The sequence below is a fragment of the Luteimonas sp. 8-5 genome, from assembly GCF_029763755.1.
GTDB lineage: Bacteria > Pseudomonadota > Gammaproteobacteria > Xanthomonadales > Xanthomonadaceae > Cognatiluteimonas.
In genome coordinates this window covers 1-42,189 of sequence record NZ_JARUVM010000005.1, presented here as the reverse complement: position 1 = coordinate 42,189, position 42,189 = coordinate 1, and the positions used below count along the sequence as shown (strand labels likewise).

Below are 42,189 nucleotides of genomic sequence, written 5' to 3'. Positions count from 1 at the left end.
TCGACCAGGCCGGCGCCGGCAAGCTGGGCGAACGCATGGCCGCCGACCTCGCCCGCTTCAACGCCGAGGCGGCGGAGCTCGAGCTCGCCCTGGTCGGCGCGCACTACGACCCGGTGGAACTGCTGCGCCGCGGCTGGCCGTTGCACCGCGAGCTCGACCAGCTCGCCGCGCGAGCGCCGGGCGACCGCTCCGCTCCCGGGGGCCGGATCGTCGCCTTCGGCGCCCGCGACGGCCAGCTGCCCGGGATCCTGGCGCCTTCATCCGAATACGCGGGCGGCCTGTTGCGGCTGGTGCCGTTCGTGCTCGGCGGCGATCCCGGCGCGACCGCACGTGTCGGCGACGCGTTCGAAATCGACCTGGTCGAGACCGGCATGGCCGGCGCCGACACCGCGCTGCTGGCGCAGGAGCTGTTCGGCCTGCGGGTCGAGCATGCGCGCTACCTCACCCTGCACGACCTGCTGGCGATGACGGCACTGCAGTACGAACATGCCGGCCTCGCGCCGCTGTGGCCATTGCTGGAAGCCGCCCTGCTCGCGCCCGATGCGGAAGAATGGCTGGACGCGCCGCCGGAACCGCTCGCGCATTTCAGCGATGGCGAAGTGCGCATCGCATTGTTCTCGCCCGCCGCGTGGGCGGCGCGCTACGCGCCGCAACACCAGGCAGGCGTCGATGACGACGCCCGCCTGGAACGCCGCTTCGAACACTTCCAGTTGCGCCAGCGGCAGTTCGCCGCGGTGCTCGGCGCGCACGCCGTGCCGGTCACCTTCGCCCACTGCGGCGCCAGCGACACGCCCGACCTGTAGGAGCACGGCGCCCTGCACGCGAGCGGGCTGTTGCCTGCCGCGGCAACAGCCGCTACAGGACGGTGATGACGCCGCAGGCGATGCGCTTGCCGGCGTTGCCGGAAGGCTGGCTGGTGTAGTCGTCCGGATCGGCGTGGACGATGATGGCGCGGCCCGCGGCGTCGTTCGCGGCGCCGGTGCCCAGCGTCATGCCCGGTACGTGCATGTTGACGTGGGCGACGCCATCGGCATCGGCGACGATGTTGTCGATGTCGCCCGCGTGGTGCGCGCCTTCGTCCATGCGTCCGTGCGGATTGCCGGCCGGATTGAAGTGGCCGCCGGCGCTGCTGGCATCGGCCGCGCTGCAGTCGCCGTGTTCGTGCACGTGGAAGCCGTGCGCGCTGCCCGGTTCCAGGCCCCCGATGTCGCCGGCAATGTGGATCGCGTTGGCGCCCATGGTCATTACCTGCAGGCGTCCGCTGACCAGGCTGCCGGAAGCAGCGGCCAGGTTGGCCACGGCGTCGCGCTGCACCACCGGCGCCTCGGGCTCCGGCGCGGGCTGGTCCGGCGTGGTTCCGCAGGCGGCAACGCCGAGCGTGGCAAAGGCGATCAACGAGAGCGGTGCGATGCGCATGGCGATTCTCCTGAAGAAACAAAAAGGGGACGGAGGTAATTAAGCGCCCCGTATTGTGAAGGTTTCCGTAAACGCACGCGCGCTTAATTACCTCCGTCCCCTTTTTGCTTTCTTCCCAGGCGGCGGGTGAGCGTGTTGCGGCCAAGGCCGAGGCGTGCAGCGGCGTCGCCACGATGGCCGCCGGTGGATTCGAGCGCGGCGTCGAACAGGATCCGTTCCATGCGCTCCCGCGCTTCGCCGTACAGGTCCTGTGCGTCCCCGGCCAGGCGCGCGCGCGCCCATTCGCCCAGCGCGGCTTCCCACGCCACGCCGCCGGCAGCGCTCGTGCTGGCGACGTGGCGCGTGCCCAGCCCGGCCAACGCATCGACTTCCGCGGCGCCAACGCGCTCGTCCGGTGCCAGCGCGGCCAGGCGCCAGCAGGCGTTCTCCAGCTCGCGCACGTTGCCGGGCCAGTGGTGCGCACGCAGGCGTTCGATCGCGCCCGCATCCAGGCGCCTGGCCGGCGTGCCGAGGCGGCGCGCCGCCATCTGCAGGAAGCATTGCGCCAGCAGCGGCACGTCTTGAAGCCGCTCGCGCAACGGCGGCAACTGCAGGCGTACCACGTCGAGGCGGTGCAACAGGTCGGAGCGGAAGCGGCCCTCGTCGACCAGGCGTTCGAGCGGCTGGTGGGTGGCGGCAATCACGCGCACGTCGACCTCGATCAGCTCGCGGCCGCCGACGCGGAAGAACTCGCCCTCGGCCAGCACCCGCAGCAGGCGCACCTGCAGCGGCAGCGGCATGTCGCCGATCTCGTCCAGGAACAGCGTGCCGCCGTCGGCCTGTTCGAAGCGCCCGACATGCCGCTTGCTGGCGCCGGTGAACGCGCCGGCTTCGTGTCCGAACAGTTCCGACTCCAGCAGTTCGGCCGGGATCGCAGCGGTGTTGAGGGCGATGAACGGCTTGCCTGCGCGCGGCGACTCGCGATGCAGCGCGCGTGCCACCAACTCCTTGCCCGTGCCGGTCTCGCCGGTCACCAGCACCGACAGCGGCACCTGCGCCAGCTTGCCGATGCTGCGGAACACCGCGCGCATGGCGGCCGAATCGCCGACAAGTTCTGCTTCCTGCGGTGCGGGCGCGGATGCGGACGCGGCAGCGGGTCGTGCCACTGCAGCCGCGCTGCCGTTGCCGCTCGCCGGCAACACCCGCGCGGCCAACTCGACCGCGCGATCCAGGTCGAAGGGCTTGGACAGGAATTCCCAGGCGCCGCCGCGGAACGCGCCGGCCGTGCTCGCCACGTCGGTATAGGCCGACATCACGATGACCGGCACCGATGGATGCGCGGCCTTGAGCTTGCGCAGCAGTGCGATGCCGTCGTCGCCGGGCATGCGCACGTCGGTGAACACGAGGCCGGGAACGCCGTCGCCGAGGGCGTCCAGCGCATCCTGCGCCGACTCGAATCCGCGCACCGCGTAGCCGGCCTCGCGCAATGCGGTGGCCAGCACGAAGCGCACGCCACGGTCGTCGTCGACCACCCACACCGTTGCCGTGTCACTCATCGCCCGCTCCTTCCGCATCGGCATCGTCGAACGGCAACAGCAGCGTGAACACCGTATGCCCCGGCCGCGACCGGTAGGCGAGCGAGCCGCGATGCTCGCGCGCCACCTGCTGCGCCAGTGCCAGCCCCAGTCCACTGCCCTCGGCGCGACCACTGACCAGCGGCAGGAACACCTGCTCGGCCAGTTCCTCGGGCACGCCGCGGCCGTCGTCGACGATCTCCAGCCGCAGCGCCAGCGCATGCGCGGCGTCGCCGATGCGCACGCCGTGCTCGGCGCGGGTGCGCAGGGTCACGTTGGCCGCGCCGGCCTCGATCGCGTTGCGTACCAGGTTCCAGACGGCCTGCGTCAGGCGATCCTCGTCGCCGGAGACGTCGGGCAGGCTCGGGTCGTAGTCGCGCGCCAGGCGCACCGCCCAGCCCGCGTCGCTTTCGGCCAGGCGCAACACGCGCTCCAGTACCGCATGGATGTTGAGCGGCGCATGCGGCCGCGGCGGTGCCGGCGACAACAACCGGTCGAGCAGCGCGGCCAGGCGATCGACCTCCGAACCGATCAGCCCGATCAGTTCGCGTTCCTCGTCGTTGTCCGGTCGCGCATCCGCGCGGCGCGCCAGCAGTTGCGCCGCACCCTTGAGGCCGGCCAGCGGATTGCGCAGTTCGTGCGCCAGGCCCTTCAGTGCCGCGGCCAGCGCACCGGGCAAGGCGAGGGCCGGATCCTCGCCGGGGAATTCGTCGACCGGGTGCGCCTCCAGCCACCAGCCGCCGTCCTCGCGCGGCGACAGCACCGCGTCGGCGAAGCGCGGCGGATTGCCGGGGAATGCGAAGGCGAGGCGACGCAGCCTGGCTTCCTCGCCGTCGGGCGCGGCGAGCCAGCTCGCCAGCCGTGCGCCATCCGCCTCCAGCGCCGCCAAGGGCAGCCCGTGCAACCGTCGCGCGGCCACCCCCAACCATCGCCCGAACGCCAGGTTGGCGCCGGTGACATGCCCATCCGCCCCGCTCCAGGCGATCGGGGTGGTCAGGGCATCGAAGTCGGCGGGATCGGGCATTGCACCAATATAGTGCAAGCCCCGGGGTCAGTGCGGCTCGTCAAGCGATGCGGGACAAGGATTGCCGGCATCGACGAGCCCGAGCGCATCAACGGCCACCCTGTAGATGTCGCGCAGCCCGTTCCCGGGACTCGAGAGGCGCCGTTCCAGGGTTGCCATGTCGTAGCGCCGTGCCTCCTCGCGGAAGGTGCTGCGATTGCTGGTGAAGTACAGGTACTTTCCATCGGGGCCGATCCGGGGTCCGAAATCCCAGCCTTCCGAATTGACGCCGGCGCCCAGCGCCCGCGGCTGGCTCCAGGTTGCCGCGCAGCGGTAGGTCACGTACAGGTCGTATTCGCCTGCACCTGGCACCCTGCCTTTCGCCGCGAAGATGAGATAGCGCCCATCCGGATCGACAAAAGCTTCGATCTCCTGGTCGGCGGTGTTGATCGCCGGGCCGAGGTTCTCGGCCGGCAGGAACCGTTCGCCGTTCCAGCGCGCGCGCCACAGGTCGCTCTTGCCATGGCCGCCTTCGCGCTCCGAACCGAAGTCCAGCCATCCGTCCCGGGTCATGACGGGAAACCAGTCGGTGCCGGGACTGCCGAGTTCCGCCACGTGGCGGGGCGGGCCCCAGCCGTCGTCCGTGCGTCGCATCTCCCAGATCTCGGTGTCGGGACGCGGCTTGTTGCCCTCGACCGGGCGGTTGGAGATGAAAAGCATCCTGTCGCCGTCGAAGTCGACGAAGACATCGGCGTCGTTGAAGCGACCGCTGAACGGAGCGACCTCCGCAGGCTGCCAGCGGCCGTCGCGGAAGTGGCTGACCAGCGTCGTCCAGTGGGCGAAGTCGGGCGAATCGCGAAGGAAATACGCCGTGCGACCATCCCGGGCGAAGGTGATGTGGGCGTCGTCGTGACCGGTGGAGAACACACCCGTGCCGAACAGTTCGGCATGTTGCGCGGAAGCCAACGCGATCGCCAGTGCCAGGCCGGCAAGCATCATGGAGACGCCTCGTTGTCGGAAAAGCGCAACTTAGCGGGAGGGTGGCCGCGTGGCTTGCAGAAACGTGCGCGTGGCGCTGCGCGACGCCCTCGGCCGGTCGCGCGCCGCCGCAGGCGCAAGGCCCAGTTCACGGCTAAAGGCCGCGTCCATGTGGCTATGGCTGGCGAAACCGGCATCCAGGGCGATCCGGGTCAGGTCGTCGTCGCCTTCGTCCAGTCGATCGAGTACGGCGGCCACGCGCAGGCGCCGGCGATAGCCGCGCATCGTCTGCCCCGTGCATGCCCGGAAGCTGCGCATCAGGTGGAAGGGCGACAACCCCACGCTTCGTGCAACGACACCGATATCGAGGTTGCACTCCAGGGAAGTGCCCAGCAGGAGCCTGGCATCGTCGACCTGCCGCGCGAGACGGCGTCCTGCCGCCGTCCCTCGCAGCGGAACGGGCGGCGAGGTGCGCAGGAGCGCGATCAGTTCGAGGGTCCGTTCCTCCGCGTCGATCCGGTCGCGCGCCGGCTGCGCGAGTTCCCGGCAGAGCCTGAGGTGCGCCCACTGTGCCCTCGGCGCCACCGCGAACTCCACTCGCCGCCCCTCAAGCGCGTGGCGGCCGAAGACCTCTTCCTCGATGCCCGGGGCACAGGCGATGGTGGTGCAGCGATCGCCGCCGTCGGCGGGATGCGATATCCGGTAGCCGTGGCGGGGGCAATGGAACAGGGCAGTGCCGGGATCGGCCTGGTAGCGGCGGCTTCCCGGGTGGTAGGCGAAGACGCCGCGCCTCACGAGCGCGATATGCGCGCCTTCGTCGCCCCGCTCGGCACCACACCCGCCCCGCGGGGCGCAACAGCGGATATCGCGGACGGTGACCGTATCGGTCGCCAGCAACGGTCCGTCATGGGCCATCGCCGGCCGCTTCCGTGGAGGGCATGGGATCCTGGTCGGGAAGCCTGGTCAGCGCGTAAAGGATCCGCGCGTCCTCGGCGTCGAGGACGTCGTTCTCGTCGCCGCGGTAGTGGCGATGGAAGGCGCGCACCGTGTCCTTGTAGCCGGGCGACTTGTCGATGTGCAACGGATAGCCGAGCACGCGCAGGGCCATCCACGGGTCGAAGCCTTCCGGCGGGTCGACCAGTTCTCCTTGCGGCCAGCGGCCAAAGCCCGCGTCGGCGAGCTGCTTCCAGGGGAAGCGGAAGCCGGGATCGCGCTTGCGTGCGGGCGCGAGGTCGGCGTGGGCGATGATCGCGTCGCGCGGGATGTTGAGGCGCGTGCACAGGTCGTCGAGCAGGCGGATCAGCGAGTCGATGAGCGCAGGCTCGAACGGGGTCTCGCCGTCGTTGTCGAGCTCGATGCCGATCGATGCGGAGTTGAGCTCGTTGATCGTGCCCCATGCGCCCGCGCCCGCCTGCCAGGCGCGATGCGCATCGGCGACGAGCTGGTAGATGGTGCCGTCCTTGCCGACCAGGTAGTGCGCACTCACCGGGCCGCCGCTGTTGGCGGTGCGCAGGGTGTCGAGCGCCTGCTCCGCCGAACCTTCCTCGGTGGCGTGGATCACGATCAGGTTCGGCCGCCGCGCGTCGTAGTTCGGCGACGGCACCCATTGCGCGATCGGGCTGCGCGGCGGTGCGTGGGTACAGGCCGCGAGCAGCGCCGCGGCGGCGAGGACGACGAGCAGTCGGGCATTCATGCCCGCATTGCAACCTCCGCGGCCGCCGATTGCAAGCTCCCTCCAGCGGGCAGGCAGCGTTGCCAGTAGGCAACGTCGATCCATTGCCCGAACTTCAGGCCCACCTCGCGGAATCGCGCCACGGGCTCGAAGCCAAGACGCTGGTGCAGGGCCTCTGATGCGGGGTTGGGCAGCGCGATGCCGCCGATCACCGCACGCACGCCGAGCGGAGGCAGCATCGCCAGCAGGTGGTCGTACAGCGCCACGCCCAGGCCACGGCCGGTCGCATCCGGCGCCAGGTAGATCGAGGTTTCCACGCTGTGGCGATAGCCCGCGCGTGTTCGCCAGCGGCCTGCATAGGCGTAGCCGAGGATCCGCGAACCCTCCCCGGCGACGATCCAGGGCAACCCGTGCGATGCGACTTCCGCGATCCGGGCGGCCATTTCCGCTGCCGCTACCTCCGCCAGTTCGAAAGTCGCGACGCTGCCCGCGACGTAGTGGTTGTAGATCGCGGCAATGGCATCCGCATCGCCCGGTCGGGCGATGCGGATCGCGATGCCGGCAAGCTCGCCACGCATCGGCGCGTGGCCTAGATCGCGTAGTACATCTGGTACTCGAGCGGATGGGTCGCGGCGCGGAACGCGGTCACTTCCTTCATCTTCAGGCCGATGTAGGCGTCGATGAAGTCGTCGGTGAACACGCCGCCGGCCTTGAGGAACTCGCGATCCTTGTCCAGCGCTTCCAGCGCCTGGTCGAGCGAGTGGCACACGGTCGGGATGTTCTTTTCTTCCTCGGGCGGCAGGTCGTACAGGTCCTTGTCCGACGGCGCGCCGGGATCGATCTGGTTCCGGATGCCGTCCAGCCCCGCCATCATCAGCGCGGCGAAGGTCAGGTAGCCGGAGTTCATCGGATCGGGAAAGCGGATCTCGATGCGGCGCGCCTTCGGGTTCGCCACGTAGGGGATCCGGCACGACGCGGAGCGGTTGGACGCCGAGTACGCCAGCATCACCGGCGCCTCGAAACCCGGAACCAGGCGCTTGTACGAATTCGTGGTCGAGTTGGCGAACGCGTTGATCGCACGTGCGTGCTTGAAGATGCCGCCGATGTACCAGAGGGCCATCTGCGACAGGCCGCCGTAGCCGTCGCCGGTGAACAGGTTGGCGCCGCCCTTGGCCAGCGACTGGTGCACGTGCATGCCGCTGCCGTTGTCGCCGACGATCGGCTTGGGCATGAAGGTCGCGGTCTTGCCGTTGCGGAAGGCGACGTTCTTGATGATGTACTTCATCGTCAGCAGCTCGTCGGCCTTCTGCACCAGCGTATTGAAGCGGGTGCCGATCTCGCACTGGCCGGCGTTCGCGACCTCGTGGTGGTGGACCTCGACCTCGATGCCGACCTGCTCGAGCGTCTTGCACATCTCCGCGCGCAGGTCGTGCAGCGAATCCAGCGGCGCGACCGGGAAGTATCCGCCCTTGATGCCCGGGCGATAGCCGCTGTTGCCGCCGGCGTACTCCTTGGCGGAGTTCCAGTGCGCCTCTTCCGAATCGATGTGGAAGAAGGTGTGGCCCATGTCGTTGCCGTAGCGCACCGAGTCGAAGATGAAGAACTCCGGCTCCGGGCCGAAGAACGCCTGCTCGGCGATGCCGCTGGACTTGAGGAAGGCCTCGGCGCGCTTGGCGATGCCGCGCGGGTCGCGGGTGTAGGCCTGCATCGTCGTCGGGTCGAGGATGTCGCAGGTCAGCACCAGGGTCGGATCGGCGGTGAACGGATCAAGGAACGCAGTGGCCGGGTCGGGCAGCAGCACCATGTCCGACTGGTGGATGCCGCGCCAGCCGCTGATCGAGGAGCCGTCGAACATCTTGCCGTCCTCGAACAGCGAGGCGTCGACGATCGACTTCGGGAACGTCACGTGGTGCTGCACGCCGCGCATGTCGGCAAAGCGCAGGTCGATGAATTCGACCTTGTGGTCCTTGATGAGTTTTTCGACGGTCTCGTAGGTGGACATGGCGGGCTCCGGAGGCTGGAACGGGGAATGGGGAATGAGGGGAATGGGGAATGGCGGTGTTCTGGCATCCGATACGCAAGGGGCGTGCCACACTTGGCTTGGAGCCAAGTCATTGTCCTGCCTGGAAAATGCGGGACGGCCCGGCCCCTGAATGCACCATAATGGCGCTTTATCCAGCGGGTTGCACCATGAAGGAGCAGCCACTCGATCACGTTAAGCTCTCCACTCCCCTCATTCCCCATTCCCCTCATTCCCCGTCTTCCGCATGGATCCCAACTCCCTCCTCGCTGCCCTGTTGCTCGGCATCATCGAAGGCGTCACCGAGTTCCTGCCGATCTCCAGCACCGGGCACCTGCTGCTGGCGGGACGCTGGCTGGGCGCGCGCAGCGACCTGTTCAACGTCGCCATCCAGGCCGGCGCGATCCTGGCCGTGGTGCTGGTCTACCGGCAGCGGCTGTGGCAGTTGCTGGCGGGCTTTCGCGAGCGCGGCAACCGCGACTACGCCTTCAAGCTCGCCGTGGCCTTCGGCGTCACCGCCGTGCTTGGCCTGGCGGTCAAGGCCGCGGGTTGGCAGCTCGACGATGCGGTGGCGCCGATTGCGTGGGCGCTGGTCCTGGGCGGTGCCTGGATGCTGGCGGCCGAACACTTCGCCGCCAGGCGCGCCTCGATCCTGGGCGAGCGCGCCGACATCACCTGGCTGGTGGCGGTGCTGGTGGGCGTGGCGCAGGTGGTGGCGGGCGTGTTCCCCGGCACCTCGCGTTCGGCGGCGACGATCTTCGTCGCGCTGCTGTTCGGCATCACCAACCGCGCCGCGGCCACCGAGTTCGCGTTCCTGGTCGGTATCCCGACCATGTTCGCGGCCACCGGCTACGAAGTGGTGGAGCTGTATGCCGAAGGCGGCCTGGCCGGCGAGGACTGGAACGCGCTCGCGGTCGCCTTCGTCGCCTCGGCGGTCACCGCCTTCGTTTCGGTGAAATGGCTGCTGCGCTACATCCAGTCGAACCGGTTCACCGCGTTCGCGATCTACCGGTTCGGCCTGGGCGCGGCGCTGCTGGCGTTCGCATAGCCGTCGTCAGTGATCGTCCTGGAAGCTGAACATGATGGCGTTGTCGTCGTCGTACATGCCCCCGCGCACGCCGCGGTAGTCCAGGCGCATCACGAAGCCCCAGCGTGACTTGAAGATGGTGCCGATCTCGATGATGTAGCGGCTGCGATCCAGTTCCTCGCCGGGCAGCACGTATACCGGCCCGGACTGCAGGTCCGAATAGGAGATCGCCGCGCCGCTCTCGTCGTGGAAATCGCGCTGCAGCTCCACCCGGAACCTCGGCTCCAGCGTGCCCCAGGGAATCTTGCGCTTGTACTTGCCGCGCACGCCCACCGTGCTGGTGCGGGTCTCGATCGACTGCTCGCCGAAACTCAGCGCATGCAGCGGATCGCCGTTCTCGCTGTACTCGTCGAGCTTGGCCTGGGCGACATCCATGCGGCCGTAGGTGGAGAACACCCACTTGTCGCCCTTCTTCTCGTAGCCGCTGGACCACGAGCTGAAGGCTTGGGTGCCGTCGCGCGGCGCCTCCAGCATGTCGCCGGTGTCGGTGACGAAGCGGCGCAGCTGGAAGGTGATGCGCTGGTAACCGCTGACCATGTCGATGAACCACGGCAGCGACGGTCGGTAGCTGGCGTAACCCATGCCCGTCTTCGCGGTCGCATCCGAACGGCTGCCCTTGTTGCCGGTCATGGTGCGGTCGCGGCCGTAGCCCAGGCCGCCGCCGAAGGCGAACTTGTCGCTGAAGCGGTAGTCGGCGCCGCCGCTCATGCCCGAGGTTTCGAATTCGCGGCCGGGGGAATCGCCCTTGCGGATGGATCCGCCGATCCAGAAGCTCAGCGGCTTGCCGGGCTCGTGCAGCGATTCCAGGCGGTTGATCACGTTGAGGATCTGCGAGCTGGCGAAGCTGCGCACCACTTGCACCTGGGCGCCGGTGAGGCCGCCGACCTCGGGATCGTCGGCCGGGCTGGCGCGCTCGGTCACGGTGATGGTCACCGTCGCCGGCTCGGACGTGCCGTCCGCATTGTCGAGGGTGAAGCTGACAACGGCGACGCCGATGAAATCCTCGGCCGGTGTGAAGGTGAGGCGGTAGCCGACCGGCGACGAAGCCACCGCAGCCGTTCCCGAACCCAGCGGCGACAGCGAAAGCACGTCTGCAGCGATGAAGGGACCGCCGGTGGCGCCGGTGGTGAGTTCGACGCCGACCGGGACGCCGCGCTCGGTCGTGGCTTCGAGCGCCGTCGCCGTGGGCAGTACCAGCGGTGCGGCCTCGATGGTGATCGTCGAGGTCACCGGAGCGGAGATGCCATACGCGTTGGCCAGCGTATAGGTCACCGGAATGACCGTGCCGGCGGCCGCATCCACGGCAGGCGTGTACTCGATGTGCGTGCCGGCAACCATCGCGCTGCCGCTCGTCGGGGATTCGACGATCGCGACCGCGGTGATCGGCCCGCCACTGGCGCCGGCAGCCGCGTCGAACGAAACCGGCACGCCCGCCTGCGTGGTGAGCGCCTGCGGAACCCCGACCGGCGCCGGCAGTGCGTCGACATGGACCACGACCGTGGCCGGCGACGACGTCCCACCCGGACCGGACAGCGTGTAGGTGAAGCTGTCGTCGCCGACGTAGGTGCCGGCGGGCTGGTACTCGACCTCCAGCCCGTCGAGCGCGACGCTGCCATGCGCCGGCGACGATGCAATGGCGATCGTGTCGAACGCGCCGCTGTCGTTGGCCGTGACCGCGATGGTTACTGCCTGGCCCGCCGGTGTCGTGGCCTCGTCGTCGACCGCCACCGGCGCTGCGGGCGCCAGCACGTGCACGACCACTGTGGCCGGGGAGGACGTTCCGCCCGGACCGGACAGCGTGTAGGTGAAGCTGTCGTCGCCGATGAAGCCTTCCGCCGGCTGGTACCCGACCTCCAGCGCGTCGACGGAAACGCTGCCGTGCGTCGGCGAAGAGGCGATGGCGACCGAGTCGAACTCGCCGCTGTCGTTGGCGGTGACCGCGATGGCCACCGCCTGCCCCGACGGCGTCTCGGCTTCGTCGTCGACGGCGACCGGCAACGTGTCTTCGATGACGATCGTGTAGATGCGGCTGTCCGACGCTTCGCTGCCGTCGTATACATAGACCTCGAACGGATAGGTTCCCGCCGATTCCGGCGTGCCGTGCAATTCGCCGTCCTCTTCCAGCTGGAGTCCGGGCGGCAGCCCGGTTTCCGCGTAGAAGTAGTAGGGCGGCCAACCGCCGGTGGCTTGCAGGTCGTGCGAATAAGGCACGTCCACGGTGCCGTTGGGCGGATTGCCTCCGGCCAGCCTGAGCTCCTCGGGATCGACGGAGATGTTGTAGGCCTGGCCGCCGGTGGCGCCCAGCGAGTCGGTGGCGTGGATGACGAACGGGTAGCTGCCCACGGCGCCTGGAGTCCCGACGAGAGTGCCGTTGGGCAACAGGGTCAGGCCTGGAGGCAGCGAGCCGCTGACGGTGAAGGTATAGGGTGCGGTGCCGCCACTGGCAGTAATGGTCTGGTTGTAGACATTTCCCAGCGTGGCGTCGGGGAGCACGGGCGGCGCGACGATGATCGGCGCAGGCACCACCGACATCGTGTAGCTGCGGGTCAGGGTGACGACGGGCGCGGCGGTGGGCGCGAACAGCTCGTCCACCAGGAAGCCCGGGGTTGCCTGGATCGTGAAGGTGGCGTCGCCGGCGACATCGGGTGTGCCCGTGATCCAGCCATCGCTGGCCAGGGACATGCCCGACGGCAGGGCGCCGGACTGGATGCTGAAGACATAACTGGGCGCACCGCCGTCGACCACGCTCACCTGCTGCTCGTACGGCACGCCGACCTGGGCCGTGCCGAGTTCGTCGGGCTGTATCGTCGCCTCGGGGAAGATCTCGACCGTGTACGACGCGAAGCCGTTGCTGGTCGCATCCGCATCCTCGGCCATGATCATGAAGCTGTAGACGCCGACCGTGGTCGGAATGCCGCCCAGGTCGCCGTTGGCGTCCAGGACCAGCCCGGGCGGCAGCGCGCCGGAGGCGACGCTGAAGGTGTAGGGCGGCACCGCGCCCGAAGCGGTGAACGTGTCGCTGTAGACGAGCCCGACGGCACCGTCTTCCAGCGTCGCCGGGGAGATGGTGACCGAGACCTGCGCCAGCGCAGTACCGCAGAAGGCCAACAGCAGGAAGCAGGACAGCCAGAGCCGCCGGACCCAGGTGGCACGCATTCAGGTATCCCCCGCGGCGTCCATTTGCCGCTGCACATCCATTCAAGGACGCACATCGAGGCCCGATCAGGCCATCGAATCAGGCCAGGCTGTAGGTCCCGTGGATCGCCGTTTCCGCCAGCACGTGGCCCTGCATGGCCCGGAACGCCTGCCCCGCGGTGAAGCCGGCCGGAACCTCAAGCCGGGGCACGTCCAGCGCGAACAGGCGGAAGAAGTAACGGTGCGTGCGCAGGTCGTTCGGCGGCGGGTACGGGCCGTCGTAGCCCAGGTATTCGCCGGCCATCGCCGCGTCGCCGGCGAACCAGCCGGTGTAGTCGTTGCGGCCCTGGCGGCTGCCCGCCGGCCCCTTCGGCTCGCGCTTGCCGCCCTTCTCGAACCCGTCGCTGCAGCTACCCGCGGCGATCCCGCGCACGTCGGCCGGGATGTCGACCATCACCCAGTGCACGAAGTCGGTGCGCGGCATGTCGACCGGGATCTTCACGTCGTCGCGCCCGGCCATCGAGGCATCGGTCGGCGCATCGGTGTCGATGCACATCAGCACCAGCGAGCGCGTGCCTTCGGGCACGTCCTCCCAGGCCAGGTGCGGGTTGCGGTTGCCGCCGAAGCCGCCGGGCGCGCCGAGCGCGAATTCGGCCGGGATCGGGGCGCGATTGTCGAAGCTGTCGCTGTGGAGTTTCATGCCCCTACATTACCAGCGGTGAGGCGATCGGCGATCCAGGCTTCGGCATGGCCGTCCAGGCCGGCCCCATGCAGGAAGCCGCAGTGCCCGCCCTGCGGCGCGATCTCCAGCCGCGTATCCGGCGCCAACGCCAGCGCGCGGAAACCGGCAACCGGAATCACCGGATCGTCCGCGGCCGTGAGGATGTGGGCCGGCACCTCCAGCCGCGAGAGCCGGTCGCCGGCGATCGAGTAGCCGTCGAAGTAGTTTTCCAGGGTACCGAAGTCGGTGTGCCGTTCGACCAGCCAGCGGGTGAGTTCGCGCATGCCCAGGCGCAGGGTGGTGTCGTCGAAGTCGTGCACCTGCGGGAACAGCGCGCGCTTGCGCCGCAGCGAGCCACGCCAGCGACGCTCGAAGTGGCGCTGGTAGAAGCGCCATCCGGATTCCATGGCCGCCATCGTCGCGGCCGGATCCAGCACCGGGCACACCGCCGCCACGGTCGACAGCGGCAATCCGGCGGCAGGCGCGCGCAGGGCCAGGCGCAGCGCGAAATTTCCGCCCAGGGAGTAACCGCCCGCCACCAGCGGCCGATCCGGCCCCGCGTCGGGCCACAGCTTGCGCACGACGTCGAGCGAGGCCTGCACCACCTCGTCGATGCGCGCCGAATGGAAGATCGCCTCGTTGAGGTGGTGGCTGTCGCCGTGGTCGCGGAAGTTGAGCCGGAATGTCGCGTAGCCGCGCTGCAGGAGCCGCGCCGCGGCCAGGCGCATGTAGCCGGATTCGGCGCTGCCTTCCCAGCCATGCATCAGCAGCGCCAGGCCGTGCGGCTGCACCCCGGGCAGGACGCTGTGCAGTCCCTGCAGGCGCACGCCGTCGCCGCCGTCGACCAGGTGCATGCGGGTCACCGCGCCGGTCGCGGCCAGGACGCGTGCGCCGTGGCGCTGCCGCCAGGGACTGGAACCGAGCAAGGTCTGCACGTGGCCGCTGCGCAGCCACCATGGTGCGTGGTACCGGCCCGCGTTCATCCCATCGCGGCGACGATGCGCTCGCGCGCCAGTTCGGCGAGGCGGCGCCGGCCGTCGGTGCTGCCCGGCGCGATCGGCTCGAGGAAGCAGGCTTCCGCCTCGCGCGGGGGTTCGCCGAGCAGGCGCACGAAGTTGCCGAAGAAGTGTTCTCCCGGGCGGAAGGCGACCAGCTGCTGTGCGTCGCCGTTGTTGCCGTAGCGCAACGCGACCGGCTGCACCGGCACGGCGGCTTCAACCGCGGCGGTGAAGATGCGCGCGTGGAACGGCCCGACCTCCGCACCGTTGCGGGTGCGACCTTCCGGGAACACGCCGACCGAGCGCCCTTCGCGCAGCCGCGCCAGCATCTGCTGCATCACGCCGTCCAGCGACTCGGTGTTGCCGCGCTGGTGGAAGATGGTCTCGCCGCGCGACGCCATCCAGCCGATCAGCGGCCAGCCGGCGATTTCGCGCTTGGCGACGAAACCCATCATGCGCTGGCTGTGCAGGGCGATGATGTCGACCCAGCTGACGTGGTTGGCGACGAACATGGTCGCGCCCGGCAGCGGCGTGCCGCGGCGGCGCATGCGGAACCCGAACACGCGCATCAAGCCGCCCTGCCACAGCCGGATCACGCGGTACTCGAGGGTTTCCCCGCCCAGGCGGATGCGGCCCCACGGAGGCAGCATCATCAGCAGGACCAGGGGAAGGTGGACGAGCACGTGCCAGGCCAGCATCGGCACGCGGTACAGGTAACGCAGCCAGCGCACGGGGTCGAATCTCCGATTTTTGTCCGGTACGCAGCCGGCACGCGCCGGCAGAACCCCCGCCTAGCGGAACTTGAACATGCCCGGGCGCCAGGTCCGCGCATAGCTGCGGCCGCCTGCAGACATGCCGTAACCGCTGCTGCGACCGTATCCCATGCCCGGACCACCGGCTTCGCGGCGGCGGCGGGTGTGCATGCGCTCGACCAGTTCCTCGCGGCGCGAGTCCAGCCAGTCCGCGCGGCCGATCTTCTCCGCTTCCAGGCCGCGGCGCTTGGCCTGCGCTTCGCGGTAGTCGCAGAAGTCGTCGTATGCCTCGAGCTCATGCGCCAGCTCACGCACCGACAGCTCGATCATGATCGCGTCGTCGAGGAAGCCCAGCACCTGCACGTGGTCGGGGATCACGTCGTCCGGGTTGCAGAAATAGGCGAGCGCGCCGAGTACGCGGTCGCGGTCCTCGCCGGCCAGTGCCCAGGCCTCGTCGCGCGCCATCGCGATCAGGTCGTCCAGGCGCAGCAGGCGCTGCATGATGAAGTCGGGGATGGTGCCCTTCTGCGCGTCGACCAGCAGCCTGGCCGCGCAGTCGACGATCTCCTCCGGGGATTTGCCGGCCGCCGCCTTCTTCGCTGCTTCCATTTCGGCGTGGAAGTGCTCCAGGTCGCGATCGTTGAGTTCGAAGTTCAGCGAGATCGTCATGGCAGGGCCGGATCCGAGGAAGAGAGAAGGCAAAGCCTAGCAAACCCTGCCCGGCGCGCGGTAGGTGCCGCTACGCGCCGCGCCGGTCGACGACCGCCAGTGTCAGCCGCGAGACGCAGGCGAGGCGGCCTCGTTCGTCCTCGATGCGGATCTCCCACACCTGGGTGCTGCGGCCGACGTGCAGCGGCCGAGCCGTGCCGGTGACCTTGCCCTCGCGCACGCCGGCAAGGTGGTTGGCGTTGATCTCGATGCCGACCACGCCCTGCCCGGCGCCGACGCACAGTCCGCCGGCGGTGCTGCCCAGTGTCTCGGCCAGCAACACCGATGCGCCTCCATGCAGCAGGCCGTATGGCTGGCGGGTGCGCTCGTCGACCGGCAAGGTCGCGCGCACGTAGTCGGGCCCGGTCTCGGTGAACTCGATCCCGAGCGGACGCATGGCGGTGCCCTCGGACAGGGCGTTGAGGTCGGCCACGGTGGCCTGGCGCTGGAACAGGGTCATGGCGCAAGGGTAGGACATCGGTGGGGTGACCTCTGGCACATTCAGGTTTTGGCTTGGTGTTGTAGATTACTACCACACTAATTCATTGGGCCTTCAGGTAACCGCCATGAACACCATCCCCCGCTCCTTCGTCCCCGAATTCCGCCCCGGAATCCGTGCCCGGGCGTCGAACGACAGCCGCCGCGCCGTCTATCGCGAGCGCGAGGCGGGTGTCGGTTACGGCAACAGCAGCGGCTACGCGACCGACCGCCGCTACGCCCGCGGCTGGACCGGCCAGCCCCGCTTCCGCTGCGGTTGAGTCCCTGGCGCCGATCCTGCCCCCTCCCCTACAGGATCGGCGCCAGGCCCGAACCGAACGCGGTGAAGATGCGGGTCAGGATCGACTTGAATCCCACCGCCACCTCCGGGAAGTCCCCCACCGGCCGGTAGCACTCGTTGAACCGCGGATCGAACGGCGACAGCGGGCCCGGGCATCCGGGTCCCTGCTCGAACTCGAAACTGACCGCGTAGCGCACCGGCCACAGGTCGAATATCGGCATCTTCTCGGAGATCTTGGCCAGGCTGTATTCCAGGCCCGTGAACGGCGTCGCCTCGGGGCGCCGGCCGATGGTCCAGGAGTTCTCCGGTGCGATGTCGCGGCGGATGCTGCTGGCCAGTGCGCGCGCGAACGCCGGGTCCTCGATGATCACCGCGCTCTCGGTGTTGTAGTGGTCGCCGCGCGGATCGAAGTTGTGCGTGCCGACGACGGCGACCCGTTCGTCCACCACCAGCGACTTGGCGTGCAGGCCGATGCGCACGCCGGCGCGTTCCAGCGGCACGCGTTCGTTGGCGCTGCGGGTGTAGTAGCGCAACGCCGAGTACTCGCTCGACAGCGGTTCCCGGAAAGCCCCGTCCGCGGCGGGCGGCAACGCCGCGCCGGTGGCCGCCAGGTCGATCGGCGCATTGGCGGGGAACGGCTTGTATTCGTGGATCTCGAAGCCGAAGTCGCGCAGGTAGCGGCGCTTGTACTTGTACGACAGCGCGTAGGTGATGAACGAGTCGGTCGCCGCCAGCGAGTTGGTCGACACGATCACCCGCGGTGGATCCTCGCGCCTGTGCATGATCCGGAACATCCGCTGCGCCGGTTTCGACAGCACCAGGTACGGCGTCTGCAGCAGGACTTCATCGCTGGCCGACTCGATCAGTTCGCGCAGGCCGTGGGTGGTGGCGCCGACCGCGTCGCGCTCGTGCTTGCCCGGCAGGTCGGCGATGTACGCGACCTCGCCCACCGGCATGGCGTCTGCGGCCAGCGCCTCGATGCGGCCCGGTTCCTCGAGCTCGCGCAGCAACGCGGCCACGCGCCCGGGATTGTCGTATCCGGGCGCGGGCGCCGGCGGCACGCCCGACTCGAGCAGCAGTCCGCCCACGTCGCGCAGCAGGTAGGGCGGCACGCTGCGCGGATCCTTCCAGAAAGCGTCGAAGTTGGCGGCCATTTCGCGCGCCACCGGCCCGGCCACCAGTATGTCGCGATCGCGGAAGTTGTACTCCGCGTCCCAGTCGTAATAGTCGTCCTGGTAGTTGCGCCCGCCGGTGATCCCGACCACGCCGTCCACCAGCAGCAGCTTGGAATGCATGCGCTCGTTGAGCCTGCCCCAGCAGCACGCGGCGGCGTACAGGTACTGCACGTAGGACAGGCGCGCGCGGTGGAGCACCGGGTTGTAGATGCGGATGGAAAAGTTGGCGTGCGCGCCGGACAACGCCGCGAGCGTGTCCACGCGCCTCAGCGCGGACAGCTGGTCGACCAGCAGGCGCACGCGCACGCCGCGGCGCGCGGCCGCCAGCAGCTCTTCGATGAACAGCGTGCCGGCATCGTCCTCGTCGAAGATGTAGGTCTGCAGGTCGATGCTGGTCGTGGCGCTGCGCAGCAGGCTGATGCGCGCGAGCATGGCGTCCTGGCCGGCGTCGAGGATCAGCGCGCGATGGCGCGGCGAGCCCGGCGCGCTTTCGACCATGGCCTCGGCGCCGAGCTGGTGCAGGGGCGATGGCGTGGCGCAGGCGTCGACGCGCTCGCACGCGACGTGCTGCGGCCGGGCTTCCTGCACCAGGCGCGCCACCTGCCCGCGCTCCTGCGGCGACAGCGAGGCGCAGGCGCTGGCACCAAGCGCCCACGACAAAACCAGCAACCGCAACCAGCGGTTCACTGGCCCGGCTCCGCCCGCAGGCGCATGCGCAGGGAGAAGCGGACGTCGTCGCCGAGGGCCACGCGCCAGCGGCGCATGCCGTAGTCGCCACGGCGGACGCGGCCGCTGGCGACCACGTCGCAGTCGATGCCCGGCCGCGCGCAGCCGGCCGGCTGCAGCACGAACACTTCGCGCCGCTGCACTCCGCGCATGCGCAGGGTGCCGCCGAGAGCGCCGCCGGTCTGCAGCAGCTCAGGCGGATAGGGATCGGAGATGAATTCGACCAGCGGCCAGCGCTCGGCATCGAAGAAGCCGCTGCCGCGGGCGAAGCGCGTGTAACCGGGGTGGCCGACGATCTCGACGTCGGAGGTGGACAGGATCAGCCTCACCCGCCTGAGGTCACCGCCCATGTCGTCGACCGCGCCACGAATGGTGTTGAAGCGCCCGTCCAGCGACTGGCCCCAGCGGGTCACGAGATGGAAACCGACCTGCGAGGCGGCGGCATCGATGGCCGCTGCGTGGGCGACCGCCGCCAGCAGCGTCGCGGCCAGCGCCAGCAGCGCTACGCGGATCCGGCACGCGGGACGGCGCCCGCGCCGGTTCACGGCCACCAGAAAGCGGAAAGGCTCGCGATACCGGGTTCGATGGCCGCATCCGCGGGCAGGGTGAGCACGGCGATCGCACCCGGCGGCATGCCGCGGTACTCGCCCGACTGGCCGCTGTGCATCAGCGCCACCATCTGCTCCAGGCCGGGGTTGTGGCCGACCACCAGCAGGCGGTCGGCGTCCCGGTGCGCGTCGGCCAGCGCGGCCAGGGTGCCGGAGGTGGCCTCGTAGATCGATTCCTCCAGGCGCTGCTCGACGTAGCCGATCACGCCCAGCACCGCCTCGAGGGTTTCGCGCGTGCGCCGCGCCGGCGAACACAGCACGCAGTCGGGCACCAGCCCCTGCGCGGCCAGCCAGCGCCCGGCGGCCTCGGCCTCGGCCAGTCCCTCCGGCGAGAGGGGGCGGTCGAGGTCGGCCTGCCCCGCATCCGGGGGCTCGGCGTGGGCGTGGCGCAGCAGGATCAGTTCGCGCATGGGTCGCTTCCGGATGTTTTTACTTGCGAACCCAGCGTAGCAGCGGCTGCCAGTCTTCCTGGTGATCGCGGACCTGGGCGGAGTGGTAATCGAACAGGCTCTTGCCCAGCCCGACCAGCATTGAATACGCCTGGCTGTCACGAAGTTGTGCAACCACCGGGTAGGGCCACTGCTTCCACAGCTCCAGCGCCTGCTGCGAGGCGTTGGTCCAGGGCCGCAGCTTGTTGGCCACCAGCCCCACCGGGAGTTCGCCGCGGCGGACCCGGGCCAGCTTGGCGAACGTGTCCAGGAACGGGACGGTGGCTTCGATGTCCAGCGTCGACGGCAGCACCGGGACCACGACCGAGTCGGCCCGTTCGATGAAGGGCATCAGCTCGTGGGCCATCGCGCCGGCGGCCCCGTCCACGATCACCACCTGGGTGTCCTCGGGCAGGTCGCGCTGCCAGCCGCGCTCGGCCTTGCTGCCGTCCATCGGCAGGACTGCGCTGTCGAGGACGGCGCGGCGTTCGGCCCAGCGGGTGGAGGAGCGTTGCGGATCGGAATCGACCAGCACCGTGCGTTTTCCGGACAGGGCGGCTTGCGCCGCCAGGTGGGTGGCGATGGTCGTCTTGCCGACACCGCCCTTGGAACTGGCCACCAGGATCGTTTTCATCCGCGACTCCGCCATGAACACGAAGCCGAAGCCTAGCATCTAGCCGGGGGGCGGGTAGCGCTCGGCGACATGGTGGCGCAAGCGCTCGGCGGCGGTGCCCAGGTCGGCCACGAGGGCGGGCACGCCGAGCCAGTCGGCGGCGCGGGCCGCGGCTTCGAGCTGGTCGGCGCACTGGTCCAGTTCCAGCGCGCCGACCAGGCGCGCGGCACCCTTGAGCCTGTGCGCCTCGCGGGCGATGCCGGGCAGGTCGCCGGCGGCGCGCGCGGTTTCCAGTCGGGACATGTCCTGGCGGGTGCTGTCGAGGAAGTCATCGAGCAGGGCGCGGATCTCGGCGGGATCCCCGCCGGTAAGGCCCTCCAGCACGGCGGGGTCGAGCGGCGGCGGATGCGCCAGTTGCGGGAAGGGGCCGGCGGTCGCGCCCGCCTCCGCGGCCGGCGCCAGGTGCAGCAGCCAGCGGCCCAGGGTCGTGGCCAGGGCCGTGATCGAGACCGGCTTGGCCAGGTAGTCGTCCATGCCGGCCCCGAGGCAACGTTCGGCCTCGCCCTTCAGCGCCGAGGCGGTGAGCGCGACGATGGGCGTGCGCGGCAGGCCGCGCGCGGCTTCCTCCTCGCGGATGCGGCGAGCCAGCGCATAGCCGTCCATGCGCGGCATGTGCACGTCCGACAGCAGCAATGCGTAGCGGCCACTGCGCCAGGCCTCCAGCGCCGCCTCGCCGTCCTCCGCCGGTTCGCTGGCGAAACCCGCCAGCGCCAGTTGCCGCGCGATCACGGTGCGGTTGGTAGGGTGGTCGTCGACCAGCAGCACCAGGCTGCGCTCGCGCTCGGCCTCCTCGACGCTGGGCAGGCTGCGCAGGGCGACATCGGTCGCCAGCCCGTGCGTCGCCGGTTCCGGCGCCACTTCCGACAGCGGCGCGCGCGGCAGCTCGAGCACCAGGCGCAAGGTGGTGCCCACGCCGGGCACGCTCTCCATCGTCACTTCGCCGCCCATCAGCGCGGCCAGTTCGCGCGAGATCGCCAGGCCCAGGCCGGTGCCGCCGAAGCGGCGCGTGGTCTGCGCGTCGGCCTGCGCGAACGGCTGGAACAGGCGCGCCTGGGTCTCGCGGTCGACCCCGATGCCCGAGTCGGCAATGCTGAAGCACAGGCGGTCCAGGGTTTCGCCGTCCTGCTCGCGGCTTCCGCGCCACGCCAGCGCCGCGTGCACGTTGCCGCGCTCGGTGAACTTGATCGCGTTGGACAGGAAGTTCGACAGCACCTGGCGCAGCCGCAGCGGATCCACGCGGTGCGCATCGGTGATGCGTTCGTCGATCTCGCACGACAGGCCCAGGCCCTTGCTCGAAGCCGAACCGCTGAAGTTGGCGACTGCGGCCTGCAGCACGCGCGGCAAGTGCGTGGGCACCGGATGCAACTCCATGCGCTCGGCTTCGATCTTGGAGAAGTCGAGGATGTCGCCGATGATCTGCAGCAGCGAATTCGAGGACGACTGGATGATGTTCAGCGCGCGCCGCTGTTCGGTGTCCAGGCGAGTGTGCGCCAACACCTCGACCATGCCGGTGACGCCGATCATCGGGGTGCGGATCTCGTGGCTCATCGCGGCCAGGAACGCGCTCTTGGCCAGGGTCGCCCGCTCCAGCTCCTCGCGCACCTTCTCGTTGCGCACCAACTGCTCGGTGAGCTCGGTCTCGAAACGCAGCACGTCGCCGCGCATGTCGAGGAAGGCGTCCATGACCTCGCCCAGCTCGCCGCGCGGGCGCGGGCCGGGCGGCGCCACGTAGTCGTGTTCGCGCATGCGCTGGGCCAGCCGGGTCAGCGCTTCGATCCCGCGGTAGGCGTTGCTGAGGATGCGGCGCCCGGCGATCGCGGCGACCAGGAACGCGAGCAGCGACAGGCCGATGCGCAACGCACTGGTGTACCAGGCGCGGCGCACGTCGGCGCGCACGGTGGCCTCGGCGTCGACCATGGCCAGGTCGCTGAGCGCCTGCAGCCGTTCGCTGACCGGATCGACCGCCGGATACAGCTCGGTATCGGCGAAGCGCCCGAGCTCGCCGATGTCCTGTTTCAGCAGGATCGCGCGCAGCGTGTCGGCGGCGTGGTCGGCGCGCTCGCGGGCCTGCGCGGCCTCCAGCACCAGCGCTTCCTGCCGCGGCAGGTGCGGCATATCGCGCAGCTTGCGCCAGTTGGCGTCGATCGATTCTCGCGCGCGGTCCAGCGCGGCGACGCCGTCGTCCCAGTCGAGCAGGTAGTTGCGCACCTTGAAGGTGACGTCGACCACGCCGAGCTTGTAGCCGTCGTCGACCGCCTTGAGCGCGCGCAGGCGGCCGAGGGATTCGGCCTGCAGCGATTCCAGCGACTGGCGCGCGCGATACTGGGCGACCTCGTCCAGCACCAGCACCGCGGCACCGGCCAGCAGCAGCACGGCGAACAACGCCAGCAGCTGGCCACGGATGCTGCGCATGCGCAGGCGCCAGCGCATCGCGGGGATCAGTGCTCGGGGCGCCGCCAGCGCGCCACCGCTTCGGCGAGTTCGTCGCCGGGCACCGGACCGGCGATCAAGTAACCCTGGGCCATGCCGCAACCCATCTCGGCCAGCATCTGCCAATCCTCGACCGTTTCCACGCCTTCGGCCACCACTTCCAGGCGCAGCTTGCGCGCCAGGTCCAGGCTGGCCTCGACCACCGCGCGCTTGCGCGGCTCCGCGCTGGCGCCCGATACGAAGTCCTGGTCGATCTTGAGTTCGGTGAACGGGATCTGCGACAGCTGCGCCAGCGACGAGTAGCCGGTGCCGAAATCGTCGATCGCCAGGCCGAAGCCCTTCAGCCGCAGCCGCGCCAGCACGCCGAGCCCGCGCGCCGCGTCGGTGACCAGCGAACCCTCGGTGATCTCCAGCATCACGTCGGCCGGATCCACGCCGTGGTCCTGCACGATCTGTTGGTAGTGGTCGGCCGCGGCAGGATCGTCCAGCGTCGAGGCGCTCACGTTGACGGAGACGTTCAGGCGCAGTCCGTCGCCATCCCAGCGGCGTTTCCAGCGGCAGGCCTGCTCGAGCATGCTGTCGGTGAGGTGCTGGGCATAGCCCTCGCGCTCGAGCAGCGGCACGAAATGGCTGGCCCTTACCACCTGGCCGTCGCTGCGGCGCAGGCGCGCCAGCGCCTCGACCGCCACCACCCGGCCGTTGCCGAACTCGACCTGGGGCTGGAACCAGGAGATGAGCTCGCCGCGCAGCATCGCCGCGCGCACCTCGTCCAGGGTGATGTCGACCGGTTCGTCGTCGTCATGGAACTGCAGGCTGGCGTCGTAGGATTCGAGCAGCGACTGCAGCTTCTCGGCGGTGAGCGGCTTCTCGATGCCGCCGAGCACGCGCATGCCGTAGGCGCGGGCCATGGTCTGCACGGTCTTGAGCACCGCAGGATCGAGCGCGCTGACCAGAGCGATGGCACGCGCCAGCCGGCGCTGCGCCACGTGGCCGATGAACTCGACCCCGTCCATGCCCGGCATGTCCAGGTCCACCAGGAGGACATCGGGCGGCTGCGGCAACTGCCGCACTACCACCCCCCCCGCAGCCCCCGCGGCGGCCGCGCAGCTGGCCCCGCCCCCCGCGTCCGCCAACAGGCGCAGCGCCATCCTGCGCTGGAACCCGTGGTCCTCCACGACCATCACCCGCAAGTCCGACAGGCTCATCCAGCCTCCCCAGCCGTTCCCTTGACCCATGCGTCGCACGCCGGGCCAGCCTACCGCAGCACGTTACAATTTGGCATGACCATCCTGGCCGACCCCGACTACACCCTCGACCACAAGTACAGCCGCGAATCCGGACGGATCTACCTGTCCGGCGTGCAGGCCCTGGTGCGCCTGCCGCTGATGCAGAAGCTGCGTGACACCGCCGCCGGGCTGGACACCGCCGGCTTCGTCAGCGGCTACCGCGGTTCGCCGCTGGGCGGCTTCGACCTGGAACTGTGGCGCGCGCGCAAGCACCTGGAAGCGGCCGGGGTGAAGTTCACCCCCGGGCTCAACGAGGACCTGGGCGCGACCATGGTCTGGGGCACCCAGCAGGTCGGCCTGGTCCCGGGCGCGAAGCATGACGGCGTGTTCGGCATGTGGTACGGCAAGGGGCCGGGCGTGGACCGCTGCGGCGACGTGTTCAAGCACGCCAACGCCGCCGGCACCGCCAGGCATGGCGGCGTGCTGGCGCTGGCCGCCGACGACCATGCGTGCCGCTCCTCGACCCTGCCGCACGGCTCCGAAGGCGAATTCGTGTCCGCGCTGATGCCGGTGCTCAATCCGGCCGGCGTGCAGGACATCCTGGAGATGGGCCTGCTGGGCTGGGCGATGTCGCGTTATACCGGCCGCTGGGTCGGCTTCAAGACCATCGCCGAGACCGTCGAGTCGTCGGCCTCGGTGGACGTGAATCCGTTCGCGCTGCGCATCGCCATCCCCGACGATTTCGAAGTGCCCCCGGGCGGGCTCAACATCCGCTGGCCGGATCCGCCGCTGGACCAGGAAATGCGCCTGCACATGTATGCGGTCAAGGCGGCGCAGGCGTTTGCACGCGCCAACCGCATCGACCGCATCGCGATCGATTCGCCCGACGCGCGGCTGGGCATCGTTACCACCGGCAAGAGCTACCTCGACGTGCTGCAGGCACTCGAGTACCTCGGCCTGGACGAAGCGGCGTGCCGCGACATCGGCATCCGCGTGTACAAGGTCGGCATGACCTGGCCGCTGGAGCCGGTCGGCATCCGCGCGTTCGCGCGCGGCCTGCAGGACATCCTGGTAGTCGAGGAGAAGCAGTCCTTCATCGAAAGCCAGATGAAGGAGCTGTTCTACAACTTCGAAGGCGAGCGTCCTTCGATCGTCGGCAAGTACGACGAATCCGGCGAATGGATCCTGCCGTCGACCAACGAGCTGACGCCGGCGCGCATCGCCGGCGTGATCGCGCGCCGCATCCAGAGATTCCACCAGTCCGCGCGGATGCAGCAGGTGCTGCAGTGGATGGACGCCAAGGAGGGCGAGCTCGCCCTGCCGCGCGCCAACTTCCCGCGCGTTCCGCACTACTGTTCGGGCTGCCCGCACAACACCTCGACCCAGGTGCCGGGGGGTTCGCGCGCGCTGGCCGGCATCGGCTGCCATTACATGGTCACGTGGATGGACCGCAGCACCGACACCTTCACCCACATGGGCGGAGAAGGCGTCACCTGGTCCGGGCAGGCGCCGTTCACCGACACGCCGCACGTATTCCAGAACCTGGGCGACGGCACCTATTTCCATTCCGGCACCCTGGCGATCCGGCAGTCCGTCGCCAGCGGCGTCAACATCACCTACAAGATCCTCTACAACGACGCGGTCGCGATGACCGGCGGGCAGCCGGTCGACGGCCAGCTCAGCGTGCCGCAGATCGCGCACCAGGTGCGCGCCGAAGGCGTGCAGGCGATCGTGGTGTTGAGCGACGACATCGAAAAGTGGTCGGATCGGTCGATCTTCCCTGAAGGGGTCGAGTTCCTGGACCGACGCGAACTCGACGCCACCCAGAAGCGGCTGCGCGAAGTGAAGGGGGTCAGCGTCCTCATTTACGACCAGACCTGCGCCACGGAGAAGCGCCGCCGGCGCAAGCGCGGCAAGATGGTCGACCCGGCCAAGCGCGTGTTCGTCAACTCGCTGGTGTGCGAAGGCTGCGGCGACTGCGGCAGGAAGTCGTTCTGCGTGAGCGTGCTGCCGAAGGAAACCGAGTTCGGGCGCAAGCGCGAGATCGACCAGTCCAACTGCAACAAGGACTATAGCTGCGTCGAGGGCTTCTGCCCCAGCTTCGTCACCGTGCACGGTGGCAAGCCGCGCAAGGGACAGGCCGCGGGCGGTGCTGCGACGGCGGCCTCGCGCCTGGCCGACTTGCCCATGCCATCGATCGCGACCGATCTTTCGCGACCCTGGAACATCCTGATCACCGGCGTCGGCGGCACCGGCGTGGTCACCATCGGCGCGCTGCTGGGCATGGCCGGGCACCTGGAAGGCAAGGGGGCGACCGTGCTCGACCAGACCGGCCTGGCGCAGAAGGGCGGCGCGGTCACCACCCACATCCGCATTGCGCGCACACCGTCGCAGATCCATGCCGTGCGCATCGCCGCCGGCGAGGCCGACCTGGTGCTGGGCTGCGACATGGTCGTGGTCAACGATTACTGGGCGCTGTCGAAGATCCGCAGCGGACGCACCCGGGTAGTGCTCAACACCTACCAGGCGATGCCGGGCACCTTCACTACGCGTCCGGACATGCAGTTCCCGGCCAGCGACATCGTCGCGGCAGTGCGCACGGCGCTCGACGGCGCCGAGCCGGCGCAGGTGGACGCGACCCGGATCGCGACCGCGCTGATGGGCGACGCGATCGGTGCCAACCTGTTCATGCTCGGCTACGCCTGGCAGCGCGGCCTGGTGCCGCTGTCCTTCGATTCGCTGATGCGCGCGGTCGAACTCAACGGCGCCGCGGTGGAAATGAACAAGACCGCGTTCGCCTGGGGCCGCCTGGCCGCCATCGACCTACCGGCGGTGCTGGAGGCGGCCGGCATCGGCATGCTCGAAGGCGGCAGCAACATTCCCACGCTGGCCGACGCCACCGCCAATGCGCTGCCACTGCTGGCGCCGCGTCCGTCCGAGGGCCGCGAGTCCGGCATCGGCGACGCCCAACTCGCCACCCGCGACGAAGACGCGCTGCGCCACGTACCGGCCGCGGCGACCGGCGAGGCCGCGTTCTCGCCGCTGGACGACACGCGCCTGTCGCGCTCGCTGGACGAAGTGGTCTCCCGCCGCGCCGCGTTCCTGCGCGATTACCAGAACGCGCGCTACGCCCGCCGCTACACCGACTTCGTCGCCCGCGTGCGCGCCGCCGAGCAGGCACGCGCGCCCGGCAGCACCGACCTCACCGAGGCGGCGGCGCGCTACCTGTTCAAGCTCATGGCGTACAAGGACGAGTACGAAGTGGCGCGCCTGTACACCAGCGGCGAGTTCCGCAAGCGCCTGGAGCAGCAGTTCGAAGGCGACTTCAAGCTGCACTTCCACCTCGCGCCGCCGCTGCTGGCGAAGAAGGACGCCGAAGGCCGACTGCTCAAGCGCGAGTACGGACCGTGGGTGTTCACCGCGTTCCGGGTGCTGGCGAAGCTGCGCGGGCTGCGCGGCACGCCGCTGGACGTGTTCGGCCATACCGCCGAACGCCGCGGCGAGCGCGCGCTGATCGCGGCGTACGAGCGCACCGTCGACGGCCTGCTCGAGTCGCTGTCGCCCGCGAACGTCGCGCTGGCGGCCAGCATCGCCGCGGTGCCCGAGCACATCCGCGGCTACGGCCACGTCAAGCACGCGCACCTGGAACAGGCCCGGGCGCGCGAGGCGGCGCTGCTGCGCGAGTGGGCTACTTGCGTGGGGTGAAGATCGCCGTCAGGCGGTCCGGAACGCCTTCGATGCGTTCCAGGTGCGGGTAGCGCAGGCCGCCGTGGTAGTCGATGTCGACCGTGCGATAGCGGTCGAACTCCTTCACCAGCAGGCGGATCGGGGCCTTGCCGTCCTTCGCGGCCTTGACCGCGTCCTCGAGCACGGTCTTGTCGTAGGCTTGGTCGTTCACCGCGACGATGGTGGCGCCGGTGCCCAGGCCAGCATTGAACGCCGGACTGTCCCAGCGCACGTCGCTGACGCCGCCGTCCTTGCCCAGCGAAAGGCCGAGCGAGTACACGAAGTCGCCGCCGCTGCCGCCCCAGGACTTGGCCAGCGCGCTCGGTTCGTCCTTGTAGACCAGCTTCCAGCCGGCGGCCTCGATGCCGCCGGTCAGCGGCACCTTGCCGTCGAGGCGCTCGCGCAGGAATGTCGCCCAGTCGTGCGCCATCACGCCATCGAGCGTCGCGACCACGTCCTCGAAAGTGTAGGTGTTCTGGACCTTCCACTCGCCGTCGTTGACGCCGAAGAAAGCCCTGGCGAAATCGTCCAGCGACTTGCGGTTCTTCGTGCCGTTGCGGATCAGGGCATCGGCCTCCAGCCAGATCAGCTGGCCGGCGCGGTAGTAGTCCTCGCTCATCTGGTAGTTGCGGTACGCGCGGGGCGCACGCGCGGCGATGATCGGGTCGTTGGTGGTGTCCTGCACGTTGCGCCAGCCCAGCCCCGGGCGGTTGTCGGCATAGGTCGCCACCACCATCGCCAGCGCATCGCGCGAGGCTTCCATCGGGCGCATGCCGCTGCGCGCGGCCAGCACGTTGCCCCAGTACTGGGTCTGGCCCTCGTACACCCACAGCAGGCTGTCCTGCATCGGCACGTTGTAGTTCGGCGTCCACAGGTCGGCGCCGCGGCGGTACTTCCCGTTCCAGGAGTGGGTGTACTCGTGCGGCAGCAGGTCGCTGAAGCCGGCCTTCTCCTTCCAGTCGGTGAAGTAGCCCGGGTCCTCGCCGTTCTCGCTCGAGCGCTGGTGCTCCAGGCCGATGCCGCTCATCTGGTCGGAGAGCGCGAACAGGAACTGGTAGTGGTCGTAGTGCTGCGCGCCGTACAGCTTCAGCGCCTGCTCGACCATCGCCGCATGCTGCTTCACCTGCTCGGGCTTCGCCTCCAGGTACTTGGCGGCGTCCGCCACCACGCCCAGGCGCACCGGCACCTTGTTGCCCTTGGGCGTCAGGTCGATCTGCTTCGCGTAGCGGCCGGCGAACACCGGCGAGTCGGCGAGGATGTCCAGTGGCACGTTTTCGTAGTCGATGGTGCTGCCGTTGCTGCTGTCCACGTGCAGCGCGGTGAACGCGGTCCAGCCTTCGGGATAGGTGACGATCGGATCGAAGGTGATCTGGCTGGCGTAGTGGCCTGCCGGATACAGCACGGTGGAGATGAACTGCAGGTTGAGCATGTTCGGCGTCATCACCACCCGGCCCTGCGAGCGGTCGGTCGGCGAAAGGAAGTCGAACTCGGCGGTAATCTCGGTCACGCCTTCGGGCACGGTGACGTGGAAGGCGGCGACCTCGATGGTGTCGCGCTTCCACTCCAGCTTCCGGCCGTTGGCGGTGAAGGTGATGCCGGCGATCTTGTCGATCGCGCCGCGCGGCGTGTGTCCGCCCGGGATCCACATCGGATACAGCAGGGTCAGGTCTCCTGCCTGCACCGGGATGGTCTGCTTCACGTGGAAGATGCGCTGGGCCAGGTTGGTCGCGTCCACCTCCAGCTTGATGGTGCCTGGCGAATACGGCACGTCGCGCGGTGCCGGGACTTCGGCGTACAGGCTGCCGGCGATGGCCAGCGAGAGGGCGGCAAGGATCAGGCGACGCGACATGGCAACTCCCCGGTGCGGATGGCAACCGCTCCATCCTAGCGGTCGCTTGCCGCCGTGCCCCTGCCATAAGGCACAGGCTCCGTGACCGTGCCTACAGTTGTGATTCGATCGGCAGCCAGCCCAGCGCGTGTGCCACGGCACGGCGGAACACGCCCGCGTCCGGCTCGCTGTCGAGCACGACCGGGCGTTGCCCGGCGCGGTCGAGCCAGCGCACTTCGCCTTCGCGGCCGAGGAACACCCAGTAGCTGTATTCAGGCGCGGACAGGCGCAGGTACTCGGCGCGCACGCCGGCGGCCAGCGCCGGGTCGTCGAACACCACGCCCATCTCGGTGTTGAGCGTGGCCGAGCGTGGATCCAGGTTGAACGAGCCGACGAAGCCGCGCGCGTCGTCGACCACGAACGCCTTGGTGTGCAGGCTCGCGCCGCTGCTGCCCAACGGACCGGCGCTTTCCGGGCGGCCGCGCGCCCGGATCTCGTGCAGGCGCACGCCGTTGCGCAGCAGCGCCGGGCGGTAGCGGGCATAGCCGCTGTGCACTGCGGGCACGTCGTTGGCCGCCAGCGAGTTGGTGATGACGCCGACCTCGACGCCGTCGCGCGCAAGCGCCGACAGGCCTTCGGTGCCGGTTTCGCCGGGCACGAAGTACGGCGAGACCAGCAACGCCTTGGTGCGGGCGCCGCGCAGCATGTCGAGCAGCGACGTCACCAGCCAGTCGTCGCGCGCATCGTCGCTGCGCTTGTCCGGCGGGTCGGAAACGACCTGCAGGCGATCGGTCCATACCGGCCGCAACTGCTGCTGGAGGTAGTCGCGCACGCTGGGCGAGGCCGCCACCCGTTCCAGGTAGGGTTGCGCCCGGGCCTGCAGCGATTCGTCGTCGAAGCCGGCGATCGTGCCGCGCAGGGTTTCGGCCGAGGACTGGTGCAGCGCCGCCAGCGGGACCACCGCGCTGCTGTTCCAGAACCGGTCGAAGATCGCGCTGGCCTGCTCCACCGCCGGCCCGAACAGCAACAGGTCGAGGTCGCGGAAGTTGACCGTGCCGGCCGCGGCGAAGTACTCCTCGCCGATGTTGCGCCCGCCGATGATCGCAACGCGCCCGTCGGTGATCCAGGCCTTGTTGTGCATGCGGTGGTTGACGCTGAACACGCGTTGCACCAGTTCCAGCCCGCGCTCGATGCCGCTGCGGTTGCGAAACGGGTTGTACAGGCGCAGCTCGATGTTTGGATGGGCGTCCAGCGCCATCCATTGCGGGTCGCGGCCCGCGGCGTTCATGTCGTCGAGCAGGATGCGCACGCGCACGCCGCGTTCTGCCGCCGCGTGCACTTCGCGCACGAGCAGGTGTCCGGTGAGGTCGTCGTGCCAGATGTAGTACTGCAGGTCGAGGCTGCGCCCGGCCTTCTGCGCGGTCATCGCGCGCGCGGCATAGGCGTCCAGGCCGTCGGGCAGCAGCAGCGCACCGGTCTTGCCGGGGTTGGCGGCCAGCAACGGCGCCAGTTCGCGGTCGATTTCCGTCTGCGTGGCCTGCAGCGGCAACGCATGGCCCGGCGCGCCCGTCGCCTTCGGCGCGAGCCGTTCGTTGAGCAGCAGGCCGCTGCCGACCAGGGCCACGAGCGTGAGCACGGTGCCGGCGGCAACCGCCAGCAGTCGCCTGGCCGGCGTCGGTGCCGGAGGCGGCGCGGATGGATGGACTCCCATCCGCGAAGCATGCCTCAATCGCGCTGCAAGCTCACCGCGCTGCCGCCCACGCGCACGCCTTGCCGCAGGTCTTCGGGCACGGCGACGTGGAGCAGGCTCGGCCGGCCCATGTCCTCGCCTTGGCGGATGGTGAAGCTGCGGCTCGCAGGCAGCGCGCCCTGCCCGGCCAGATAGGCGCCGAACGCGGCCGCGGCGGCGCCGGTCGCGGGATCCTCGACCACGCCGCCGGTAGGGAAGGGATTGCGGGCATGGAAGCTTTCCGGGCCTTCGCGCCAGACCAGGGCCACGGTGATCCAGCCGCGCGCGACGAGGATGTCGCGCAACGCGTTGAAGTCGTAGTCCAGCTGCGCCAGCCGTGCGCGCGTGGCCACGGCGATAACCGCATGCGACGCACCGGCGTAGGCCACTGCCGGCGGGAGTGCCGGGTCCAGGTCTTCGCGACGCCAGCGCAGCGCGGCCAGGAGTGCGCCGAGGTCGCCATCGTCCAGCGGCGTAACCCGGGGTTCGACGCTGCTCAGCGTCGCGATGTTCGCGGCGTCGACGGCGACGCACACCGGGCCCGCCCGGGTGTGCAGCAGGCGTTCGCCGGGGCCGTGGCGCTCGGCGTGCGCCACCGCGGTGGCGATGGTGGCGTGGCCGCAGAAGCTCACTTCCGTCAGCGGGCTGTAGTAGCGGATGTCGAACGTGCCGGGTTCGTCGCGCGGCATCAGGAATGCGGTTTCGGAATAGCCGAGTGTCGCGGCGATGTCCTGCATCGCGGCTTCGTCCATGCCGCGCGCGTCCAGTACCACGCCGGCCGGATTGCCACCGCGGCCGTCGGCGGTGAACGCGCTGTAGTGCAGGATGCCGGAGTGCGGGATGTCGGTCATTGCGCCACCACCGGTTGCAACGGTACCACCAGGCGGCGCAGGAAGAACTGGGTCGGGATGCCCACGCCGAGCGCGAACACCACGGTGCCGATGCCGAACACGCCACCCAGCGCGATGCCGGCGACCAGCACGCTGACCTCGATCCCGGTGCGCACAAGCCGGATCGACCAGCCGGTGCGCCGCGCCAGGCCGGTCATCAACCCGTCGCGCGGGCCCGGCCCGAGCTGCGCGCCGATGTACAGGCCGGTGGCGAATGCGCACACCAGCACGCCGGCGAGCATGAAGGCCACGCGTAGCAGCAGGTGGTCCGGCGTCGACAGCAGCGCCAGGTTGAGGTCGGCGAAGGGACCGATGAGCAGGGTGTTGGCCACGGTGCCCAGGCCCGGCATCTGCCGCAGCGGGATCCAGGCCAGCAGCACCGCCACCGAGGCCAGGATCATCACCGTGCCGAAGCTCAACGGCAGGTGCAGCGCGACGCCCTGGTGGAACACGTCCCAGGGCGAAGCGCCGATCGCGCCGCGGATCATCAGCGCCACCGACAGGCCGTACAGCCACAGGCCGATGCCGAGCCTGAGCAGGCGTTCGGGCATGCGCCCGGCACGCAGCTGGGCCAGCGGGCCGAGGTTGGCCAGGGCGGTGGAGGCAGGGGGAGGAGCCATGCGGCGCATCGTGCCCAAAAGTGGCTATATCGAGTATAGCCATTTGTGCGATAGTGGCTCCATGCAACGCGCCCTTGCCCCTGCCCGCCTGGCCGCCCTGGTCGGCCCCTTCGACCGTTCGCCGGCCTGGCTCGGCCTGCAACGCGCCTTGCAGGAACTGATCGGCGACGGCCGCATCCCCGTCGGCACCCGGCTGCCCAGCGAGCGCGCGGTCACCTCGGCGCTGGGCGTATCGCGCAGCACCGTATCGCGGGCCTACGCCGAACTGATCGATGCCGGTTTCGCTACCGCGCGCCAGGGATCGGGCACCTACGCCGCGGTGCCGGTCGAGCGCCGCCGCGCGCACGACCACGTGCTGCACGCCGGCGGCATGGATGCCGCGCCGGAAGGCAGCATCGACCTGAATTGCGCGTCGGGCTCGGCGACGCCGGGCGTGGCGGCCGCCTACGATCGCGCCCTCGCCGCCTTGCCCAGCTACCTGTGCGGCAGCGGCTACCTGCCATCGGGCCTGCCGGAGCTGCAGGCGGTCATCGCGGACTGGTATGCGCAACGTGGATTGCCGACCACGCCGGGTCAGATCATCGTCACCTCGGGCGCGCTGTCGGCGATCGCCATCGTCGCGCGCGCACTGTCGCGCCCCGGCGACCGGGTGATGATCGAAACGCCGGTCTACGCCAACGCGATCGAGGCCTTGCGGCTGGGCGGCGGGCAACTGGTGCCTTCGCCGCTGGCCGATCCGCTCGGCGAATCGGGCTGGGACCTCGACGAGATCGAAACCACGCTGCGCCAGGCCTCGCCGCGGCTGGCTTACCTGATTCCGGATTTCCAGAACCCCACCGGCTTCCTGATGGACGATGCGATGCGCGCACGCTACGCGCACGCCTTGCGCGCGGCCGGCACGACGGCGGTCGTCGACGAAACCCTGCAGCCGACCTCGTTGCTGGATGCGCCGATGCCGGCGCCGTTCGCCGCGCATGCCCGCGACGCGATCAGCATCGGCAGCGCATCGAAGATGTACTGGGGTGGCGTGCGCCTGGGCTGGATTCGCGCGCCGCTCGACCTGGTCGCCAATCTGGTAGCCACGCGCGTGCAGTTGGACCTCGGCAGTTCGCTGTTCGACCAGCTCGTGCTTTCCGAGCTGTTCAAGGCCGGCGACAGCGTCCATGCCATCCGTCGCGAACGCCTGCGCGCGCGCCGTGACGTACTGGTTGCCGCCATGCGCGAACACCTGCCGGACTGGCGCTTCCGCATTCCGCACGGCGGCCTGGCCCTGTGGGTGCAACTGCCGCACGGCAGCGCCACGGCGATGGCCGCATCGATGGAACGCCACGGCGTGTTCCTGGCACCCGGGCCGGTGTTCAGCGTCGAGGGCGGCTTCGACGGCTGGCTGCGGATTCCCTACTCGCGCAACGAAGAGGAACTGGTGGAGGCCGTGCGGCGCATCGCCGCTGCCTGGCCGGCCAACCGCGGCGACGCCGGTCGCCGCGCCGTGCGCCCGTCGGCGCCCGGCCTGATGATCGCCTGAGCGGCATTGACGCACGCCACACGCCGGCGCGCCGATGCTGCACACTCCCGCCATCCGTCCAGGAGTGCCGCCATGGCCATGCGACTTCCCGCCATCCTGCTGATCGCGTTGCCGCTCGCGGCCTGCGCCACCATGCCGCCGCCGGGGCCGCCGCCGCTGGCGGAGTCCTGCAATGCCGAAGCCGCGAGCTGGGCGATGGGCCACGCCGTGAGCGACGACATCGTCGAGCGCATCCGGGTCGAGACCGGCAGCCAGTCGGTGCGCGTGATCCGCCCGGGCCAGCCGGTGACCATGGACTATCGCGGCGACCGCGTGAACATCAAGCTCAACGAACGCGACGCGATCGTGGGCATCAGCTGCGGATAACGGTGCGGCTTCAGGCCGGCGTCGAAGGGGAGGAGCGATGCGTCGAGGTGTGATCGTGCTGGCACTGCTGGCGATGGCGCTCGCCTGGGCCGTTGCCGATCGCGGCTTCCGCCGCTCCCACGACTTGCCCGCTTTCCTCCCGCCGGAAGCACACGAGACCCTGCGCCGCATCGAAGCCGGTGGACCTTTCGCCCATCGCCAGGACGGCAGCACCTTCCACAACCGCGAGCGCCTGTTGCCGCCGCAACCGCGCGGCTATTACCGCGAGTACACCGTCGAGACGCCGGGCTCCCCGGACCGGGGTGCACGCCGCATCGTCGCCGGCGGCGATCCGCCGGTCGAATACTTCTACACAGACGACCACTACCGCAGCTTCCGCAGGTTCGATCCGCAATGAACGAATCGGTCGAACTGCGTTCGGTGCTGGCAGACCCGTCCCTGGCCGGCGTGTCCGTGGTCGCGGCCGCCGGCGCCTCGGAGTTCCTCGCCGCGGCGATGGCACTGGACTTCGCCGCCGTCACCGTCAACCTCGCCGGTTGCAGCGAGCGGGACGAAGCGCTCGAGCGCATCGGCGCCGCGCTGAAGTTCCCGTCATGGTTCGGGCGCAACTGGGATGCGCTGGCCGATTGCCTGGCGGACATGTCGTGGTGGCCGGCGGCGGGCTACCTGGTACTGATCGAGCATCCGGACGCCTGGCGCGAGGCGGAGCCGGAATCGTTCGACACCTTGCTGGAGATCATCGAGGAAGCTTCGCAGGCCTGGGCCGAAGCGCAGAAGCCCTTCTGGGCCCTGTTGCCCGAAATGTGACCCCGTGGGAGCGGCGGCAGCCGCGACTCAAGCCCGATCGTCGACGCCCTTCACCCCGGAATGCTTCGCGCAGTGCGCGCAGCAATAGAAGACGCCGTCGCTCTCCACGCCATGGCCGATGATGCGGCAGTTGCAGTGGCTGCAGGTCGGCGCCAGTGCATGGATCGCGCATTCGAACGAATCGTAGGTGCCGGCGCCCAGCGGACCGGAGATGGTGAAAGCCTTGTCGTAATCGTTGCCGCAGACGTCGCAGGTAGCCATGGTCGAGTCCTTGGAGCGGGCGATCAAGTCTGACCGACAAGGTGTAGGAGCGGCGTGAGCCGCGAGCGCGATCGCGGCTTCCGCCGCTCCTACGACGGGGCCCGATGCGCCTTCCGCAGGAACCGCAACGCCGCCGCCTCCCATTGCCGTTCGCCACGGCAACTCGCTGCCGCGCGCTGCACGCGGCCGTCGCGCCAGCCGGCGAACACGACCGGGTCGATGTAGGCCTTGCGGCACACCGTCGGCGTGTTGCCCAGCGCGCTGGCGACCTCGCGCACGATGGCGTTCTCCACGGCGGCCAGCGCGCGCTCGCCCGCCGGTTCGCCTCTCGCCGTGACCGGCAGGCTGGTGCGGGCCAGGCGCTGGAACGCAGCCAGCGTCCCGCCCCATGTGCGGAAGTCCTTCGCACTGAACTCGCTGCCCGTGGTGTCGTGCAGGTAGGCATTGACCTCGCCGGACTCGACCGCGGCCAGCTCGCCGTCGTCGTCGCGATACTGGAACAGCGCCTGCCCCGGAAGTTGCTGGCAACGCCGCAGCAACCGCACCAGGCGCGCGTCGTCCAGGACGATGTCGTGCTCCTGCCCACCCTTGCCGCGGAAGCGGAAACGGGCGCGGCCGCCACGCAGGAACTCGACATGGCGGTTTCGCAGCGTGGTCAGGCCGAAGGAACGGTTGTCGCGTGCGTATTCGGCGTTGCCGACCCGGACCAGGGTCTCGCCCATGACCGCCACCACCATCGCCATCACCTTCTCGCGCGGAAAGCCCGGGCGCGCCAGGTCGGCGCGCAGGCGCCGGCGCAGCTTCGGCAATGCCTGGCCGAACGCGACGATGCGGTCGAACTTGCCCTCGCCGCGCACCTCGCTCCAGCGCGCGTGGTAGCGGTACTGCTTGCGGCCGCGCGCGTCGCGGCCGGTGGCCTGGATGTGGCCGCGCGGATCGGCGCAGATCCACACGCCGGTCCAGGCCGGCGGCACGGCGAGCGCGCGGATGCGTTGCAGCACCGCGGTGTCGGTGACCTTGTGTCCATTCGCATCGACGTAGCCGAAACCGCGGCCGCGGCGCTGGCGCCGGATGCCCGGCGCGGCGTCGCTGACATGGCGCAATCCGGCGTCGGCCGCGGCGGCTGCGGCGGCCGTGTGCTTGTCGGGGCTGGGCGGCATGCGCGGAGCATCGGCGGGCGGGCGTCAACGCCGCGCAACGGTTCACCTGGCGTTCGCGGTGGCGGGGGATGATGCGGCATGCCCGAGGACAAGGTGAAGCTGCGCGCATTTCTGTTCGACGCCGATGCCGGCGATCGCAGGATCGACGAGGACGCGATCGACCTGTCGGCGCTGGGCGACAACCAGCTGTTGTGGATCGACGTGCAGGACGACGACCACGAGGGCAGCGCGCCGGTCCTGGAGCGGCTGTGCGCGCGCCTGGGAATCGATGCGGCCTGCACCGAGTTCCGGCGACTGGGCGGCAAGCCGCGCCTGCAGAACTACGGCGACTGGTTCCTGGTCGAGGTCTCGGCCGTCGAATGCGACGGGCCCCTGGCGTTCAAGGGTCGCGCGCTGGCGCTGGTGTGCGGCCCGAACTTCGTGCTCAGCCTGCACCGCGGGCCGCTGGAGATCCTGGACGAGCTGTACGGGCGCGAGCGCGGCGAGACGCGCATCGGCACCCTGCACGCGCAGAGCTTCACCGTCTCGCTGCTCGACTGGCAGGTCGACAGCTACCTGCACGCGGTCTCGGAGCTGGAGGAGTCGGTGGACCGGCTCGAGGTGGCGATCCTCGGCCGCAAGCGCTACCCCGAGTGCCTGGCGGAACTTGCGCGGATGCGGCGCGGTGCTTCGCGCCTGCGGCGCATGCTCGCCCCGCACCGCCATGTGTTCGGTGCGCTGGCGCGACCGGATTTCCGCCCCGGCGACGACGACGACAGCGCCGAGCGCCGGTTCGCGGCCCTGGAGCAGCGCTTCGAGCGCGCGATGGACGCGGTGGAAGTCGGGCGCGAACTGGTCGTCGGCAGCTTCGAGCTCTACACCAGCCGCAGCGCGCAGCGTACCAACGACACCATGCGCGTGCTCACCTTCGTCACCGTGCTGCTGGGCACGCTGGCGGTGGTGGCCGGCGCACTGGGCATGAACTTCAAGGCGCCGCTGTTCGAATCGGGCGCCGTGGGCTTCTGGGGCTCGCTGGTGGCGATGGGCGTGTTCGCCGTCGTCGCCCTGGTCGTCGCCCACTTCAAGAAATGGATGTAGGAGCGGCGGAAGCCGCGACCTCAGTCCTCGTCGCCGTCCCCGCCAGTGAAGTCCACCGGCGCGTCCTTCCCGCCCAGTTCCCAGTTCGCCGACTGCTCGCGCTTGCACCACGGCGCCACCAGTTCGCCCGGCTTCTCGCTGTGTGCGCACTGCGGGTTGGCGTCCACGGCGGGGTTGGTATCCCGGTATTCGACGCTGCCGCACGCGGAAAGCAGTGCGGCGGAGGCGATGGCGACGACGGTCAGGGCGATGCGCATGGCGGTTCTCCTGGCGGGGTTTCGCGAGCGTAACGCCAGGCGATGGCGATTGCCGAGCCCAGAAGTAATGCGGCGATCAGGAACGGCGCCCCCGGCAGGTGCACCGGCGTCTTCGGGCCGATGAACCAGCCGAAGCTGCCGGCGAAGATGCCCGGGCCGATGATGCCGGCCATCGACACCAGGCTCATCAGCGCGCCCTGGATGCGGCCCTGCACCTCCGGGCCGACCTGGCGCGTGATCAGCGCCTGCGTCGAAGGCGCGGCCAGGCCCCAGATCGCGCTGATCGGGAGGCCGATCAGGAAGATCCAGCCACTGTCGGCGAAACCGTAGATGCCGAAGCCGAGCATGCCGCAAGCCAGGCCCAGCAGCAGCGCGCGGCGTTCGCCGATCGCGTGCACGATGCGTCCCACCAGCCCGGCCTGCACGATCACGCTGCACACGCCCACCGCGGCCAGCACCCAGCCGACTTCGCGCGGGCCCCACTGGTACTGGTAGTCGGCGAACAGCACGAAGATGCTCGGATAGACGTAGTGCGCCAGGTTGGCGATGAACACCACCGCCGCCAGGCCGAACACCTGCGGATAGCGCTTGAGCAGGACCAGCGAGCCGAGCGGATTGGCATGCGACCAGTCGAACTTCCTGGTGCGCTTCTCCGGCGGCAGCGACTCGGGCAGCACGAACAGGCCGTAGCAGAAGTTGAGCAGCGCCAGGCCAGCGGCGAACCAGAACGGCAGGCGCAGGTGCACGTCGCCCAGCCAGCCGCCCAGCAACGGGCCGACGATGAAGCCCAGGCCGAACGCCGCGCCGATCATGCCGTAGCTTTTGGCGCGCTTCTCCGGCGGGGTGACGTCGGCGACATACGCGTTCGCGGTGGTGAAGCTGGCCGAGGTGATGCCGGAGATGATCCGTCCCACCAGCAGCCAGGGCAGCGTATTGGCCAGGGCCATGAACACGAAGTCCAGGCCCAGCCCGAGGCAAGACAGCAGGATGACCGGGCGCCGGCCGAAGCGGTCCGACAGCGCACCCTGGATCGGCGAGGTCACGAACTGGATGCCGGCGAATACCGTGCCGAATACGCCGACCCAGTAAGCGGCATTGGCGGTGTCGCCGCCGACGAAATCCTCGATCAGGTGCGGCAGCACCGGGATGATCACGCCGAACGCCAGCACGTCGATCAGCACGGTGACGAAAATGAAGGCGAGGGCGGCGCGTCGCACGCGCGGAGTCGTCTGTGCGTTCAAGGGCGTGGCAAGGATTGGTTGCAGGGCGGGCGTCAGTCGCGCATCGCGCGCGCGGCGAGCATGGTCGCATGCTCGCGCACGTCATGGGGCCAGTCGATGACGGCATCCTCGAACCCCGAAAGGTCGCCGGCGAACAGGGCGCGAGCGGCTTCCTCGAACCCGGGGGCGTTGCCGGCGATGGCGTGCATGAAGCGATAGGTCGCTTCCTGTCGCTGGCGGCGCTGGTCGCCGCCGCCGTCGCGGCGCGCGGCCTCGACCAGGCGCCGCAATGCGACCGAGGCGCCGCCGGGCTGCGCGTTGAGCCAGGTCCAGTGCCGGGGGAGCAGCGTGACTTCGCGCGCGACCACTCCGAGCTTCGGGCGGCCGCGGCCGCGTGGCGCCGCTGGCGCTTCGGCCGCCACTTCGGCAGGTTTCGGGGGCGGTGCGGAATCCGGCGTCGCGGCCAGCCGCTGCACCAGGTCGGCCATGGTTCCGCGCAGGTCGATCTCGACCTGGCGCTGCTCGACGTCATCGAAGATCAGGATCGTGGCGTTCGGCTCGGCGTCCAGCGCCTGGCGCGCACTCAGGGCCACGCTGCGCAGCGGGCCGACGGCGACCAGGCGATGGCCGGCAAACGCCGATACCCGGGTGGAAAGCGAATGGGAGGTGTGCATCGGAGCGCGCCCGGGCTGGTGGACGGCCAGATTACTATTTCCCCCGGGTAATATTCAAGACTCAGCGCGGGTTGGCCGGCAGCCGGTTGTGGACCGCGGTCGCGGCGATCGCCGCATGGCCCACGGCGACCGCAATCTGGTTGAGCGCGCTGACCACGTCGCCGATGGCGTAGAGGCCCTCGATGCTGGTCTGCAGGTGGGCGTCGGTATGCAGCGCGCCCTCGCCGTCCACGGCCGCGCCGAGCCCACGCGCCAGGCCCGACTGCGCATCGCTGCCCAGCACCGGATACAGGGTGTCGTACTCGCGCGAGCTGCCGTCCTCGAACGCGACGGTGCAGGATGTAGCGTCGCAGCGCAGTCCGCGCGCCGCCTCCGCGTCGATGGCATCCACCCGGCGCGAAAACGTGCGCAGGAAATCCGCGTGACGCGACGCATCGGCGGCGGGACCGAGCACGCCGATGCGTTCGTCCGTCGCCTCGTAACCGTCGCACACGGCGCACAGGCGCAGCACGCCGGCCTCGACCGCGGCCTCGAGCGCGGCGTCGCCGCCTTCGACCGGTGGCAGGCGGTCGACGATGCCGGTGGCCAGGATCACGGTGGCCGCGTGCCAGGCGCGACCTGCGTCGTCGTGCGCCACGAAGCCGTCGCCACCGCGCTGCAGCGACACGATGCAGCCGCGCACGATGTCGACGCCGAAGGACTCGGCCTGCTCGCGCAGCCGCTGCAGCAGCGCGTCGCCGCTGACACCCAGCGGAAACCCCGGGCAGTTGTGGCTGGTTGGGATCCAGCGCGCGCGGCTGGCACCGGCGTCGACCACCGCGATGCGGCGGCGGAACCGCGCGAGATAGGTAGCGGCAACCAGCCCGGCCGGGCCGGCACCGACGATCAGGCAGTCATGGACATCGGGCATCGGGCCATCAGCCCTTGCGCCCGATGAACTGCAGGAACTCCGAGCGGGTGCGCGCGTCGTCGCGGAAACTGCCGAGCATCTTCGAGGTCACCATGCTCACGCCGCGCTTGTGCACGCCGCGCGTGGTCATGCATTCGTGCGCGCCGTCGACCACCACGCCCACGCCGCGCGGCTGCAGCACGCGCTGGATGCAGTCGGCGATCTGCGCCGTCATCTTCTCCTGCACCTGGAAGCGGCGCGCGTAGGCGTCGACCACCCGCGCCAGCTTGCTGATCCCCACCACCTTGCCGTCGGGCAGGTAACCCACGTGCACGCGGCCGATGATGGGCGCCATGTGGTGCTCGCAGTGCGATTCGAACTCGATGTCGCGCAGCACGATCAACTCGTCGTAGCCGGCGACTTCCTCGAAGGTGCGCGCCAGGTAATCGTCCGGGTCCAGGGCATAGCCGCTGAACCAGTCGCGGTAGGCCTTGGCCACCCGCTTGGGGGTGTCGAGCAGGCCCTCGCGCTGCGGATCCTCGCCGGCCCAGCGCAGCAGCACGCGGACCGCGTCTTCGGCCTGTTCGCGGCTGACGGCATCGGCGGGCTTGGGGGTATCGGTCATCGGGCGCGTCCTTTGCAGGTCAGCGGCCATTGTAGACGGCCGGCCCCATCGCCCCCGCCGCGGGTATGCAAAGCCGCGCCTACGCGCCCTCGTGCCGGGCCTCGGTCAGGCGCCGCCATGCGTGTTCCACCGCTGGCCGCGCCTGCGTCCAGGGCAGCCGCGAGCCGAAGCGTGCGGCGGCTTCCCAGCCGCCCTGCAGCTGCGATTCCACCTGCTCGAAGGTGCTTCCCGGGTTGGAGCGCCAGGCCTCCATGCCGTAGCGGTACGCCGGGGCGTAATCGTGCCAGTCGCGGTCGGCCACGAAGTAGGGGGCGTTCCGGTACATCTGCTGGAAATGCCCGAGGTCGTCGCGCGGATCGTTCTTCTCCGAGGCCCGGTTGCCGGCCACGGCGCCCAGGGCGCCGCCCGCCGCGGCGCCGACGGCGATGCCGGCCGGCCCGGCCCGCAT

Annotated in this window: 40 protein-coding genes and 1 pseudogene; 9 read left to right on the top strand and 32 right to left on the bottom strand. The window is 69.9% G+C overall.

The annotated features are described in order from the left end of the window. Positions 1 to 803: hypothetical protein (locus tag QAA18_RS01225; protein WP_279410396.1), on the top strand; the 803-nt coding region annotated here is incomplete at its 5' end. A gap of 52 nt (positions 804 to 855) precedes the next feature. Here the strand turns inward: QAA18_RS01225 and QAA18_RS01220 are convergent. From QAA18_RS01220 to glnA, 8 genes are all read right to left on the bottom strand, one after another. Continuing rightward, on the bottom strand, positions 856 to 1,416 hold the full coding sequence (locus QAA18_RS01220) for a superoxide dismutase family protein (protein WP_279410395.1): 561 nt from the start codon (positions 1,414 to 1,416) through the stop codon (positions 856 to 858). A gap of 83 nt (positions 1,417 to 1,499) precedes the next feature. Beyond that, positions 1,500 to 2,951, bottom strand: a complete 1,452-nt coding sequence (gene ntrC / locus QAA18_RS01215; protein ID WP_279410393.1) for a nitrogen regulation protein NR(I) — start codon at positions 2,949 to 2,951, stop codon at positions 1,500 to 1,502. After that, positions 2,944 to 3,993, bottom strand: a complete 1,050-nt coding sequence (locus QAA18_RS01210; RefSeq protein WP_279410392.1) for an ATP-binding protein — start codon at positions 3,991 to 3,993, stop codon at positions 2,944 to 2,946. Before QAA18_RS01210 ends, ntrC begins: the two co-directional genes overlap by 8 nt. A 27-nt stretch (positions 3,994 to 4,020) precedes the next feature. Continuing rightward, entirely contained in the window at positions 4,021 to 4,971 is a 951-nt protein-coding gene (locus QAA18_RS01205; RefSeq protein ID WP_279410390.1) for a hypothetical protein, read from the bottom strand. A gap of 30 nt (positions 4,972 to 5,001) precedes the next feature. After that, positions 5,002 to 5,865: an AraC family transcriptional regulator gene (locus QAA18_RS01200; protein ID WP_279410388.1), complete on the bottom strand. Its 864-nt coding sequence runs from the start codon at positions 5,863 to 5,865 to the stop codon at positions 5,002 to 5,004. Beyond that, a complete protein-coding gene (locus QAA18_RS01195) occupies positions 5,855 to 6,643 on the bottom strand; it encodes an N-acetylmuramoyl-L-alanine amidase (RefSeq protein ID WP_279410386.1) in 789 nt (262 codons plus the stop codon). Before QAA18_RS01195 ends, QAA18_RS01200 begins: the two co-directional genes overlap by 11 nt. After that, positions 6,640 to 7,200, bottom strand: a complete 561-nt coding sequence (locus QAA18_RS01190; protein ID WP_279410385.1) for a GNAT family N-acetyltransferase — start codon at positions 7,198 to 7,200, stop codon at positions 6,640 to 6,642. Before QAA18_RS01190 ends, QAA18_RS01195 begins: the two co-directional genes overlap by 4 nt. A gap of 11 nt (positions 7,201 to 7,211) precedes the next feature. Beyond that, a complete protein-coding gene (gene glnA / locus QAA18_RS01185) occupies positions 7,212 to 8,624 on the bottom strand; it encodes a type I glutamate--ammonia ligase (RefSeq protein WP_279410383.1) in 1,413 nt (470 codons plus the stop codon). Positions 8,625 to 8,889: 265 nt separating this feature from the next. Between glnA and QAA18_RS01180 the strand changes: the two genes are divergently transcribed. Continuing rightward, the gene (locus QAA18_RS01180) at positions 8,890 to 9,690 is read left to right on the top strand and encodes an undecaprenyl-diphosphate phosphatase (RefSeq protein ID WP_279410380.1); all 801 of its coding nucleotides are present in this window, start codon (positions 8,890 to 8,892) and stop codon (positions 9,688 to 9,690) included. A 6-nt stretch (positions 9,691 to 9,696) separates the two neighbouring features. Here the strand turns inward: QAA18_RS01180 and QAA18_RS01175 are convergent, their stop codons facing one another. From QAA18_RS01175 to QAA18_RS01150, 6 genes are all read right to left on the bottom strand, one after another. After that, on the bottom strand, positions 9,697 to 12,885 hold the full coding sequence (locus QAA18_RS01175; RefSeq protein ID WP_279410379.1) for an autotransporter domain-containing protein: 3,189 nt from the start codon (positions 12,883 to 12,885) through the stop codon (positions 9,697 to 9,699). Between the two features lie 79 nt (positions 12,886 to 12,964). Continuing rightward, entirely contained in the window at positions 12,965 to 13,564 is a 600-nt protein-coding gene (locus tag QAA18_RS01170) for a YbhB/YbcL family Raf kinase inhibitor-like protein (protein WP_279410377.1), read from the bottom strand. Then, positions 13,561 to 14,568, bottom strand: a complete 1,008-nt coding sequence (locus QAA18_RS01165; RefSeq protein WP_279410375.1) for an alpha/beta fold hydrolase — start codon at positions 14,566 to 14,568, stop codon at positions 13,561 to 13,563. The genes QAA18_RS01170 and QAA18_RS01165 overlap by 4 nt, the downstream gene beginning before the upstream one ends. Continuing rightward, positions 14,565 to 15,281 carry a lysophospholipid acyltransferase family protein gene (locus tag QAA18_RS01160; protein WP_279410399.1) on the bottom strand — a complete coding sequence of 239 codons (717 nt, stop codon included), beginning with the start codon at positions 15,279 to 15,281 and terminating at the stop codon, positions 14,565 to 14,567. Before QAA18_RS01160 ends, QAA18_RS01165 begins: the two co-directional genes overlap by 4 nt. Positions 15,282 to 15,374: 93 nt before the next feature. Further along, complete coding sequence (locus tag QAA18_RS01155) at positions 15,375 to 16,004, bottom strand: YkvA family protein (protein WP_279410374.1); 630 nt, start codon at positions 16,002 to 16,004, stop codon at positions 15,375 to 15,377. 70 nt (positions 16,005 to 16,074) lie between these two features. Further along, positions 16,075 to 16,503, bottom strand: coding sequence for a hotdog fold thioesterase (locus tag QAA18_RS01150; RefSeq protein WP_279410373.1), 429 nt, complete (start codon positions 16,501 to 16,503; stop codon positions 16,075 to 16,077). Between the two features lie 106 nt (positions 16,504 to 16,609). Between QAA18_RS01150 and QAA18_RS01145 the strand changes: the two genes are divergently transcribed. Continuing rightward, complete coding sequence (locus QAA18_RS01145; protein WP_279410371.1) at positions 16,610 to 16,801, top strand: hypothetical protein; 192 nt, start codon at positions 16,610 to 16,612, stop codon at positions 16,799 to 16,801. 28 nt (positions 16,802 to 16,829) lie between these two features. Here QAA18_RS01145 and QAA18_RS01140 read toward each other — a convergent pair whose 3' ends face one another. Genes QAA18_RS01140 through QAA18_RS01115 form a run of 6 tightly spaced genes read right to left on the bottom strand, consistent with a single transcriptional unit; the run spans position 16,830 to position 24,066 of the window. Then, positions 16,830 to 18,683 carry a phospholipase D family protein gene (locus QAA18_RS01140; protein ID WP_279410370.1) on the bottom strand — a complete coding sequence of 618 codons (1,854 nt, stop codon included), beginning with the start codon at positions 18,681 to 18,683 and terminating at the stop codon, positions 16,830 to 16,832. After that, positions 18,680 to 19,273: a YceI family protein gene (locus tag QAA18_RS01135; protein ID WP_279410368.1), complete on the bottom strand. Its 594-nt coding sequence runs from the start codon at positions 19,271 to 19,273 to the stop codon at positions 18,680 to 18,682. The genes QAA18_RS01140 and QAA18_RS01135 overlap by 4 nt, the downstream gene beginning before the upstream one ends. Then, positions 19,264 to 19,740 (bottom strand): histidine phosphatase family protein, encoded by a 477-nt coding sequence (locus QAA18_RS01130; protein WP_279410367.1) that lies wholly within the window; start codon positions 19,738 to 19,740, stop codon positions 19,264 to 19,266. Before QAA18_RS01130 ends, QAA18_RS01135 begins: the two co-directional genes overlap by 10 nt. A 19-nt stretch (positions 19,741 to 19,759) precedes the next feature. Next, positions 19,760 to 20,392, bottom strand: a complete 633-nt coding sequence (locus tag QAA18_RS01125; RefSeq protein ID WP_279410366.1) for a ParA family protein — start codon at positions 20,390 to 20,392, stop codon at positions 19,760 to 19,762. A 39-nt stretch (positions 20,393 to 20,431) separates the two neighbouring features. Then, on the bottom strand, positions 20,432 to 22,861 hold the full coding sequence (locus QAA18_RS01120; RefSeq protein ID WP_279410364.1) for an ATP-binding protein: 2,430 nt from the start codon (positions 22,859 to 22,861) through the stop codon (positions 20,432 to 20,434). Between the two features lie 8 nt (positions 22,862 to 22,869). Next, positions 22,870 to 24,066 (bottom strand): EAL domain-containing response regulator, encoded by a 1,197-nt coding sequence (locus tag QAA18_RS01115; RefSeq protein WP_279410362.1) that lies wholly within the window; start codon positions 24,064 to 24,066, stop codon positions 22,870 to 22,872. A gap of 75 nt (positions 24,067 to 24,141) precedes the next feature. On the opposite strand from QAA18_RS01115, the gene QAA18_RS01110 reads away from it, so the two are divergent. Beyond that, on the top strand, positions 24,142 to 27,792 hold the full coding sequence (locus QAA18_RS01110; RefSeq protein WP_279410360.1) for an indolepyruvate ferredoxin oxidoreductase family protein: 3,651 nt from the start codon (positions 24,142 to 24,144) through the stop codon (positions 27,790 to 27,792). Here QAA18_RS01110 and QAA18_RS01105 read toward each other — a convergent pair. The 4 genes from QAA18_RS01105 to QAA18_RS01090 all read right to left on the bottom strand — a co-directional run bounded on the left by QAA18_RS01105 (position 27,776) and on the right by QAA18_RS01090 (position 32,880). After that, positions 27,776 to 29,662 carry a hypothetical protein gene (locus tag QAA18_RS01105; protein ID WP_279410359.1) on the bottom strand — a complete coding sequence of 629 codons (1,887 nt, stop codon included), beginning with the start codon at positions 29,660 to 29,662 and terminating at the stop codon, positions 27,776 to 27,778. The two genes, QAA18_RS01110 and QAA18_RS01105, sit on opposite strands and share 17 nt — an antisense overlap. 91 nt (positions 29,663 to 29,753) lie before the next feature. Further along, positions 29,754 to 31,352 carry a phospholipase D family protein gene (locus QAA18_RS01100; RefSeq protein WP_279410357.1) on the bottom strand — a complete coding sequence of 533 codons (1,599 nt, stop codon included), beginning with the start codon at positions 31,350 to 31,352 and terminating at the stop codon, positions 29,754 to 29,756. A gap of 14 nt (positions 31,353 to 31,366) precedes the next feature. Beyond that, on the bottom strand, positions 31,367 to 32,221 hold the full coding sequence (locus tag QAA18_RS01095; protein WP_279410355.1) for a PhzF family phenazine biosynthesis protein: 855 nt from the start codon (positions 32,219 to 32,221) through the stop codon (positions 31,367 to 31,369). Further along, positions 32,218 to 32,880 carry a hypothetical protein gene (locus QAA18_RS01090; protein WP_279410353.1) on the bottom strand — a complete coding sequence of 221 codons (663 nt, stop codon included), beginning with the start codon at positions 32,878 to 32,880 and terminating at the stop codon, positions 32,218 to 32,220. The genes QAA18_RS01095 and QAA18_RS01090 overlap by 4 nt, the downstream gene beginning before the upstream one ends. Before the next feature lie 61 nt (positions 32,881 to 32,941). Here QAA18_RS01090 and QAA18_RS01085 point away from each other — a divergent pair, with 61 nt between their 5' ends. The 4 genes from QAA18_RS01085 to QAA18_RS01070 all read left to right on the top strand — a co-directional run bounded on the left by QAA18_RS01085 (position 32,942) and on the right by QAA18_RS01070 (position 35,578). After that, on the top strand, positions 32,942 to 34,405 hold the full coding sequence (locus QAA18_RS01085; protein ID WP_279410351.1) for a PLP-dependent aminotransferase family protein: 1,464 nt from the start codon (positions 32,942 to 32,944) through the stop codon (positions 34,403 to 34,405). 72 nt (positions 34,406 to 34,477) lie between these two features. After that, entirely contained in the window at positions 34,478 to 34,771 is a 294-nt protein-coding gene (locus tag QAA18_RS01080; protein ID WP_279410350.1) for an I78 family peptidase inhibitor, read from the top strand. A 73-nt stretch (positions 34,772 to 34,844) separates the two neighbouring features. Further along, a complete protein-coding gene (locus QAA18_RS01075) occupies positions 34,845 to 35,168 on the top strand; it encodes a ribonuclease domain-containing protein (protein ID WP_279410398.1) in 324 nt (107 codons plus the stop codon). Next, positions 35,165 to 35,578, top strand: coding sequence for a barstar family protein (locus tag QAA18_RS01070; RefSeq protein ID WP_279410348.1), 414 nt, complete (start codon positions 35,165 to 35,167; stop codon positions 35,576 to 35,578). Before QAA18_RS01075 ends, QAA18_RS01070 begins: the two co-directional genes overlap by 4 nt. A gap of 27 nt (positions 35,579 to 35,605) precedes the next feature. Here the strand turns inward: QAA18_RS01070 and QAA18_RS01065 are convergent, their stop codons facing one another. Beyond that, positions 35,606 to 35,839, bottom strand: a complete 234-nt coding sequence (locus QAA18_RS01065) for a hypothetical protein (protein WP_279410346.1) — start codon at positions 35,837 to 35,839, stop codon at positions 35,606 to 35,608. A gap of 89 nt (positions 35,840 to 35,928) precedes the next feature. After that, positions 35,929 to 36,999, bottom strand: coding sequence for a DNA topoisomerase IB (locus QAA18_RS01060; RefSeq protein WP_343226728.1), 1,071 nt, complete (start codon positions 36,997 to 36,999; stop codon positions 35,929 to 35,931). Between the two features lie 78 nt (positions 37,000 to 37,077). Here QAA18_RS01060 and QAA18_RS01055 point away from each other — a divergent pair, with 78 nt between their 5' ends. Beyond that, complete coding sequence (locus QAA18_RS01055; RefSeq protein ID WP_279410344.1) at positions 37,078 to 38,076, top strand: CorA family divalent cation transporter; 999 nt, start codon at positions 37,078 to 37,080, stop codon at positions 38,074 to 38,076. A gap of 20 nt (positions 38,077 to 38,096) precedes the next feature. Here the strand turns inward: QAA18_RS01055 and QAA18_RS01050 are convergent, their stop codons facing one another. The 6 genes and pseudogenes from QAA18_RS01050 to QAA18_RS01025 form a co-directional block, all read right to left on the bottom strand. Beyond that, positions 38,097 to 38,333, bottom strand: a complete 237-nt coding sequence (locus QAA18_RS01050; protein WP_279410342.1) for a hypothetical protein — start codon at positions 38,331 to 38,333, stop codon at positions 38,097 to 38,099. Further along, positions 38,318 to 39,574 (bottom strand): TCR/Tet family MFS transporter, encoded by a 1,257-nt coding sequence (locus tag QAA18_RS01045; protein WP_279410340.1) that lies wholly within the window; start codon positions 39,572 to 39,574, stop codon positions 38,318 to 38,320. Before QAA18_RS01045 ends, QAA18_RS01050 begins: the two co-directional genes overlap by 16 nt. A 32-nt stretch (positions 39,575 to 39,606) precedes the next feature. Further along, positions 39,607 to 40,227, bottom strand: a complete 621-nt coding sequence (locus QAA18_RS01040; RefSeq protein WP_279410339.1) for a DUF2239 family protein — start codon at positions 40,225 to 40,227, stop codon at positions 39,607 to 39,609. Positions 40,228 to 40,288: 61 nt separating this feature from the next. After that, the gene (locus QAA18_RS01035; protein ID WP_279410338.1) at positions 40,289 to 41,137 is read right to left on the bottom strand and encodes an NAD(P)/FAD-dependent oxidoreductase; all 849 of its coding nucleotides are present in this window, start codon (positions 41,135 to 41,137) and stop codon (positions 40,289 to 40,291) included. Positions 41,138 to 41,144: 7 nt separating this feature from the next. Beyond that, a complete protein-coding gene (gene folE, locus QAA18_RS01030; RefSeq protein WP_279410337.1) occupies positions 41,145 to 41,741 on the bottom strand; it encodes a GTP cyclohydrolase I FolE in 597 nt (198 codons plus the stop codon). Between the two features lie 79 nt (positions 41,742 to 41,820). Further along, positions 41,821 to 42,189, bottom strand: a pseudogene (locus tag QAA18_RS01025) (hypothetical protein); the annotation flags it as partial.

What these genes read in the sequence shown, in the direction of transcription:
- QAA18_RS01220 (WP_279410395.1), bottom strand. Translation starts at nt 1,416, where the DNA reads ATGCGCATCGCACCGCTCTCGTTGATCGCCTTTGCCACGCTCGGCGTT.
- ntrC (WP_279410393.1), bottom strand. Translation starts at nt 2,951, where the DNA reads ATGAGTGACACGGCAACGGTGTGGGTGGTCGACGACGACCGTGGCGTG.
- QAA18_RS01210 (WP_279410392.1), bottom strand. Translation starts at nt 3,993, where the DNA reads ATGCCCGATCCCGCCGACTTCGATGCCCTGACCACCCCGATCGCCTGG.
- QAA18_RS01205 (WP_279410390.1), bottom strand. Translation starts at nt 4,971, where the DNA reads ATGATGCTTGCCGGCCTGGCACTGGCGATCGCGTTGGCTTCCGCGCAA.
- QAA18_RS01200 (WP_279410388.1), bottom strand. Translation starts at nt 5,865, where the DNA reads ATGGCCCATGACGGACCGTTGCTGGCGACCGATACGGTCACCGTCCGC.
- QAA18_RS01195 (WP_279410386.1), bottom strand. Translation starts at nt 6,643, where the DNA reads ATGAATGCCCGACTGCTCGTCGTCCTCGCCGCCGCGGCGCTGCTCGCG.
- QAA18_RS01190 (WP_279410385.1), bottom strand. Translation starts at nt 7,200, where the DNA reads ATGCGTGGCGAGCTTGCCGGCATCGCGATCCGCATCGCCCGACCGGGC.
- glnA (WP_279410383.1), bottom strand. Translation starts at nt 8,624, where the DNA reads ATGTCCACCTACGAGACCGTCGAAAAACTCATCAAGGACCACAAGGTC.
- QAA18_RS01180 (WP_279410380.1), top strand. Translation starts at nt 8,890, where the DNA reads ATGGATCCCAACTCCCTCCTCGCTGCCCTGTTGCTCGGCATCATCGAA.
- QAA18_RS01175 (WP_279410379.1), bottom strand. Translation starts at nt 12,885, where the DNA reads ATGCGTGCCACCTGGGTCCGGCGGCTCTGGCTGTCCTGCTTCCTGCTG.
- QAA18_RS01170 (WP_279410377.1), bottom strand. Translation starts at nt 13,564, where the DNA reads ATGAAACTCCACAGCGACAGCTTCGACAATCGCGCCCCGATCCCGGCC.
- QAA18_RS01165 (WP_279410375.1), bottom strand. Translation starts at nt 14,568, where the DNA reads ATGAACGCGGGCCGGTACCACGCACCATGGTGGCTGCGCAGCGGCCAC.
- QAA18_RS01160 (WP_279410399.1), bottom strand. Translation starts at nt 15,281, where the DNA reads ATGCTGGCCTGGCACGTGCTCGTCCACCTTCCCCTGGTCCTGCTGATG.
- QAA18_RS01155 (WP_279410374.1), bottom strand. Translation starts at nt 16,004, where the DNA reads ATGACGATCTCGCTGAACTTCGAACTCAACGATCGCGACCTGGAGCAC.
- QAA18_RS01150 (WP_279410373.1), bottom strand. Translation starts at nt 16,503, where the DNA reads ATGACCCTGTTCCAGCGCCAGGCCACCGTGGCCGACCTCAACGCCCTG.
- QAA18_RS01145 (WP_279410371.1), top strand. Translation starts at nt 16,610, where the DNA reads ATGAACACCATCCCCCGCTCCTTCGTCCCCGAATTCCGCCCCGGAATC.
- QAA18_RS01130 (WP_279410367.1), bottom strand. Translation starts at nt 19,740, where the DNA reads ATGCGCGAACTGATCCTGCTGCGCCACGCCCACGCCGAGCCCCCGGAT.
- QAA18_RS01125 (WP_279410366.1), bottom strand. Translation starts at nt 20,392, where the DNA reads ATGAAAACGATCCTGGTGGCCAGTTCCAAGGGCGGTGTCGGCAAGACG.
- QAA18_RS01120 (WP_279410364.1), bottom strand. Translation starts at nt 22,861, where the DNA reads ATGCGCTGGCGCCTGCGCATGCGCAGCATCCGTGGCCAGCTGCTGGCG.
- QAA18_RS01115 (WP_279410362.1), bottom strand. Translation starts at nt 24,066, where the DNA reads ATGAGCCTGTCGGACTTGCGGGTGATGGTCGTGGAGGACCACGGGTTC.
- QAA18_RS01110 (WP_279410360.1), top strand. Translation starts at nt 24,142, where the DNA reads ATGACCATCCTGGCCGACCCCGACTACACCCTCGACCACAAGTACAGC.
- QAA18_RS01105 (WP_279410359.1), bottom strand. Translation starts at nt 29,662, where the DNA reads ATGTCGCGTCGCCTGATCCTTGCCGCCCTCTCGCTGGCCATCGCCGGC.
- QAA18_RS01100 (WP_279410357.1), bottom strand. Translation starts at nt 31,352, where the DNA reads ATGGGAGTCCATCCATCCGCGCCGCCTCCGGCACCGACGCCGGCCAGG.
- QAA18_RS01095 (WP_279410355.1), bottom strand. Translation starts at nt 32,221, where the DNA reads ATGACCGACATCCCGCACTCCGGCATCCTGCACTACAGCGCGTTCACC.
- QAA18_RS01090 (WP_279410353.1), bottom strand. Translation starts at nt 32,880, where the DNA reads ATGGCTCCTCCCCCTGCCTCCACCGCCCTGGCCAACCTCGGCCCGCTG.
- QAA18_RS01085 (WP_279410351.1), top strand. Translation starts at nt 32,942, where the DNA reads ATGCAACGCGCCCTTGCCCCTGCCCGCCTGGCCGCCCTGGTCGGCCCC.
- QAA18_RS01080 (WP_279410350.1), top strand. Translation starts at nt 34,478, where the DNA reads ATGGCCATGCGACTTCCCGCCATCCTGCTGATCGCGTTGCCGCTCGCG.
- QAA18_RS01075 (WP_279410398.1), top strand. Translation starts at nt 34,845, where the DNA reads ATGGCGCTCGCCTGGGCCGTTGCCGATCGCGGCTTCCGCCGCTCCCAC.
- QAA18_RS01070 (WP_279410348.1), top strand. Translation starts at nt 35,165, where the DNA reads ATGAACGAATCGGTCGAACTGCGTTCGGTGCTGGCAGACCCGTCCCTG.
- QAA18_RS01065 (WP_279410346.1), bottom strand. Translation starts at nt 35,839, where the DNA reads ATGGCTACCTGCGACGTCTGCGGCAACGATTACGACAAGGCTTTCACC.
- QAA18_RS01060 (WP_343226728.1), bottom strand. Translation starts at nt 36,999, where the DNA reads ATGCCGCCCAGCCCCGACAAGCACACGGCCGCCGCAGCCGCCGCGGCC.
- QAA18_RS01055 (WP_279410344.1), top strand. Translation starts at nt 37,078, where the DNA reads ATGCCCGAGGACAAGGTGAAGCTGCGCGCATTTCTGTTCGACGCCGAT.
- QAA18_RS01050 (WP_279410342.1), bottom strand. Translation starts at nt 38,333, where the DNA reads ATGCGCATCGCCCTGACCGTCGTCGCCATCGCCTCCGCCGCACTGCTT.
- QAA18_RS01040 (WP_279410339.1), bottom strand. Translation starts at nt 40,227, where the DNA reads ATGCACACCTCCCATTCGCTTTCCACCCGGGTATCGGCGTTTGCCGGC.
- QAA18_RS01035 (WP_279410338.1), bottom strand. Translation starts at nt 41,137, where the DNA reads ATGCCCGATGTCCATGACTGCCTGATCGTCGGTGCCGGCCCGGCCGGG.
- folE (WP_279410337.1), bottom strand. Translation starts at nt 41,741, where the DNA reads ATGACCGATACCCCCAAGCCCGCCGATGCCGTCAGCCGCGAACAGGCC.